Raw genomic sequence first — 57360 nt, 5'->3', positions numbered from 1 at the left:
ACGGCAAGGTTGCTGGTAGCCCGCATCCACTTGATGAAAATGTATACCGGTTTTTAGGCATTCCATATGCGGCAGCGCCCGTTGATGATCTTTACCTTCAGGCTCCCGCGCCTCACCCAGGCTGGGATGGCGTACGGGACTGCACCGCGCTTCCCCCTACACCGCAAAAGCGGCCCTACTCCGCCGACGCAATTTTGATTGACCCATCTGTCGCGGGTGACGAGATTTTGAACCTCAACATTTTCACTCCTAAAAACGCGCGCAATCTCCCGGTTCTGGTGTGGATTCACGGGGGCGGGTTCAAATCTGGCGTTGCCGCTTCGCCGATAACGGATGGACGAAAGTTTGCTGCGCGAGGAGTAGTTGTAGTCTCGATCTCTTATCGACTCGGATTCGAAGGATTTGGTTGGCTGAAAGACGCTGTCCCTAACCGCGGTTTCTTGGATCAACAAGCTGCATTGAAATGGGTCCGCGAGAACATATCCGCGTTTGGTGGAGATCCCAGCCGGGTAACCATTGCGGGACAAAGCGCGGGCGGTGGATCTGTTCTTGCCCATCTGACGGCCCCGTCATCACAGGCATTTTTCGACCGTGCAATCAGCGAGTCCGGTGTGCTTCCCCCGATGAGCGAAGCGATGGCGCAAGATCGTACCAAGCTTGTTACCGACTACCTGGGCGTCGAGCCAACTATCGCAGGGATTACAAGCGCCAAGGACCGACTTGTTGAAGCTGAGATAGAAGCTGAGCGTCGAATCTACGAACAGTGGCCAGGGGCGGCTCAGTTTGTTGCCGCCCGTCTGGCCGGCAAGCCTATGTCGGACCTGCCTTTTACACCCTGGCAAGAAGAAACTGTACTGCCGTACACGATCGACGAAGGTGTGGATCGTGGAGTGGGCGCAGACAAGCCGCTACTTCTCACAGTGACAAGCGAGGAATTTACTGACATTTTGGCCCCCATGGCCAGCGAGCTTAACCCTCTAAACGCAACTGATGTGCTTGTCGAAGGCGGACTGGAAGACGCTCGTAACTACCTACGGGAACACCCACGGGCAAACACCACGTCGCTCATCATGGGCCAGTTGGTTAGCGACGCAATTTTTGTTTGGCCAGCGCAAAGCATTTTGCAACGCCGTAAGGAGACCGGCGCGGCCCATACCGCCCTATACCTTTTTGACTGGTGCCCCGCCTTAGACGATCCAAGTGTGGATCAGGTGCAGCAGTGGTCTAGGCACTGCATTGATATGGCCTTCGCGTTCGACCTGTTAGAGGAGCCGATGGCTACGCCGCTGGTAGGAACTACTCCCCGGCAGAACCTGGCCGATGATTTCCACGGTCAGTGGCTTGCTTTCATTAAGGGAAAGGACGTACCCGGAACGTCAGACTAAAGGAGCTTCAAAAGCTCTGCTAGAGCGGCCTCTGCGGCCTGGGCTCTTACGCTCGCTCGATCTCCCTCGAAGTGATACAAGACTGCGTTAGACCGGGCGGGTGACCACACCGCGACGTACACGGTTCCGGCCGGGTGCCCTTCCGCAGGCCCGGGGCCGGCAACACCGGTTGTTGCTACGCCGTAGGTGGAGCCGAAGAGGCGCGCTACTCCAGCTGCCATTTGGAGTGCAACATCCGGATCTACCGGGCCGCTAGTCTGCAACCGGCCCTCATCAACACCAAGAACGCTTGCCTTAGTATGCGTCTGGTAGGTGGTTACGCCCCCACTCAAACAATTGGACGCGCCTGGTATATCTGCAATCGCCGCGCTAACCAGTCCCGCTGTTAGTGACTCGGCAGTAGCTACCGAATGGCCTTTCGAGGTGAGCTTTTCAACTATCTGAGAGGCAAACGCCATACTGTCTAGGTGATCACCTGATAGGTCCGCGAGAACGCCATCCGTACCACTAATCGCACTTACATCTAGTAGATCTGGCTCTGCAAGGGTACTTGCGTCGCCCTTGTGGAGTTCTGCGTTATTCATCGCCATCTGCATTCAGCTCCTGCAAAACCTGATTCACTACGGAGTAGCACACATTCAATGGGTAGCCTTTACGCGCCAACATGGAAGTGAGGCGACGCACCTGTTTTTGTTTTTCTAAACCTAACATCGCCCGGGCGCGACGAGCAGCTATCTCACGTGCTGATTCTTCTAGTGAAACGTGCTCAACTTCTTCCAGCGCAGCATCGATAATCGCAGGCGGGATCTGTTTCTTGCGTAGCTGCTCAATAAGAGCTCTGCCAACGAGGCCACGCTCATTGAACCGGGTGCGTACCAGCATCCTCGCGTAACGTTCGTCATCCACCAAACCGGCCTCTTCCAGCCGGTCTATAGCAACTTCTATGGCTTCAAGTGGAAAACCGCGTTCTTTAAGTTTGCTGACCAGTTCTCCTCGAGAGCGATCCTGCCTATCCAATTGCTTTAGCGCGGCCTCTTTTGCCGCCGAAATAGCATGCTCGCCTTCCAGGTTCGCGGCCCATTCACGTCGCTTCTCGCGACGCTTCCGGGCCGCTTCCCGGTCCACACGCTTCTTCTTGCGACCCTCATCCGGATCGTAAAAAGAGACCATTAGAATCCGGCGTCTTCAGCTGGATCGATTTTTGCGCTGGCCTTCTTACCACCTTTATCAGCCTGCGCGTCATCAGACTGAGCATCTGAAGATGCGGGGACTTCCTCTTGCCTGATACCGAGCTCCACAAGGATGCGATGCTCAATTTCGTCAGCAAGTTCCGGATTATCTTTCAAGAACGTACGAACGTTCTCCTTACCCTGTCCAAGCTGATCCGAACCGTATGTGAACCAAGAGCCCGACTTCTTAACAATGCCGGTCTCCACACCCATATCAATGATGGAACCTTCACGCGAAATACCGAGGCCGTAGAGGATGTCGAACTCCGCCTGCTTGAATGGCGGCGCCATCTTGTTCTTCACGATCTTTGCGCGCGTACGGTTACCAACCGGGTTGCCCTTCTCTTTGAGTGTCTCGATACGACGCACATCGATCCGCACCGACGCATAGAACTTAAGCGCCTTGCCACCTGTAGTGGTTTCTGGCGACCCGAAGAATACGCCAATCTTCTCGCGCAGCTGGTTGATAAAGATAGCTGTGGTTCCCGTGGCAGATAGCGCACCCGTAATCTTGCGTAGCGCCTGCGACATGAGGCGAGCCTGCAAGCCCACGTGCGAGTCACCCATCTCGCCCTCGATCTCTGCCTTCGGGACCAAAGCGGCAACAGAGTCAATAACGATGATGTCAATACCGCCCGAACGGATCAGCATGTCAGCGATTTCCAACGCCTGTTCGCCAGTATCCGGTTGCGACACTAGGAGCGCATCGGTATCTACTCCAAGCTTCTTGGCATATTCGGGATCCAGAGCATGCTCCGCGTCAATAAACGCGGCGTTTCCACCGGCCTTCTGCGCAGAAGCAACCGCGTGTAGCGCCACCGTGGTCTTACCAGACGATTCCGGACCGTAAATCTCGATTACACGGCCCCGCGGAAGACCGCCAACACCAAGCGCCACGTCGAGCGCCAACGAACCCGTAGGGATAACTTTGACTGCCGGACGATTATCGTCCCCCAGTCGCATAACTGAACCCTTACCAAACTGCCTATCAATCTGGCTCAGGGCAAGTTCCAATGCCTTATTTCGATCGGGCGCAACGGCCATTTAAGCTCCTTCAAGATCCTGCGCTCTCCGCGCGTTTTACCGGGCTGGTCGAAAAAACGTGTTCCCTCTCCGGGTACGTAAATCATGCTATGGCCGACCACGGACATCCTTTTTGAAAGGCGCCTGGATGTGGATCCACCCAAGCGAGCATGACCTGTGCACAAGCTTAACTGCCGAACACGTGTTCGACACTTCGACGCGCGAGAAGGCATTGGGATCTATCCCACTATTTGCCCGCTTGCTGCGCCGCTGCGTTGCCGGATTCCTCCTGTCCGGACTGTCTCAGTTTGCTTGAAAAGCCGGCGGGAGTCCCCAGCTGCATGGCAGCGCGACAGACAGCGCATTTGGCACAGTGTCTACACGAACACTGTCCGCAAAGTAGCCTTCCCCATCCAGCGTTAGCACCAGTTCGCTATCCACAGCCTCGATCGAAACAGACGAAGCCTGCTCGTACGTGGCGATGTCCGCGGGGATCGTTTCTCCACGCCGGAACTTACCCAGCAACTTCGCGATCTCAAGAACCTTTAATGGACGCGCAGTCAGGATATTCGCAAGGCCGTCATTTATCTTTGCACCCGGGTGCGGCAAGAACCCGCCGCCGTAATACCGCGCATTGCCGACAGCGCACAGAACGTAATCACGCTCTACCGTATCTAGCTTTCCATCCCGTTCCATTGTGGCCCGCATGCGCCAAGAACGGTCAGAAGAAAGCGCGTTCACAACCCCGACCATGTAACTCATGCCCAAAGTGTTCGGGATCTTTCGCTGGATCTTATCCGCTGTTATTGCAACTTTAGAATCCAGCCCTATCGAAATCACATTCACGCTGAAGTAAGAAAATTTAGGCACCTGCGCCCCGCGGCTATCCCTCACGCTTCCCGAAACGTGCAGGGCGTCCATTGGAGCCGAAAACGCACCTTCTTGTTTGAACGCATCCAGGATCATAGTTGGCGTCACCGTCCGCCTGCCATAAAGCGTGCGGGCGAGGTCATTTCCGGATCCGAAAGGCAAGACCAACATGGACGCCGTGGAGCCGATCAGGCCATTAGCGGCCTCAGATACGGAGCCATCGCCACCCGCAACCACAACGAGAACGTCACTTCCGCTCTCTTTTGCTGCCGCGCGCGCAAGATCCGTTGCATCTCCCGGTCCAGTAGTTGGGTTTATACGAACATGTGAGTACGGGAAAATCTCAGCAAGCTTACTAGCAACAACGCCAACATTGCGCCGAATTAGCCGATTGCCGGCCTGCGGATTGTAAATAAACTCAATGCGGTTCCACGACCTGTTTTGTGGAGCGTGCAACTATGGACCCTTTCGAGTACAGCTCGGGCTAGTTACCTTAGGACCTTCTCACGCCTGTGTACCCAGCGGGCTTCGTCGCCCATGTCAGTTTCTCTGATCAACTCATCCCAAATAACTTCAGGATCCAAACCGCTCATCAGCGCCTGCTCGGCAGTACCACCCAGTTTTGGCAGGAAAAGGTCACCAACGATAGACCTGCCGTAGCAGGATCCAAAGACGGCTTCGATGCTCTTCCAAAACTCCGAGACAGTCATGTAATCAACTCAACAACGTGATCCGGTCACTCAAGCTACCATCCACCAACGCAGCCGGAGTAGCCGTTGGAACGTCTACGAACTCCAGGGCAGCAATACGGCTGGCAACCTCGCGCAACACCAGTGCAAGTGGTACGCCAAGAGCCCCGCAAATCGCAATCAGGAGTTCCGAAGAGGCTTCCTTCTGGCCCCTCTCAACCTCTGACAGGTATCCGAGTGAGACTTTCGCATCCGCGGAAACCTCCCGAAGGGTGCGTCCTTGGGTGCGGCGAATTTGGCGCAAAACGTCACCAATCTGCTCCCTCAGGAGCGGCTTGGTATCACTTTTGTTCTGCATACCTGTACCGTACCTTGCTTCATCCCCCTCCCGCAGTAAGGGATCCCTCATTGTGGATGCGGTACTGCCCACACTACCTCCAAGCATCGAATGCAAAAAGCGACTATTTGCCGTCATATCAAGGTAAACCAGATGGCGCGAAAATATATTCCGAACCTAAAAGTGGCGTATACCTCTTTGCAGTTTGAAACGCGAGTTACTTCTTCATCTTTGCCGTAGCAACCACATACTGTAGGCCTGACCAGACGGTTAGGAACAGAGCAATAGCGATCAAAACCCAGCGCACCACCGCAAGACCCGTCACATCAAATAGGGCGTTGCTAACCCCCCATACGGAATCCCAAGGGAACACAAGAAACACAATCAGGAACATTTGCGACACGGTCTTGGCCTTACCGCCCGAATTCGCGGCAACCACTATGCCGCGCTTCAACAACCTGGAACGCATCCATGTAATCCCAAGCTCACGCGCCGCCACTACAACCGTGAACCACCAAGGAACAAGACCAGCGATTGACAAAACCACGAAAGCGCCGAGTGTAAGCGCTTTATCGGCAATCGGATCCCAAATCTTGCCCCAATCAGTCACGATGCCGCGCTCGCGCGCAATCTTGCCGTCATACAGGTCGGTAAATGCAGCAACGACGAACACCACCAGGGCCGCCCACATGGCGCCAACCGAGCCGTTCAGAACCAGAATGATAAAAATCGGCACCAAAACGAGACGAACCATTGTCAAAACATTTGGCAGATTCCAAATGTTCTCGCCCTCGTGTACACGCGAGACGTTGTCATCCATCTGCGCCCTATCCATCGTGACTCCTACGCTCTACCTGTCAATTCCCAGGCATCCTCTGATTCTTCTTCAATAGTATCGGTAGGAACGTCCTCGCCGCGTAGCATGGCCAACACTCGAGGCAACTCTTCTGGGGGTACCAGCACCTCACGCGCCTTTGACCCCTCTGAAGGCCCCACAATTTCGCGCGACTCCAGTAAATCCATCAGACGGCCAGCGCGTGCAAAGCCAATCCGCAACTTGCGTTGCAACATCGAAGTAGAACCAAGCTGAGTCGAGATCACCAGTTCTGCCGCCTGCAACAAATCCTCGAGGTCGTCGCCAATGTCGTCCGCAATCTGGCGCTTCTTCGCCGGAACAATCACGTCCTCGCGGTAGACAGGCTTCATCTGCTCCTTGACGTGTTCAACAACGTCGCGAATCTCCGATTCAGTCACCCACGCACCCTGCACGCGCTTTGGCTTGCCCGCCCCTTGCGGAAGATAGAGGGCGTCACCCTTGCCGATCAGTTTCTCGGCGCCACCCTGGTCTAAAATAACGCGCGAATCCTGCATTGAGGACGTGGCGAACGCGAGGCGTGACGGAATGTTCGACTTGATAAGGCCAGTAACGACATCCACGGACGGCCTTTGCGTAGCCAGAACAAGGTGGATACCCGCGGCGCGTGCCAGCTGTGTTATTCGTTGAATGGAGGCCTCAACGTCGCGCGGGGCGACCATCATGAGGTCGGCGAGCTCATCCACTACAACAAGCAGGTACGGGTAGGGCGCGAGTTTGCGCTCTGAACCTGGGGGAAGCTCCACCTGACCGGCCAATATTGCTTTGTTGAAGTCATCGACGTGCTTAAATCCGAACTTTTCCAGATCGTCGTAGCGGTGATCCATCTCTTTCACCACCCATTCGAGGGCTTCGGCAGCCTTCTTCGGGTTGGTGATCACGGGAGTTATGAGGTGCGGAATACCCTCGTAAATGGTGAGCTCCACGCGCTTAGGATCAACCAAAATCATGCGCACCTGCGCAGGAGTTGCACGCATCATGATCGACGTGATCATGGAGTTAACAAACGAAGACTTACCCGAACCAGTAGCACCTGCCACCAGTAGGTGCGGAGTCTTGGCAATGTTGGTGACCACGTATCCGCCCTCGACGTCTTTACCAACGCCAACAACCAGCGGATGATCATCACTACGGGCCGCGCCAGACCGGAGAACGTCACCAAGCGCCACGGTCTCGCGATCCGTGTTTGGAATCTCCACGCCAATCGCTGACTTACCGGGGATAGGCGACAGAATGCGTACTTCCGAGGAAGCAACCGCGTAGCGAATGTTCTTCTCCAGCTGCGTGATGCGCTCCACCTTCACGCCCGCGCCCAGTGTCACCTCATACCTAGTAACCGTTGGACCGCGCGAAAAACCGGTGACCTTCGCGTCCACGCCAAACTCGTCCAGCGTGCTTTGCAGAGCGCCCACAACCCAATCGTTCGCAGCTGAACGCTTCTTGTGCGGTGGGCCTTTAATCAATAGATCATCAGGGGGAAGGTTATAAACCGCACCGTCTTCCAGCTCCATCGCAGTTGTGGTGGGAAGATCACTGGAGCCAGCTGGCATGAGGGTCGTTTCATCTGCGCTCTCGTAGGCCTGCGGTTCGATGAGCTGCGTCTCGTAAGACGGGGACTCCTCGTAGAAGTCAGATTCTTGCGGCTCCTCAAATGCTTCAAGGTCCGGCGAAGAAACGTTGGGGCTAACAAACGGCTCATCCGCGTCGTAAGAGTCGATTCGGCCGCTCTTTTTATCGCCTTCACCCCTGCGGGAAATCCGATCGAGGAGGGCCTGGACCCGCTGTGGAACTTCCTTCACCGGCGTTTGCGTATAAACCAAGATCGAATAGGCAAACAGCAACAGCAACATGATTGCCCCGCCCCAGGCAGACAGCAGTGTTGCCAGCGGATAGCCCATAAACCAGCCGAGCACGCCGCCGGCCTCTTCAATCAAACTAAAATCTTGTATCTGCGGATTTCCGCTAGTTACATGCACGAGGCCGGTTAGAGCAATCGAGATTCCTAAACTTCCTGCAAACCGGTGCGGCAAGCGGTTATGCGTGCGGGCACGGAAAAGCTCAACGGCCCACCACACGAGCGCAATCGGCACTACCACCGAGAAAATACCCACGGCACCCGCCGCAACGTGGTGGAGGAAGGCACCCGCGCTACCGGAAATGTGGAACCACTCGCGAAGGGCGAAAACCGCGGCCAAAGCAAGTAGCACAAACGCAAGACCGTCGCGGCGCAACTGCGCATCAATCGACAAGAAGCCGCGCCACGCGTTCGCCACACCTCGCCCCATAGAAACGAACATTTCCATCAGAGGCGAACGGCTCGAAGCCGCTGACTTCGTAGCCTTATTTGTTTTACGAGCGGAACTGCCCCCGCGATTTGATGCTGGACTCTTAGGCATAGTAATTCCACGCTATCGCAACGACGGTTTTTGCTATGACGACTCGCCGCCGTTATGCCCACCAAACGTCATGACGTCGGCAATCTCACGCATTGTTGGCACGGGGAAGGCGTAGGCGTGCGAGACCATCACGGCACCAGCGGCGTTTGCCATTGATAGTGCGCGGTGCATTTCCTGGCCGCGTACCAAAGCGCCGCACATCACTGCGATGTGCACGTTACCAACACCGGAGGTATCCACCGCCTGCGTTGCGTATGCCGGTACCTGTTTCAGCTCACCAGTCACGCCCTCGCGATATTGACAACCGAGCGATCCCATTCGCGTGACTTGAACACAATCCGGCTTCAAGTAGTCTTCCAGTATGCGCGTAGCATCAACTTGCTTCAAGATACGCGGCAGGATGCCGGATTCGCGCAAGTTCATGGTTAAAACGTCAGCTCGCTGAAGCAACGGCTGCCACAAATGCGGCTCAATCGTATCGATCATTGGCGAGGGAGCCAGCACCACCTTCACCTTCGGATCAATACTGTTCACCCAGTTTGCAAAACGCTGCCCGGCTTCGCCGCTGCTTATCACCGATCCGTGCACGAGCAGGACGTCCCCATCCTCCAGCTCGATCTGCTCAATCTGGTCCAGCAGCAAGTCAGATTCAACGCCTGCGGAGACTATAACGGTATTGTCGCCCTCATCCTCAACCAGCTGGATTGACACGCCAATGTCACCCATCACCTCGCTGGTCAGAATCTGAACCCCATTTTCTTCAAGATCTTTACGGATCATGTAGGAGTTCGGGCCTGTGCCAAGCATTGACAACATGCCTGTAGCAACTCCCATGTTCGCCACCGCAACCATGCCCAGGTAGCCTCCACCTGGACTGGAGAGCACGGAACGCGCGGGGATCATGGAGCCGCGTTCAGGGAGCTTCTCAATTGCAATCGGCAGGTTCAAAACCACCGGCTCAGTTGATAAAAAGCGCGCCAACTCCCCTCCTACTGTTCTACTACGACAGGGACAATCATTGGGCGCCTACGCAACTTGCGACCCACCCAGCGGCCAATCACGCGGCGCATGGCCTGCTGGCACGAGTACGTGTCCGCCTCAGGATCTTCGAGCGCCCTAGCCAACGCGTCCTTAACATCCTGTTCGATCTCCTCAAACACGGAATCTTCTTCGGCCATGCCCACCGACTTAATAGTTGGGCCGGACAAAATCATTTCGTGTTCCAGATCCACAACCGCGTAGATTGAAATGAAACCTTCAGAACCGAGGACGCGGCGATCTTGTAGCTCCGACTCGTCCAGGTCGCCCACGCTACGCCCATCCACGTAAATGTAGGAGCAAGGGATAGCTCCAACCACGCTGGCTTCCTCATCTTTCAGGTCAACCACCACACCATCCTCAGCCAGCATCACGTTGCTGGCCGGCACGCCGGTTTTCACCGCCAAGGCACCATTGGCAACCAGGTGGCGGACCTCTCCGTGGATCGGCATAACATTCTTCGGTTGAATGATGTTGTAGCAGTACAGGAGCTCACCTGCCGCAGCGTGGCCCGACACGTGCACCTTAGCGTTTGCCTGGTGCACCACCTTTGCGCCCAGCCTGGTAAGCCCATTGATCACGCGGTAAACAGAATTCTCATTACCCGGAATAAGCGAGGAGGCAAACACCACCGTATCGCCGGGACCTACCTCAACAAAACGGTGCGTGCCACGCGCAATCCGCCCCAGGGCCGCCATCGGCTCACCCTGCGATCCCGTAGCCATGTACACCCGCTGTTGCGGTTCAAGCTGTGCAATCTGCTTGCTGGTAACGATCACATCATCGGGAATATCCAAGAACCCAAGTTCCGAGGCGATCCGCATGTTGCGTTCCATGCTCCGCCCGATCAGCGCGACCTTGCGGCCCGTCATCACAGCGGCGTCGAACACCTGCTGTACGCGATGCACGTGGGACGCGAACGAGGCCACCACGATCTGTCCCGTGGCGTGCAGGAAAACATCTTCTAAAACCGGACCAATCTCACGCTCCGGAGTTACAAAACCAGGAACCTCCGCGTTGGTTGAATCAACGAGGAACAGGTCCACGCCTTCCTCGCCAAATCGGGCGAATGCGCGCAAATCCGTCAAACGACCATCGAGAGGAAGCTGATCCATCTTGAAATCGCCGGTAATCAAGGCGGTTCCTGCGACTGTGCGGACGAACACCGCGAGGGCGTCTGGAATCGAGTGCGTCACAGACACAAACTCGAGGTCAAATCCGCCGAGTTGCACGCGATCACCCTCAACAACCACGTTCAAATCAAAGCCCTCAATGCGATGCTCATCCAACTTAGGCTGCACAAAAGCAAGGGTAAGTTCAGAGCCGTAAATTGGAATATCGTTGCGTAGCTTCAGCAGGTACGGGACCGCTCCAATGTGGTCCTCATGCCCGTGAGTTAGCACCATCCCCACAACGTCATCCAGGCGATCCTCAATGTAGCTGAAGTCCGGCAAGATCAGATCCACGCCAGGCTGGAGCTCTTCGGGAAACAGCACACCGCAATCAACGATCAAGAGCTGCCCGTTCAGCTCAAAAACCGTCATATTACGGCCGATGTCCTTCAGCCCTCCCAAAGGAACAACGCGCAAAGTATCAGGTTCGAGATTCGGCGGCTTCGGCAGAGCATCGTATAAAGACATCATGCTTCGATTGTGCCACGAGTTAGCCGAGGCGGCTATCTACTCACAAAAGCTCCAGGTCCTCCATAACGCGACGCATGCGGTCCAGCTCTTCATCCAAGGCCGGGACGAGCGGCAAACGCAGGCGATCACTTTCAATGATTCCCATCATGTGCACCGCGGCCTTCGCCATCACGGCTCCCTGACCTCCACCCATAATCGAATCAATGAGCGGCGTCAGCAAGCGTTGAATGTTCCTTGCCGTATCAATATCGCCCTCGTTAATTGCATCAATCTGTTGCCTAAAGAAAGCACCTGCAACGTGGCCAACCACCGAAATAATGCCCGAAGCGCCCTGTGCCATCAGCATGCAGTTCAAGCCGTCATCACCCGAATAGTAGGCGATCCCAGTGCGGTTCATCCGCTTAATCGCTTGCTCCGGCTTACCGGTGGCATCCTTCACCGCGACGATACGTTCATTGCCTGCAAAGTAGTCCAGCGTTTCATCTGAAAACGCGAGGCCTGTGCGTCCCGGAATGTCATAGAGGACCACGGGCAGCGTAGTTTCGCTAAGGATTGCATCAACGTGTGCGCGCAACCCCCTCTGCGACGGACGGTTGTAGTACGGGGAAACCACCAACAGCCCATCCGCACCGTGTTCCTGCGCATTCACCGCCATACGCACCGCGTGAGCCGTATCATTTGAGCCCGCACCTGCAAGCACAAATGCGCGCTCACCCACGGCTTCAACAACCGCGTCAGTCAGCTCGTTCTTCTCCGGCTGATACGTTGTGGGGGCCTCGCCGGTAGTACCGGAAATGAGAACACAGTCGGTACCTGAATCAACCAGATGCTTTGCCAAGCGCTGCGTGGATTCTATATCCAAAGAGCCGTCTTCGTGGAACGGCGTAACCATCGCTACGGACTGCTGACCAATCGGGTGCTTAACTTCGCTCATGATGCCATGCTAGCCATCGCGGTTTCGAAAGCCAGCAGGTGTCCGCTACTTGAACCAAAGATTACAATTTTTGGCTAAAACTTTGCCCACCATAGGTGTTCAACCACGCGGTGTGGACCAACCTCCAGCTTGCGCAAAATGCCGGCCGGCCCAAAACCGGCCTCCTGGAACAAACGAATCTTCTGGCCATCTCCGGCCACAATCCACACGCGGATATTCTTCGCACCATCGTCTTGTGCCAAATCTGAAAGCGCCGCCAGGAGCCTCGACCTATGGCCTTCTCCCCTATGATCAGGATCCACCTCCAGCGCTATGATCTCTGTGCCCGGCTCATCCAAGCCCTCCACACCCGGCACAGGCTCGGCAGGTACAGCCGCTGCAAAACCGGCCACGAGATGGGCATCCAGCGCCGTGAGGATCCTAAATCCGGGCGCGGGAGGAGACGCTATCGACTCCTGCCATGAGGCCGCCATTGCTCCCTCATCCAACGTAGCCCCAATCTGGGGATCGAGCTTCCCATCAACGCCCTGCGCTAACGACTCCAGCATCCCTTCAGTCTGGATGCGTGCAATAGCAGGGGCGTCGTCCACAGTGCTTGGACGCACCGACCGGTCCGCATTGAGCGCGCTCTTGTGGTGAAACCTATCCAAAATTCGTACCCAATCTACAGGTCAAGCAAATGTTCCAGGCCAACCGTTACGCCCGGGGTATCGGCAATCTTACGCACCGCCAACAACACGCCCGGCATGAATGACTCACGGTCAAAAGAGTCGGTTCTAATCGTTAGCACTTCACCGGGATTGCCTAGCAGGACCTCTTCAGTTGCCGTCATTCCTCTCAAACGCAAAGCGTGCACCGGCACGCCGCTGTAGCGCGATCCGCGCGCACCCTGCGGGTCAGTTTCCGTCGCATCTGGCATTGGCTCACAGCCCGCCTGCTTCCTCGCCTGCGAAATCTTCTGCGCCGTTGCAACCGCAGTACCGGAGGGAGCGTCTACCTTATTCGGGTGATGCATCTCCACAATCTCAACGGACTCAAACAGGGGCGCTGCCTTGGCGGCAAACTCCATCGCCAGCACCGCCGACAATGCGAAGTTCGGGGCAATAAACACGTTCGCGCAGCTCGTCTGCTGAGCCGCACGCACCTGGTCTAGCTCGTCATCGGTCCAGCCAGACGTGCCCACCACCGCGTGAACACCCGCAGCCAACAAGTCAAGAACGTTTTGCAACTTCACGCTCGGAACCGTAAAGACAACGGCGACACTGGCACCAGCCAACGACTGCTCATTTATCGCATCACCCGCATCAAGCCGGGCAACAACTTCCAAATCGGAGGCAGCCTGAACCGCCGCACACACAGTAGAGCCCATCCGGCCCTTTGCACCAATCACCGCAACTTTAACCATGACAACACCCTATCTTTGCGCCCAAACTTCCTCGACCACAGGTCACTAAATGGGCATCACAACGGATCTGCACGCGGGCTGATCAAGCAAGAACTGAGCAAGATCAGCCACATCAGCGCCCGTAATCGCATTAATACGCGACAGAGTCAGCTCCAGCGGAATAAACCTGCCGTGAACCACCTCCGCGCGCCCCAAACGCGCCATGCGAGCACCAGAGTCTTCCAATCCAAGTGCCATAGCCCCGCGCAACTGGCCCTTCACTCGGGCAAGCTCCGCATCAGTTGGGCCAGCAGTAGCAAGATCCACCAGCTGCTCACGCATCAGCTGTTCAACTAAATCCACATTCTTTGGCGCGCATCCCGCATACATCCCAAAATGGCCATAATCGACGTACGCCGTGTCAAACGCATAAGTCGTGTAAGCAAGCCCACGACGCTCGCGGATCTCTTGGAACAGGCGGCTGGACATCGACCCGCCCAAAATGCTCAGTAGCACGGCCATCGCCGGGCGGCGATCATCATTAGCGGTAATTGAGCGGCCTCCCAGAAGAACATGAGCTTGCTCCCCCGGCTTTTCCTTTTGGACCTCACGAACATCAAAAACCGGTGCCGGCTGATTGCCGATGCGCGTAGATACCGGCACCGCGGCCGGATCCAAATCCCAGCCCGCCCCAGCTAGCGCCGCGCCAACCAGTTCGCACAGCTCCGCGTGATCCACAGCTCCCGCCGCAACGATCACAAGCGAGGATGGCCTGTACTTCTCGTGATAGTAACCCACCACGGCATCACGCTGGGCAGCCGAAACTGTCTCAATCGAACCACCTATGGGACGGCCCAGAGGGTGATCGCCATAAATCGCCTGCGCAAAATTCTCATGCACGATCTCCACCGGATCATCATTACCCATAGCGAGTTCGTCTAGAATCACGCCCCGCTCGCGCTCAAACTCGGCCTCGTCCAGCAATGATGAGGACATCATGTCCATCAGCACTGCCACAGACATCGGCAAATCCTCAGCCAATGTCCGCGCCCAGTAGTACGTGTATTCCTTCGTTGTCGCCGCGTTGGACTCGCCCCCCACCTCGTCAAACGCGTTCGCAATATCCTGCGCCGAGCGCGTGGGGGTACCCTTGAATAGCAGGTGCTCCAAGAAATGCGTAGAACCAGCCTGCGCAGGCTGCTCATCACGAGAGCCCACCGGACACCACGCAGACAGCGAAACGGAACGCTGCGCCGGCACGTGCTGCGACAAAACCCGAACACCGCCAGGCAAAATAGTTCGCTGAATCAAAGTTTCATCATCAAGCAACGTGATCGCTGCGCGCTCATCAGCAGAAGAAACCAGCGGAAGATCAGAAACCTCAAGCACCCGCGAAATCCTATCCAACTATTACAACTACTACTTCAACGTCTACAGGCCCGGATTGTCCTCGCCTGGATCGACGGCCTCGTCATCCCCGCCAATCACCTTGCGCGGCGAGGCGCTCGCAGCTGTTCCCGGAGTTTGCATGCGCGGCGCGGCGCCGCCCTCATTTGGACCTACCGGGTCATCGACCTCGTGATTCGGGGAAGCTGCAGGCGTTTTCGCAACCGAGCTCGCAGTCCCGTTACTCTTAGTGGACTCTTTCAGCGACGCGCCCAGCACCTTCGCGGTTGGAACTGCCCCCGTTAGCCCCAAGATCAAGCCAACCAAAGATGCGACCGCCAGTACCACCATCGCAAAGACTGCGTTGCCAAGAGAAACCACCACATCTGCGCCTGCCAGTGCCAACGAGGCGACCCAAGTTAGGCCTGCTGCAAGACCCGCGCCGACCAGCACCACCAAATAGAACGAGCGTGGCGCCAAATTCCACGTGGCCCTTCCAAGAGCCAGCCCAGCGGCCATTGCTATACCTGGAATTGCAATCAACGTTAGGCTCATGATCATGTACGCCAGCGACGTCGAACCAGGATTCAACGCATCATCCACTGTGTTCCACATGATCACCGCAATCAAGAAATCAAGTACCAGCAGTGCAAGCATCACGAACAAATCTGTATAGCGTCGCATTTCGCCCTCCCAAACAAGACAACAAACCCAATCATATAGGGAATAAAAAGAGGCATAAACAAAGCGCGGGGAATGCAACAGCACTCCCCGCGCTTCGCTAGACGCTATTAGTCGTCCTGGCCCTTACGCGTACGCGTGCGGGGGCGACGACGGTTGTTGTTCGAGCGGCGGCGCTCCGAGCGCTTCTCTTCGCGCTGTTCGCCATCTTCCTCGGACTCATTAGCAGTCTCAGCCGCTTCGCCTTCAATAACCGCGTGTAGCGAAAGCTTGCCGCGATCATCAACCTCAGCGATTTCAACCTCAATCTGCTGGCCAACCGAAAGCACGTCATCAACCGAGTCAATGCGCTTGCCACCTACGAGGCGACGAACCTGGCTGATGTGGAGCAGGCCGTCCTTGCCCGGGGTGAGCGAAACGAACGCACCAAACGAAGTAGTCTTAACGACCGTACCGACGTAACGCTCGCCAACTTCTGGAAGCTGCGGGTTTGCAATGGCATTGACCATGTCACGAGCCGCATTTGCAGCCTCGCCGGTCTCGGCGCCAATGTAAACCGTGCCGTCGTCCTCAATGGTGAGGTCCGCACCGGTGTCTTCCTGAATCTGGTTAATCATCTTGCCCTTCGGGCCAATGACCTCGCCGATCTTCTCAACCGGAACCTGAACCGAAATAATGCGTGGTGCAAACGGCGACATCTCATCCGGCTCAGAAATAGCCTGGTTGATGAGATCAAGGATCACGAAGCGGGCCTCACGAGCCTGCGCCAATGCTTCCTTGAGCACCTGCGAATCGATGCCATCAAGCTTGGTATCAAGCTGCAGAGCCGTGATGTAGTCGCGAGTACCCGTCACCTTGAAGTCCATGTCGCCAAAGCCATCCTCAATACCGAGGATGTCGGTTAGCGTAACGGCCTTCTGCTCACCATCTACCTCACCGGTAATAAGTCCCATTGCGATACCCGCAACCGGGGCACGCAACGGCACACCGGCCTGCAGGAGCGACAGCGTGGACGCGCAAACCGAACCCATCGAGGTCGAACCGTTCGAGCCGAGCGCCTCCGACACCTGACGGATCGCGTACGGGAAATCTTCACGCTTTGGAATAACCGGAACGAGGGCGCGCTCCGCAAGCGCACCGTGACCGATCTCGCGGCGCTTCGGCGAGCCCACACGGCCCGTCTCACCCGTGGAGTACGGCGGGAAGTTGTAGTGGTGAATGTAGCGCTTGGACTGTAGCGGTGACAGGTTGTCCAGCTGCTGCTCCATGCGGAGCATGTTCAACGTGGTAACGCCCATAATCTGGGTTTCACCGCGCTGGAACAGAGCCGAACCGTGAACGCGCGGAAGCACCTCCACCTCGGCTGCGAGCGAACGAATCTCCGTTGGAGTACGTCCATCAATACGCTGACCGTGACGGAGCACGCGGTCACGCATAAGCTCCTTCTCAATCGCGCGGAAGGCGGCCTTTAGATCCTTCTCTTCCTCTTCCTCGAACTTCTCTGCAAGGTCCTCAAGCATCTTCTGCTGGATCTCGTCGATGCGATCCTCGCGCTTGAGCTTTTCTGCAATCGTGAGAGCCTCCGACAGATCAGACTCAACAGCGGCCTTCACAGCATCGTAGTGCTCATCCTGATAGTCGAGGAACAGCGGGAACTCAACGGTTTCCTTACCGACCTTCTGCGCGATCTCAAGCTGGGCCTCACACAGCTGGCGGATGACTGGCTTCGCGGCCTCAAGGCCGTCAGCAACAACATCTTCCGTCGGAGTAGTGCCACCATTTTCGATGAGGTCGATCATCGAGTCGCCGCCACCGGCCTCAACCATCATGATCGCAACATCGCCATCAACAACGCGGCCTGCAACCACGATGTTGAACGTGGAACGTTCCATCTCGGAATAGCGCGGGAACGCAACCCACTGACCATCAATCAAAGCCAGACGCGTACCACCGATCGGGCCGGAAAACGGTAGACCCGAAATCTGGGTGGACAGCGAAGCCGCGTTGATCGCAAGGACGTCGTACGGATCCTGCGGGTTCACAGCCAGCACTGTACCTACAACCTGAACCTCGTTACGCAGGCCCTTCACAAACGCGGGGCGAAGCGGACGGTCAATCAGACGACAAGCCAAAATGGCCTCCTCGCCCGGGCGACCCTCGCGGCGGAAGAAACCACCCGGTATACGACCAACCGCGTACTGGCGCTCCTCCACGTCAACCGTCAACGGAAAGAAATCAAACTGGTCACGCGGGTGCTTACCAACCGTCGTGGCCGAAAGAATCGTGGTCTCATCATCCAAGTACGCAAGCGCGGAGCCTGCGGCCTGGCGAGCCAAACGACCCGTTTCAAAACGAATCACGCGCTTGCCGAACTTACCGTTATCAATCACGGTTTCGACTGCGGTGATGTCATCTCCCTCCATCATGGGAAATCTCCTTTTCACTAGAGACTGCCCCGGACCGGCCTTCGATTGAGACCCACGGAAAACAAGCTCCGGAAGCCACTACCGAGGACCGCGCTCCAAGCGGCAGTCCAACCATCTTCAAACTGTAGGGCGCTAGGCGCGCCAAAACATCCTAATACGGAAAATATGGCCCGGCTCCCAGCGGGAGTCGGGCCACCCAACGCTATCGACGCAGACCCAAACGGGCAATCAGCGCGCGGTAACGCTCAATATCAACATCGGCTAGGTAGCCGAGCAGACGACGACGCTTACCAACCAGCAGCATAAGACCGCGGCGGGAGTGGTGATCGTGCTTGTGCGTCTTGAAGTGCTCAGTGAGGTCACGAATACGCTGTGTCAAGAGCGCAATCTGGACCTCGGGCGAACCCGTGTCGCCCTCGTGAGTTGCGTACTCTTTGATGATCTGTTCCTTGACATCCTTAGAAAGGGCCATGGGTTCTCCTTAATAATCTCGTTGCACGGCGCTCCGGGGCCTATTCTCCCGGGCATAACGCGTCCGTGGCCGATTCACGGCAACCTTTACGATACCATGCGCCTGGGCAGCATCTTGCGTAAGCCCCATATTCTGCGCCTTTTACGCCGTGATATTAGACACCTAACCGGCCGTAACGGCGCTTGGATCCACCCGACCCGCAACCGCTACACCCAAAACGGATGCGGCTTCGCGAATGTCCTCATCCATTTGCGCAAGAAGTTCTTCCACTGAATCGAACTTCTTCATGCCGCGCAGGCGCTTAACAAACGAAACCGCGATCTTCTCGCCATACAGGTTCAAATCCGAACGGCCTAGCACGTGCGCCTCAACGGTGCGTTGAACCCCATCAAACTGGGGATTCGTGCCCACCGAGATCGCCGCGGGTAAGAACACGCCTGCGGGCGCATCCGCCACCTGGCGAGTAAGCCAGCCGGCATACACGCCATCTGCCGGAATCACGCCGTCGCAGTCTTCCTCCAGATTTGCAGTTGGAAAACCAAGCTCGCGGCCTCGCTTATGCCCATGCTTCACAACGCCTCGAATTCTATGCGGACGCCCGAGAACCCGAGCGGCCTCGGCCACCTCGCCCTCCTGCAACAGCTCACGCACCCAGGACGAAGACCAGCGTGTGCCATTCTCATCAACGATGTCGGGAAGCGCTATCACGTCGAAGCCAAACTCTTCGCTCAGACTTCGCAGGGTTGAGATGCTGCCGGAATTACCGGCACCGAACTTCATATCCTCGCCAACCACAATGCCCTGCACCCCCAGAGCCTTGCTTATGTTCGAGATGAACTCACGCGGGGTTTGTGAATAGAGCGCCTCGTTGTAGTCGAGCACCAGCGTTGCATCAATACCGTACCCGGCAAGCGCATCCAGGCGGTCTACCAGCGTAGTGATGAGCTTCAGATTACGCCCCGGACAGTGTACCTGCACCGGATGTGGGAAGAAGGTGATAGCCACTGCGAGCGCGTCCTTCTTGCCTGCCATATCCGCACACATGCGAATCAGCTGTTGATGCCCGCGATGAACTCCATCAAAATTTCCGATCGTTACAACCGTGCGCAATCCTTCGGGTACTTGTGCAAGACCATGCCACACACTCATCACCATGAGCTAAAGCCAACTCCCCAAAATGGTAGGAAAACTAGACTACTTTGCCTGTTCTGATTGCTTGCGACGTCCGCATCCGCAACCACCGCCACGAGAGCCGTGTCCACCACCGTGGCCATGCCCATGACCGCGACCTTTACCACCGCATCCGCAGCCACCACCACCGTGGCCCTTACCACCGCATCCGCAGGTCTTCTTCTCTTGGCCCGCGGCAGAGATGTCGCGTAGCCCCAACTCGTTCATCGGATTATCCATGGGTTTACCTCCATCGGTTTTCACAGTGGGTCCGTGGAAAATACAAGCACAGGTTGATACTTCTTTCCACTTCTCTTCAAAAGTGCCCGCACTTCTCCCTTCCACGTGCAAGCAGTTATCTGCCCGTCCGGAGTACGCACTTCGACCTTTGTCGCGTTACCGTGGCGCATCGCCTCGGCCTCGGATTCGGTAAGTTCGATACTCCCAAACTGCTGGCTTGCTACTCTTGTCAAAGAAAGCACGTCAATCGGCTCCGGGTCCTCTTCGTACTGGTTGGAGACGAAGCTGGCGAGCCGATCTAACGTGACGGCATCATCGAGCGTCCACTTCCCTACCCGGGTTCGCCTAAGCGCAGTTAGGTGCGCTCCGGTGCCAAGCATTTCTCCAAGGTCCCGGGCAATCGCCCGCACATAAGTGCCGCTGGAACATTCAACCACCAGATCGAACTCCAAAGCGGGCGTGCCATCGCCGAGCTTAATTGGTACTAAATCCGAAGTGCGTTGCAGGCGCGAAATCAAAACCGGACGAGCCTGTAGCTGCACAGTTTTTCCCTCGCGATGCAGAGCGTGGGCACGCTTGCCGCCAACCTTGATCGCCGATACCTTAGCCGGCACCTGCATGACCTCACCGCGCATGGAGGCAAGTGCCTCGTCAACCCTCTCGGCGCTCACATCGCGAGCCCCCTGCGCAGAAATAATCTGTCCGTCAGCGTCATCAGAATCAGTTGCTGCGCCAAGCAACACGCGCGCGTGATACTGCTTGTCTGCCCCGGTAATGAACGCCAGCAAACGGGTTGCCTTCCCAATTCCAAGTACGAGGACACCCGTGGCCATCGGATCAAGAGTGCCCGCGTGCCCGACCTTGCGGGTTGCTGCCAAGCGGCGCACCGCCCCAACCACGTCGTGACTTGTTACGCCGCGGGGCTTGTCCACGATCAGTAACCCATCAGCCGCGCTTACCTGGGCGCGAGGCATATCCAGCCGCGGTTTCACTCTTCCTCAGCGCTCTTGTACGGATCCTCTTCGCCAGCGTATTTGGCGTTCTTAGCGGTTTGGGCAAGCTCTTCGTCAGCCTTACGCGCCTTTAGCAGGGCCTCTTCAATATCGGCTGCCGCCTGCGGCAAACTATCAGCCTGAAAATCAATAGTTGGAGTGAGGCGGATACCGAGGGCCTTGCCAACCTCCGAACGGATCAGCCCCTTAGCGGACTCCAGTGCCTTTGCGCTCTTCGCCGCCTCGTCCGCCGAACCGAGCACCGTGTAAAAAATCGTGGCGTGCTGCAAATCGCCCGTCACTCGAACATCAGTTACCGTCACAAAACCCAAACGCGGATCCTTAATCCGACGTTCAAGCAAACGAGCTACCGTCTGCTGAATCCGATCCTCCACCTTACGCTGGCGATTAATATCAGCCACTGCGGCCTCCTCAAAAATAGAACCGGCCTCAAATTTAGCAAAATAAACCGGCTCCCACCTTTTAGGCGGGAGCCGGCACTACTTGGAAATGGCGCTAGTCGCGTGGTTTCTCGCGCATCTCCCAGGTTTCGATGGTGTCGCCAACCTGAATGTCCTTGTGGCCAAGCGTGATACCACACTCGTAACCCTCGCGAACCTCGGTGACGTCATCCTTCTCGCGGCGAAGCGATTCGATCTTGAGGTCTTCTGCAACCACAACGCCATCACGGACAAGCCGTGCGCTCGTGTTGCGCTTGATGATTCCCTTACGAACGATCGAGCCGGCAATATTGCCGAACTTACCGGACTTGAACACCTGCAAGATCTCGGCACTGCCCAGCTGAACCTCTTCGTAAATCGGCTTCAGCATGCCCTTGAGTGCGGCCTCGATCTCTTCAAGCGCCTGGTAGATGACCGTGTAATACTTGATCTCCACGCCCTCTTCATCGGCCAGGCTTGCAACCTGCTCATTCGGACGAACGTTGAAGCCAATAATGACAGCGTCATCAACCGTCGCGAGGTTAACGTCGTTCTGCGTAATCGCACCAACACCGCGGTGGATGATGCGCAACTGGACCTCTTCACCCACATCAATCTTGAGTAGCGAATCTTCAAGCGCTTCAACAGCACCCGAAACGTCACCCTTGATAATGAGGTTAAGCGTGTCAACCTTGCCTTCCTTGAGGACCTTATCGAAGTCCTCAAGCGTAACGCGCTTACGCCTGCGAGCCAACTGAGCCTGACGCTCAGCAGACTCACGCTTATCCGCAATCTGACGCGCCGTACGGTCATCCGGTGCAACTAGGAACGAGTCACCAGCTCGCGGCACGGACGTTAGGCCAAGAACCTGAACCGGACGTGCCGGGCCTGCCTCCTGAACCTCATTACCCCACTCGTCAAACATCGCACGCACGCGCCCATAGGACGAGCCTGCAACAACGGCATCACCAATGCGTAGCGTTCCACGCTCAACCAGCATCGTTGCAACCGCCCCTCGACCACGGTCAAGGTTCGCTTCAATCGATACACCGCGAGCATCCGTATCCGGATTCGCTTCCAGATTGAGGGCCGCATCAGCGGTAAGTAGAACCGCCTCAAGCAGGTCGCCAATCCCCTTGCGCTGTTTTGCGGATACATCCACGAACATGACGTCGCCGCCATACTCTTCAGCAACGAGGTTGTATTCGGTGAGCTGCTGGCGGATCTTATCCGGGTTCGCAGTATCCTTATCAACCTTGTTTACCGCCACAACGATAGGTACATCAGCGGCCTGCGCGTGGTTGATCGCCTCAACGGTCTGCGGCATAACGCCGTCGTCGGCTGCGACAACCAGGATCGCAATATCCGTTACCTGAGCGCCACGGGCACGCATTGCCGTGAAAGCCTCGTGACCGGGCGTATCAATGAACGTGATCAAACGATCGGTGTCGTCATGCTTCACGTGCACCTGGTACGCACCAATGTGCTGGGTGATGCCACCGTGCTCGCGGTCCACAACATCCGTGTGACGGATGGCGTCAAGGAGCTTGGTTTTACCGTGGTCAACGTGACCCATGACGGTTACAACCGGCGGACGCGGAGCGAGGTGCTCCACGTCGTCAAGCTCTTCAGCTTCAAGATCAATGTCGAACGACTCAAGTAGCTCGCGGTCCTCATCCTCTGGGGACACAACCTCAACCTTGTAGCCGATCTCTTCACCCAAAAGTGTGAAGGTGTCTTCATCCAGCGACTGCGTTGCGGTTGCCATCTCGCCCAGGTGAAGCAAAACGGTTACCAGCGATGCGGGATTCGCATCGATCTTCTCCGCTAGATCGGCAAGCGAGGCACCCTGACGGATGCGAATAGTCTGGCCGTTGCCGCGTTGAATCTGCACGCCGCCAATGACGGGCGCGTTCTGCTGTTCGAACTCTTGCCTCTTCGCGCGCTTCGACTTGCGTCCCCGCTTACCGGTTCCTCGACCAAATGCGCCCTGCGTTGCCCCACGGCCACCACGACCACCGCGCGGAGGCGCGGACATTGGCGGCTGCTGGCCGAAGCTAGGAGCCTGCGACTGGCGCGAGCTGGAACGGTTAGAACGCCTGCTTTGACGGTTTCCACGCTCGGGAGGGTTGTTTCCGCCCGGCTGTCCCAGTGTGGAATGACCCGGCATCATCATGGGCGATGGACGAGGCCCGCGCCTCTTACCACCGCGTGCCGGAGCCGCCTCGGATGCGTTGCGTCCGCCCCGCTGACCGCGTTGCGGCTTATCATTGCGGTCTGCGCCGCGGCCACCACCCGGACGAGGCATTCCCTGCTGCGAAGCGAATGGGTTATTGCCTGGGCGCGGCCCCGGACGGGGCATTCCCTGCTGGGTTACAAACGGGTTATTGCCCGGACGCGGTCCCGGACGGGGCGTTCCCTGCTGCGAAGCGAACGGGCTATTACCGGGGCGCGGCGTTGCCTCATCCTTAGGCTTTGCCTCTTCTGTCTTCTTCTCAGCTTCAGACTCTGCAGGCTCAGGCGTTGCCTTCTTCGCATTCGGTTTAGTGATCTTTGCCGGACCGGGGATGACATCTGCCGGACTTGGCGCCGGCGTTTCAACCTTCTCGGTCTTTGAAGTCTCAGCCTTGGGCTTTGCCTCAGCCTTCTTAGCCTTTTCTTCCTTGGCTTCAGTCTTGGGCGCAGATTTAGTCGATTTTGCCGACTTTGCCGGCTTATCGGCCTTAGCTGGCTCCTTGCTTTGCTCAGATTCGAGCTTAGCGCCAAGAGTCTTGCGAACTCTTCTAACAACCGGAGGTTCAATAGTCGACGAGGCCGACTTTACGAACTCACCATTTTCCTTCAAGTGCGCAAGAAGTTCTTTACTCGTGATTCCGAGCTCTTTCGCGAGCTCGTGTACACGCAATTTTGCCACAACTCTCCTGTTCAGGTCCGCCCCGAACAGGACGGACGTCTATTTCTGCTGGCAGCTCATCGCTGGGTACTCATCGGGTGCCCATCAGCTTCCAACCCGCTTCCATTTACTCGTCCACAACGCGCTCCCTGCGCGCTGGTTGGTTTTCTTCTCGAGCGGAAATATCTATCGAGAAGGAAACACGGCTTCTGCTCCCAGGCAAACGAAGCGCGCGGTTAAACGCCTTCTTCTTCACTGCCCGATCTAGACAGGATTGCCGAGGATGAATCCAGGCTCCTCGCCCGGGCATGCTCCGGCGCGAGTCACTAACAACACTTCCAAGGGCCTCACTGTAAACGCAGCGAAGCAACTCGTTAGGAGTTGCTACTTCCCGGCACCCTACGCACGTTCGCCGCGGTGCATCCGCAAAACGGCTACGCATAAGCATGCTTCCTGTTAAGCCTATCGTTATTTTCAGTCCGTTGGTTCGATATTTTCTGAGCCCTGCCTCACGTCAGGGCGCGAAATGTCGCCAGTCACGACCCCCAGGCCGGCCTCGGTATCAGAATGAATGTCGATATGGAAGCCGGACAGACGCGCGGCAAGACGCGCATTTTGGCCCTCCCTACCAATAGCGAGGGAGAACTGGAAGTCAGGCACAATCACTTCCGCATTCTTACCCTCGAGGTCGGTAATTGTGACCGAAGATACTCGCGCGGGAGACAGAGAGTTAGCAACGAAGCGAGCCGGATCAGAAGAGTAATCGACAATATCGATCTTCTCGCCCTGCAACTCCGTCATCACCGCACGCACGCGCCTACCCATGGGGCCAATGCAAGCACCCTTAGCGTTCACACCCTCACGTGTGGCCGCAACCGCGATCTTGGTGCGGTGGCCGGCCTCGCGCGCAACGGATTTGATCTGCACAAGACCCTGCTGAATCTCTGGAACCTCGCGCTCAAACAAGCCTTCAACCAGGCCGGGGTGGGTGCGCGAAACCGTGATCGCAGCGCCCTTCTCTCCGCGAGAAACATCCACTACGTAAGCGCGTAGCACGTCACCATGGTTGTAAACCTCGCCCGGGACCTGCTCAGATTGGGGAAGGCGAGCCTCAAACTCGCCCACGCGTAGCATTACGAAAGCCGGATTGCGCTGCGCCTCCACGGTGCCAACCACAACCGAACCGGTACGGCTACGGAAGTCGCCGAGCACCTTTGAATCTTCGGCCTCGCGAAGCCTCTGTGCAATCACCGAACGCGCGGTAGCGGTAGCGATACGCCCAAACTCCTTGGGAGTGTCATCAAACTCGCCGATCGGATTGTCTTCCTCATCAAGCTCGGTTGCCATCACGGCAACCTTGCCGGTGCGCTGATCAATCTCGATGCGGGCCTGATCCATGGCGCCGGGCATCTTGTGGTAGACCTTCAGCAGGGCTTCCTCAATTGCTGCAACTAGCGTATCGCCATCAATTTCTAGCGAGGCACCCACTTCCCGGAGTGTACGCATATCGATTTCCACGGGGAGCCTCCTACTTACCTAACGAACCGAAGTCAACGCGCGAATGCGCCTTCGTGATCTTATCAAGAGCTACGGTCTCTTCGCGCTCAGGCTTACCTTTTTTACCCGCGATGCTAAGCGTCACACTTTGATCGTCGGAGCTGACCACTCTACCTTTTAAGCGTTCACCATCTTGCGTTTTGATCTCCACCAAGTGACCGATGCAGCGTGAGAAGTGCCGCGCAGTTTCGAGTTTGCGCTCGGCGCCCGGCGTTGAAACCTCAAGCGTGTAGGCACTTTCAATCGGATCGGCCTCGTCCATAGCCGCCGAGATTTCACGCGAGACCTGGAGCATGTCGTCGGCGTCCACCGACCCCACGCCCTCCTTCAAATCAACCGTCACCCGCACCAAGGGTTCCTTACCCCTAGTTACAGTTACCGATTCCAAGAACAGATCTGCACGGCTCACAATCGGAGCTACGAGCGCCTCAATCCGAGCCTCGATGGCTTTTGACATCATTCTCCTTAAAGAGCGGGACTGGTTCGAGCCTGAGCCCTCAATCAGACTATTATGCACACATGCCTTCAATAACGCACGAATCCGCGGCTGACGCGAAGAACGACACGAAAACTCAAGCTCTCGCTTCGAAACGAATTGTAGTCCCAATCTTCGCCGCCGGAATCGCCGCCGCGTCTCTAACCGGCTGCACGGGCGTTTACATCGAGCAAGACGGACCGCAACTACCGAACGTCCTGGAGTCCCAAGAGGTGTTCCAACGGCTTGTTCGCAACGAAACCGCGGTACTCGATAGCCTCGCACAACCAGGCGAGGACTGTAAGCCCTGTATGGCTTTCGCCGCTGATCTGGGTGAAAAATCGAAACAGCGTGCCGAACTGCTTGGTGGATTGTGGGATCCGTGGGGAGAGAATGTGCCAGATGGCGCTCCCCTGCCCGATCCCGTGCCCCGGGCAAGCCACACGTGGGCCGAACTCACCGACTTCACCATCGGTACCGCCACCGCCGATCTCGCAGCCGCCACCGAACTCGACTCCAAAGACGATCAGCTGGCCGCCGCCTCCGTGGCCGCCGGAAGGCTGGCCGATGGCCTCAAATTGGCGAACCTGCTTGAAATCCAACCCACCCTCCCGGCTTTTACCACCCCTAAGGCTGAACCTCGCAAAGACGTAGCAGGCCGCTCCGACCTCAAGAATCTTGGTGAAGTTGCCGCACAATGGGACTGCGCTGCGCAGTGGATCGCTTATTACGGGGCCGGCGATGACGCGGATGGGCCTTCCGCTACCGAGGTAACGGCCCGCGCGCAAGTAGACGACCTCGTTGCTTTTTCGCAGCGTGCAATCAACGCTGGAGCGCCGGATCAGCGCACCCTGTCATGTTTAACGCCTGCTGACGAAGGGGATGAGACGGGGCTTAGCGGCGCGGAGAACGAACTATTTGCCACTAACCTGGCGTTCTTGGTTGACCGCCCCTACCTCGTCCTGCCTGGCGAGGATGACGCACAGTATCCGCTTGCGTTCGAAGCACTCACCGCCCAGTTGGCGTCGTGGGTAAGCATTGGGAATGTTCCTGCAACGCCGGGCATCACGAAAACCGATGTTCCAAAAGAAGCGCCCACGGAGCCCACGCAGTTTGCCCCGTTCTACAACAGCAGTGGAGCAACAAAGTAAGCGCGGGGCGCGGCCATAAAAAGTGCCCCGACCGGGGCTCGAACCCGGGACCGACGGATTATGAGTCCGCTGCTCTAACCGACTGAGCTATCAGGGCCTGGGTAAATCATGCCAGCTAGGCGACTGTGAATCAAACCAATCTAAGCATCTACCGCGCACCGTTTCACGAGCGCTGATGAGAGGAGAGCGTGGTTATCGTACAGTGAAGGCTATGACTTCAGCTACGAAATTTAAGCTTCCAAAAGCCATTGCGAGCTCACTTCAAGCGAACTTCTTAACAAAAGCAGACGCCAAACGTCCGGCCATTGAGCTTGAGGGTGGAGCTTGGCTACTGCTCGCACAGCTTGGTCCTGTGGTAATTAGTGACGAGGACGTGGCATTTGTTGCACACTGGCACGAGATCCAGCACGCCGTTTGGGAGGCGGGTAGCCAGATGCTCATTATCCGCTGGGTAGATCCTACCCGTGAGCCATGGCACGGCGTTACGCTGGAAGACGATGTTCGCCGATTTATGTCGCAGCTCGAGGAGTTCATCGAGTACACCTATATTTCTACCACCTCGCGTAAAACTGCAGATGGAACGTGGATCCGCGCATCCATTCGGCGCTCTAGCAACGGCAATCTTTTTTCAACGCTAACAGCCGGCGGTGATCTAGATAACGAAGGCGAAAAGCTCGCATTCGAACTGGAACGAAACCTGCGTGAATCTGTTGGATTAGAGCGGTAAATAGACCGCTTCAATCCCGATTTGGCACGGGGCAAAAAAGTATGTAGAGTGTATTTCGCGCTAAGCAATCCCGCGTAGCTCAACGGCAGAGCATTCGACTGTTAATCGAACGGTTGCTGGTTCGAATCCAGCCGCGGGAGCAAACAAGAGCCCGTCTGAAAGGACGGGCTTTTCCTATCGCCTGATTCTGACCAGTCGTTGCGAGACTTCTGTCTTGCGAATCGACTGAGTTACATAGCGGGTTTCGGCGGGTGCGACGATCGAGCCGATCGATTAAAGATCCTCTGTGAGTGAGCGGCGTTTTTCTTCCAGACGCAGTAGCTCACTGAACGCCGCCTGATATTCGTCAGAGTCAAACGAATAGCGACCGAGCGAAGCCTTCAGCGAACCGATCTGACGATTAAGCCCATTGCGTACCAACGCGCGAACCACGCCAAAGCAGTAGTCGCGGAGGCGTTCCGGATCATCCTGCGGTAGTGGCGCCACCGCAAGCTGCGTGATTACCTTCGCAACCACCTCACTACCCGACTCGATCAAGCTCTGATTCCAATGCGCTGTAGCTCTGCGCGCGGCCTCATCGCCAACCCCAACCTCGGCCTCGGTGATTTGCAGGTAGTCCATATAGGAGGCCAGTCCGCCGCCTGCTCGGATCGCGTCATGGACCGCGCGGTAGGCCGGCGTTGAGAAAGCATCTCCATCAAGTTCGTCGAAACCTGAGCCCGAAACGTAGCCCGGGTGCTGCACGATTGCCTCCAGCGCCTGCCTCTCCAGACGTACAATCGGATCAGCCTCATTACCAACGCGCATTGGAGCGTCTTGCGCCGGCGCGCCATGGCTGCGCTCAAGCCGCGGGTCGAGGCGACGGGCTCCCCTGCTAGCCACCGACACGGCGTGCAAGACCTCGCGCACATCCATGCCCAGCCAACCGGACAGCTGACGCGCGTACTCACGTTGCAAGGCGCGATCGCGAATGCCCGCCACAATCGGAGCGCTTGCACGAAGCCCGTGAACACGCCCCTCCGCAGTAGTGAGGTCAACCGAGGCAAGCGTTGAGCGAATGACAAACTCGAACAGTGGCGCGCGCGACTCGACCAGCTCGATCAACGCCGCATCGCCCTTGTTCATGCGTAGATCACAAGGATCCATTCCGGTGCGTTCCACGGCAACGAACGTTTGCGTAGCGAAACTTTGGTCCTCGCCAAATGCTCGCAGAGCGGCCTTCCGGCCTGCCTCGTCCCCATCGAAGGTGAAGATCACCTCTCCCCCCAGGCTTAGGCCCGATGAGAGTTGTACCCCCGCAGCCGGATTAGCCACGTCGCCCAGTAGGCGGCGAATGATCTTCACGTGCTCTTCACCAAAAGCCGTGCCACAGGTAGCCACAGCAGTATCAATGCCAGCTAAGTGCGCGGCCATTACATCCGTGTACCCCTCCACGATCACTACCTCGCGCTTTTTTGCAATGTTGCGCTTAGCGAGATCTAGCCCGTACAGCACCTGAGACTTGTGATAGATGGGAGTTTCTGGCGTATTTAGATACTTCGGCCCCTGATCGTCCTCATGCAATCTACGCGCACCAAATCCGATGGTCGCACCTGTTAGGTCCCGGATTGGCCAAATTAGGCGCCCTCGAAAACGATCATAAATCCCGCGATTGCCGTTACTTGCAAGGCCCGCCTTCACTATCTCTTGATCCTGGAATCCGCGAGAGCGAAGCAGATTTGTTAGGTTATTCCAGCCTTTAGGTGCGTAGCCAATGCTGAAGGTAGCGGCCGCGTTTTGGTCAAAGCCGCGCTGGGCCAAGAATTCGCGGGCAATCTGAGCCTCCGGAGAGGACAGGGAGCGGATGTAAAACTCCTCTGCGATCTTGTGCTGATCAATCAGCCGCTGGCGCCTGCCGAACTCGCCCGGCCCTTTCGCCCCTTCCTCATAGTGGAGCGTGATGCCAGTCTTTTGCGCAAGGTGTTCCACGGCCTCGGTAAAGCTTAAATGGTCAACCTTTTGCAAAAACGCGATGGCGTCACCGCCCTCGCCACACCCGAAACAGTGCCACAGGCCCAGGTGGGGGCGGACGTGGAATGACGGCGTCTTCTCATCATGGAACGGGCACAGCCCCTTCATTGATCCGGTTCCCGCGGGGCGAAGCGTCACGTAATCATTAACGATGTCCTCAATTGCGGTGGCCTCGCGAACCTTCGCGATGTCCTCTTTCCGAATCAGCCCAGCCATGCCTTATATCCTAATCATTCGCGCGGAGGGGCGCTTACAGGTGAAGCGTATCGAACATGCCACAAAGTGAAGCGTGCATGCGCGCCGCCGAAAGATCCGTGAGTGAGGCCACCTGATCAATCACAATGCGCAAACGAGCGTTATCATCCGGCGTCTGGCGCCAAAGTGAGGCAAACGGCTCTTGCAGGTGGCGCCCCGATGTTTCATACAGAATGTGCACGAGGTCCACCAGCACACCGCCCTGGTGGTGATACGACCCCTCCATCTCGCGCGGAGCCATCACGTAGTGCGCGGCAATCCCCTTCAACAACATGATCTCGGTTGCCGTCTCGTCAGGGACAACCAGATCCGCGTCATACCTTCCCAGCCCCTCCCCGCGCTGACGGCCAGCCGCGCCGCGCGTGGCCTCAACCGCCTCGGAACAAAACTTTCCGATCAGCTGTGACGTCATGTCCTTCAAACGCGCGCTGTCCGCATACGTTCCATCGAACGAAGTGAGCCAGTACGGCATCGCCAACAAGCGTTCGCGCGCCGCCTGCAGGTGCGTTTCTTGTAAATCCTTGTCGTACCACTCGCGCGTACGCTCCACCACGTTCGCGAACGCGGCGTCATCGCGCAACTCTTCGAGGGGTAGTTTGCCGGTCATAACTGCATCCTCGATGTCGTGCACCGAGTATGCGATGTCATCTGATAGATCCATAATCTGCGCTTCCAAGCAGCGACCCTTCGCGCCCGAACGCATCCAGTCAAATGATTCGCGATCATCTTCGTACACCGAATACTTCCGAGTTGAATACTTCGGATCGGGACCTTCTGAGCGGGCCCACGGGTACTTACAGATCGCGTCCAATGAAGCACGCGTTAGATTCACGCCGCGTGGCTCGCCGGCTGTGCCAACAACCTTCGGCTCCAAGCGAACCACCAGGCGGAACGTTTGCGCGTTACCTTCAAAACCGCCCACGTCACCAGCAACTGAATCGAGCGCACTCTCCCCGTTGTGTCCAAATGGTGGATGGCCTAAATCATGCGCCAGGCATGCAGCGTCCACAATATCTGGATCCGCCCCCAACTCCTTGCCGATCTCTCGACCAACCTGTGCTACTTCCATCGAATGTGTAAGCCGGGTGCGCACAGAATCGTCCGAAGCCGGGCCAAGAACCTGGGTTTTCTCGCCCAACCGACGAAACGCAGCTGAATGCAGGATTCGCGCACGATCGCGCTCAAAATCGGTTCGATTGGGCGACTTCGGACGCTCTTTCACAAAGCGTTCGCGATCAAAGTCAGAATACGCATGTCTGGTAACATTCACGGACCAATCATATCGACAACAACAAGCAACCTTTTCTAACCAACGTACTTCTTTGGCACAATAGAGCCATGAGCACTGAGCAGGCACCTTCACATATTCAGAAAGAAACCGCGAGAGCGGTTCAAAACTCGCGGTATGTGCGCACGCACCTCATTCACAGGCGCTCACCTCTACCCGGCTCCTGGTGGCACGCTCCCGTCATAGCCGAAATTCCCGGCATCATCGACAAAGCCGGCGCAAAACCTCTTGCCTCCATCATGCCCACCATTAAGGAAACCGGTTTCGACGGCGTAGTGTTTCGCCCCGCTCTACTCGACTTTTACACGTCCAAGGTCTACCTGGATCAGATCATCGAAGCTGGCAAGCAAGCCGGACTGCGCGTCATTGTGCGCCTCTCTGGTGGCGACTACGCTCCTGACCTGACTCCGTCTCTCAAACCCTTCTACGGAGCCGAAGAGTCTACCGCCACCACCATCACGAGAGCCCGCGAAGCACTCAAGAGCGGTGCGGATGGCATCGATCTGGGTCGTATCGCAGAAAACCCGAATCTACCTGGCGCGAAAGAGCGTGATAAAGAGTTCTCCGATCTCGTTCGCCTCCTCATGTTCGAACTGGCAGATTTCTCTGAAGAAAAGATCCTTGTTGCGGAAGCGCGCACCGAACTGCACGAGCAATACCAGTACCACTTGCAGGAAGACTGGATCCACAACTTCATAGATAACCGTCTTCAACGCGCGCCATTCTCGGATGCAGCCATCATTGAGGCAATCGAAGAATCCCTCTTTGAAAGAGACAAGATTGGTGTTCCCCCTGTCTGGAAAGCCATCAACTCCCGCCTCATCATGGAACCCGACCGGCCCAACAACTACCCCGGTTCCTGGGAAGATGGCACCAACACCACAAGGCGCTCTTCGATGCGCATCATCATGGCGTCGTTGCCCGGTGCTATCTACCTGCCTTTCGGCTTTTCTGGCGGGCACGTTACATACAAGGGTGTAGCTGTGCGGCCCCTACCTCCGATTAACTCCATCGAAGAACGCCGCCTTGCCCATACACAGCTGGCGTTACGGCTACGAAATAAATACGACCTGGGCAACGCCAACCTCGCGTGGGTCAGCGGACTGCCATGGCAAACTCCAGGCGTCGGCATATTCACCAGCGGTAGCGTCATGTGTGTATTCAACACGTCAAACGAAGACGTGTTCGTGCCCCTAGAAAACGAGCTATTGCTCCGCTCGGATTCCACTCGCGAGTGGGCTCTGCCCGGCGCCGAAACCGTTCTAAGGACCGGACCGCCGCAAATTTTCTCCACTGCTGAACGCGAGGAGCAAAACACCCTCACACCCGGCACCACCGCGTGGTTTATACCACCCGTTGTAAAAGCCTCCAACAGGTAGGACAAAGAACGCGAGCGCCTAAATCATAGGGCGGGGCCGCACTAATGTGCGCTCAAGCACCCCGTTGCCTTATCGAACCCCACCAGCGCATCCAAGCCGATCTGCCCCGGTGCGGAATCATCACCCAGGGAGCTAAACGTTGCTGCAGACCCAAACTTTGCAGCAAACGCCCGAGTGAACACGCCCGGCTCCCCCATCGAAACCGCAATCACGGGCACCTGCGCAAACGTATCCACAAAATGACGCGCACATGCCGCCAGTCGCAATGAATCCATCACCGAACCCGGCATGTATGCGACCTTCACTAAGCCGGCGCCGCGACTGCGAACATCTGCATCTTCATCAGCGTCATCTAGGAACTGCTCGAACCACTCCAACAGCTCACCCTGCATCTGGCGCATCCTAGCAACAAGCTCGTCTGCACCTGGCGTAGCCCCAAAATCATGACTTGATAGCACCACTGGAACCCCCGCTTCGAAAGCGCTGAACGCCACGCGACGACGCTGCTCCAAGCCATACTCCACGTCTAGCAAATCCGCTGCCTCGGCCTCTAAGACCGCGAGCGCCACGCGCTCATAATCGGCATCCGCACCGCGGCCCCCTTGCTCCTCAGTACGGAATGTAGCGAGGATCGGCAGGTCTACCTCGCGACGAAGGACCTGCGCGCACCCTGCGATTACCGGGTTAGAAATATCGCTTAGGTGGTCTACTCGCCACTCCACCAGGTCGGCACCACGGCCCCCCGCAACAGCGCGAGCTTCCTGCGCAAGCTCAGACGCATTCTTGCCCATCAGCGGCGCGATAATCGCCGCCCGATCTCCACCCAATTCAACGTTTGCGGCACGCACCTTCATTTGCGCCATTTCAGCCCCCATCTGCAACCGCCTCATCAGCTACAACCTGTGCACGTTCTGCGTCTTGAATCAGCTGCGAATCCAGCCAACCGTGCGGCAGATGAGGACGCCGTTCGTGTCCCTTCCGGCCACGCGGCCCCTCCGCTGACTTCGGGCAGGGCTGATCCAAGTCCAAGCTGTTCAAAAGCTCATCGAGCTCATCCAAGCTACTCACGCGCCCCAGCTTCAACCGGGACTCGCCACCTACTTTATAGCCGCGCAAATACCAGCCAATGTGTTTGCGCATGTTCCTGCACGCGTCAAACTCAGAACCAAGATGCTCAGTCATCAACAGCGCATGCTCACGGATAATCTGTGCAACGGTACGCAAATCCGGGGCCATCTTAGGAATACCCGCGCCCGTTAAGTCCGAAGTAATGTCTGTGAACAGCCAGGGCCGGCCCTGGCAACCGCGGCCGATCACGACTGCGTCGCACCCCGTCTGTTCCATCATTGCGCGCGCGTCCGCGCCCTTGAATACATCTCCATTGCCCATGACTGGAATCGAGATCGCTTCTTTCAGAGCGGTTATCGGCTGCCAATCTGCCTTACCCGCGTAATACTGGGCCTGCGTGCGACCGTGCAAAGCAACTGCGGCCACGCCGCTGCGTTGGGCAATAATGCCTGCATCCATGTATGTCGAGTGCTGATCATCAATACCGATACGCATCTTCATCGTTACGGGAACGTCTCGGCCCACCAGTTTTGAGCCTTTGTCAGCGCCGGCCACAACTGCCTTCAAAATGTCTTCCAGCAAGTCCCGCTTCCACGGTAGGGCTGCTCCCCCGCCCTTGCGAGTAACCTTTGGCACCGGACAGCCAAAGTTCAGATCAATATGATCCACGAGGTCGCGCTCTACAATCATCTGCGCGGCCCTACCCATCGTGTATGGATCAACCCCGTACAGTTGAGCCGAGCGCACCCTATCGGACGGGTCGGGCTCAACCATTCGCCAAGTTTTTGGTGAACCTTCCACGAGGGCGCGCGCGGTAATCATCTCGCAAACAAACAGGCCAGCAGGCGCATCAACGCCCTTCTTTGCCTCATCAAGCTTGTTTGTCAGAGCCTCGCTCAGCCCGCGCTCAGCGTACTCCCGACACAGCCGGCGAAACGGAACATCCGTGACGCCGGCCATGGGGGCTAAAACAACCGGGGTCCACAGATTGATAGGACCAATCTGCAGACCACCGGGATACTTGTTTGCTACCAAGCCTGTGTCCGTTAGCTGATCGGAAGACGCTGCGCGAGGTACGCCTCTACCTCGTCTAGCGGAATACGAACCTGTTCCATGGTGTCGCGATCACGAATCGTCACCGCGTTATCGTCAAGCGTGTCGAAGTCGTAGGTGATGCAGAAAGGTGTCCCGATCTCATCTTGGCGGCGGTAACGACGGCCCACTGCGCCCGCGTCATCGTACTCAACGTTCCAGCGGCGACGCAGTTGCATAGCGAGCTTACGAGCCGGCTCCGTGAGTTGCTCCTTGCGCGAAAGCGGCAAAACTGCTGCCTTCACCGGAGCCAAACGCGGATCCAGCTTCAAAACCGTGCGCTTGTCAACGCCGCCCTTAGTGTTAGGAGCCTCATCCTCGCAATAGGCCTCCACTAGGAACGCCATCAACGAGCGAGTGAGGCCAGCAGACGGCTCAACGACGTAGGGTGTCCAACGCTCGTTCTTCTGCTGATCGAAGTAGTCAAGCTTCGCGCCCGACTCCTTCGAATGAGTACCAAGGTCATAATCAGTGCGGTTTGCGATACCCTCAAGCTCGCCCCACTCCGAGCCCTTGAAGCCGAACGTGTACTCGATGTCTACAGTGCGCTTTGAATAGTGCGACAGCTTCTCTCTCGGGTGCTCGTAAAGGCGCAGGTGATCACGGTTGATACCAAGATCTACGTACCAATTAATGCGCTCATCAATCCAGTACTGGTGCCAATCCTCATCCGTGCCCGGCTCTACAAAGAACTCGAGCTCCATCTGCTCAAACTCGCGAGTGCGGAAAATGAAGTTACCCGGCGTGATCTCGTTACGGAACGACTTACCAATCTGCGCAATACCAAATGGGGGCTTCATGCGCGAAGTAGTCATGACGTTCGCGAAGTTTACGAAAATGCCCTGCGCGGTTTCTGGACGCAAGTAGTGCAGACCAGTCTCATCATCCACGGCACCCAGGTAAGTCTTCATGAGGCCCGAGAATGCCCTCGGCTCCGTCCAGTTACCCCGGTTACCACAGCTTTCACACGCCACCATGTCGAGCGTAACGTCAGCCTCTTCAACGCCGTTCTTCTCGGCATAATTCTCGATCAGCTGATCCTCACGCTGCCGCTTGTGGCACGAAAGGCACTCTACAAGTGGATCGGTAAAAGCCGTCACGTGGCCAGAAGCATTCCACACTGCCGTTGGCAAAATTACCGAGGAATCCAAGCCAACAACGTCGTCACGCTGGCGAACCATGCGTGACCACCACTCCCTCTTGATGTTTTCTTTGAGCTCGACGCCGAGCGGGCCGTAGTCCCACGCTGAACGCGTACCTCCGTAGATCTCACCGGAAGGGAACACGAAGCCTCTACGCTTAGCAAGGTTGATTACGGAATCTAGACGCGACGGGTTTGCCATTTTTCTCCTTGAGTCATGCGCACCTGGCTGGTGCGTTTCACTATTCGCAATCACGAATCATCTCAAGTTTAGTTGGGTTTGCTGAAATATCGAAAGCACCAACTCCGGGCGGACTTGCATTGCGTCACATTGGGCGCTCGCGCTTGATCCACAACAAAGCGATAGCGATAATGGTTGTCATGAACATTCGTAAGAGTTTGATTGCAGTAGGCGCCGCGTCCGCACTGGCCCTTGCTGGTTGTTCCTCCAGCGCGACCAAGGACAGTGGCATGAAAGAAAGAGGCGACCCGCTAGTTGTTAAAGCATCGTTTTATCCGCTTCAGTACCTGGTTGAGCAGATTGGCGGCGACCTAGTATCCGTCGATTCGCTTACTCCCCCAGGAACCGACGCTCACTCCCTCGAACTATCTCCAAAAACCGTCTCCGAGCTATCCGGCGCCGACGCCGTTGTGTACCTGCGCGGCTTCCAGACCGCAGTTGACGAGGCTGTAGACCAGGCGAAGCCAAGCCACGTCCTCGATGTCACCGAAAGCGCCGAGCTGATGGAAACGGGTGCGCACCACCATCACCACCACGATGATGAAGCCGACCACGACCATGAGGGCGAGGATCATGACCACGAGGCGGAGGGGCACGACCACGAAGCTGAAAGCCATGAAGGCGAAGACCACGACCACGCCTCAGAGCCGCACGAAGCTGATCACGATCACGAAGCCGGTCACGAAGACGAAGAGCACGACCATGACCATGAGGGCGAAGGCCACGATCACGAACACAATATGGCTGGCGATCCGCACTTCTGGCTGGACCCGGCACGTATGGAGCAAGTTGCCAAGCAGATCAACAAGTTCCTAGCTGAAACCGACCCCTCGCACGCGCAAGAATACGAGAAGAACACGAACGAAGTAGTTTCCAAGCTGAAGGATCTGGATAAGTCCGTGACGAATAGCTTCGGAAACTGTGCCCTCGACACCTTCGTGGTTTCACACGAAGCATTCGGATACCTTGCAGCCAAAACGGGACTACACCAGGTGGGTGTTTCTGGTCTTGAGCCCGAAGTAACCCCCTCGCCCCAACGTCTGAAAGAAATCAGCGACGTTGTGAAAGAAAACGGCGTGAAGGTTATCTACGCCGAAGCCAATGTATCCCCGAAAGCCATTGAAGTTCTGGCGCACGACCTGGGCATTGAAACTCTAGTGCTCGACCCGGGTGCCACACAGAACGATCCGGACGTAGACTACTTGCAGATAATGACCAAGAATCTTGAAAACCTCAAGAAAGGCCTCGACTGCAAGTGAGTTTGCAAAACACCACGCAAGAGTCGCACCACCCAGGTGCGGCTCTTGCCGTATATACCCACCATCTGCACGTCGCGTATGACACGAACGCGATCCTGCACGGCCTCGATATCGAAATCCCCGTAGGCCAGTGTGTAGCAATCACGGGAGCAAACGGATCCGGCAAATCCACATTCGTGAAAGCGCTTATGGGTTCGGCTCCCGTAACCGAAGGCGATCTGCAAATTTTTGGCAAGAACGCGCGGGGCAAAGGCCTGTTTAGTCGAGCCGCCGTACCGTGGAACCGGATCGGATACGTTCCGCAACGCCCCTCTGTTGCCTCTGCGGTCTCATCCAGCGCCCTTGAAGTTGTGCGATCCGGACTGCTTGGGCCTAAACAATGGTGGTATGCAGCCGGCTCCAAGAAGATTGCCGAGGATGCACTTCGGCGCGTCGGCCTTTTGCACCGGGCACAAACCCCCGTACAGGAGCTCTCCGGCGGCCAGCACCAGCGCGTGCGTATCGCAAGAGCACTCGCCCGTGACCCTGAACTACTAATCCTTGACGAGCCTCTAGCCGGCATCGACCGGCACTCTCAAGAAAAACTTGCCGGGCTCATCGGGCAGGCCAAAGAACGCGGCAAAACCATCGTGCTAATCCTGCACGAGCTCGGCCCCATCGAACCGCACATCGAGCGGATCATTAACCTTGCCTCCGGACACGTCACCTTTGATGGTCCCGTTGGCGAGGCGCCTCATATACACGCTGAAGAACACCACCACTTCCCGCACCCAGAAGACATCGAGATCGACATTTACAGTGGAGGCAACGATGAATAGTGCAATCGCTCCCGGCCTCATCAGCGAACTGGGCACCATGCTGTCCTCACCACTCATGCAACGCTCGTTCATCGCAGCTATTCTCGTAGGCCTTGCCGCCCCCGTAGTTGGCACCTACCTCGTGCACCGGCGCCTGGCCATGCTTGGTGACGGCATCGGTCACATCGCCCTTACCGGTGTGGCTCTCGGCTGGCTTGCCGGAACGGCAATGGGCGCCATGGAGCCTGAAAGCTACGCCCTACCAGGCGCTTTCATCATCTCCATACTCGGAGCCGTCACCCTCGAAGTGATCCGCATCGCCGGACGCACCTCATCCGACGTGGCGCTGGCCATGCTCTTCTACGGCGGTATCGCCGGAGGCGTGCTCCTCATGGGCATAGCCGGAGGAACATCCTCACAGCTAAACTCCTACCTCTTTGGATCCATTGCAACCGTCACCAACTCTGACATTTGGGCGATCACCATCCTTACCATCATCGTGCTCCTGGTAGGCATAGGACTAGCTCCCGCACTGTACTCCGTATGCAACGATGAAGAGTTCGCGCGTTCCACAGGTCTACCCGTAAATCTCCTCAACCTCATCATCGCGATCATGGCCGCAACCACCGTGGCCGTTGCCATGCGAGTTGTGGGGGCACTACTCGTCTCCGCCCTCATGATCGTTCCTGTTGCAATATCGCAAATCCTGGTACGCTCATTTAGGTCAACAATGGCTCTAGCAATGGTGATAGGCATGCTCACAACGGTCAGTGGACTTACGATCACGTACTTCTACAACCTGTCTCCCGGCGCAGCCATCGTTGTACTTGCAATCCTCATCTACGCCATCGTCTTCCTTGCCCGCCCCCTCATCGACCGCGTTCACGGCAAACGCAAAGCCGTAGCCAAGCCGCCCACCGTCATGCACCCCGAACGCCAACAACAAAGGTAGACCCATGGAAAAGCCCAGACGCAACACGCGCCAGCGCCAAGCCGTAATCGAAGCGATGAGCGAGGCAACCGAGTTTCGATCCGCCCAAAAAATTCACGCCGACATGGTTGCTGCCGGCGAATCGATTGGCCTTGCCACCGTCTATCGAAATCTGCGCACCCTCGCCGAAGAAGGCTCGATCGACACCCTCATGGCCCCTGACGGAGAATCCCTGTACCGCGCATGCGGCCACGAATCACACCACCACCACATCGTGTGCAGGCGTTGCCTATCCAGTATCGAAATCCACGAATCCGACCTAGAGTCGATACTGCAAGTACTCGTCAAAAAGCACGGGTTTTCTGACGTGGAACACTCAATCGAGATTTTTGGGCTCTGCCCCCAATGCCAAGCCAAGGAAGGTAAGTAGAAAAATGCCTGGAGTTCCCCAGTGGATCGCGGATGGGCCATTCATTGGAATCGCCCTATTCCTCACCATCGTGGTTTTTCTACGCTCGCAGGGCACCTACTGGCTTGGCCGCCTCGGAACCTGGGGTTTTCTCGCTAAATCAGAGCATTCGAGCAAACCGTGGGTGCGTAAAGTTCGTGCGTGGCTTGAAGGCGCCTCTGTTCAAAAAGGCATCGACGCTGTAGACAAGTGGGGACTGCTCATCATTCCTCTGTCCTTCCTCACCATTGGTTTCCAAACCGTGGTTCACGCCGGTGCCGGAGTACTTCGCCTGCGCTGGTTAACCTACACTCTTGCGGCAATCCCCGGTTACATCGCATGGGGTTGCCTCTACGCATCCATCGGCATCGGACTATTCAAAACCGGCCAAGCCGCAACTGCTGGGAAAACGTGGGCGCTCGTACTATGCACTACGATGGTGGTCATCATGGGCCTCACCATCTTGAAGCGACGCCACCGGGCCGCAGAAATCGTTGCCGATTAGCTCTCCACCCGATCCACAGCGGAACCAAACCTGCGCTCACGGCCGGTGAAGGCCAGCACATCGTTCCACAGTTCCTCGCGGCAATACTCCGGCCACGGCACGGGGTTGAACGCAAACTCGGCGTAGGCACACTGCCATAGCAGGAAGTTCGATATGCGCTGTTCACCACCCGTGCGGATCAGTAAATCCACATCTGGCGACGAAGGTGCATACAGACGCCGCCCAACCGTGTCTTCCGTAATGCCAGCCGGCTTCAGTCTGCCCGCCTCGACCTCACTCGCAACTTGTCGCATAGCATCGGCAATCTCGGCCCTTCCCCCGTAGTTCACAGCCATGTTGAAATGCAGCTTCGAATTGGCCTTGGTGAGTTCCTGCGCCACTTCCAACTCGGTGATCACCGATTTCCAGAGACGAGGCCGCCTCCCCCACCAGTGGATTGCCACACCCCACTCGTTCAACTCGTCGCGGCGCCGGCGAAGCACATCGCGCGAATAACCCATGAGAAAGCTAACTTCCTTGGGTGAGCGTTTCCAGTTCTCTGTAGAAAACGCGTACACGGTCAGGTGCTGCACACCGATTTCGAGGGCGCCCGCAATCGTGTCCATTAGCGCAACCTCGCCGGCCCGGTGCCCCTCACTGCGCGCCAAGCCACGCGCATTCGCCCACCTTCCGTTGCCGTCCATAATGATCGCAACGTGACGAGGCACCCCGTCAATCGTTGGAGCCAGATTCTTGCCAGCCCCTGGCGGTGCAACCTTCATACGTCCCCCAAATGTGAGTTGATCAAACTATATGACTTGATACGCCGCTCAACATGCCATTGCACCCACGCGGCAACCAGCCCCGCAGCCTCACGCCGCGCAAAATCGGGCGCCGCATCTGCGCTTTGCCAATCACCCGAAAGCAAATCTCCAAGCAACTGCATCGCTTCCCGCGAAGGCGCTAACGATCCGGGCGGCCTACAGGCCTCGCACACCGTGCCTCCGGCCACCACATTGAACGAGGATGACGGGCCGGGCCTGCCACACACCGCGCAATCCCAAAATGAGGGAGCCCAACCACTCATCGAAATCGCGCGGAGCATAAACGAGTTCATCACCAAATCCGGCGAATGGCGCCGATTTGCGAGGGCGTGCAAAGCCCCCAAAAGGAGCAGGTACATAGAGGTATGCGCTTCGTCCTCCGACAACCTCTCCGCGGTTTCCACCATCACGTTGGCACGAGTATAAAGCTCAAAATCACTCGCGATTTGCAGACCGTATGGCCGAAGCGTTTGTGCCTGCGTTAATACGTCAAGGCTACGCCCCTTATAGAACTGCGCGTCCACGATAGTAAAAGGCTCGAGGCGGGCACCAAACTTCGACGACGTGCGGCGAACGCCTTTGGCGACAACTCTTTTCAGACCGTTCGAGCGGGTGAGCGCCGTGACGATACGGTCGGCCTCGCCAAGGTCTTGCGTACGCAAAACGATGGCTTCATCACGGTAAGTCTTCACACCTTCTATTATCCCATAACCGCGCCAACCACGGCCTAAACGCTTGGCTCTAGAACCCTAGCCGTCCCAGCATCTTCGGGTCCTTTTGCCAATCCTTCAAAGTACGAACATGCAGGTGCAGGTATACCCGGCGCCCCAGGTATTCCTCAATCCCGCGGCGCGCCCGCATCCCAACGTGCTTGAGACGAGATCCGCCCTTGCCGATGATGATTGCCTTTTGCGAATCTCGTTCCACAAACAGGTTCACGTGAATATCAAGCATCGCCGGGTAGTTTTGTCCCGGCTTTTTCTGCCTCTCGACAATCTCCTCAACCTGAACAGCCAACGAGTGCGGCAGCTCTTCGTGCACCCCCTCCAAAGCGGCCTCGCGAATAAGCTCTGCAATCATGGTGTCACGAGACTCGTCCGTAACCATGTCACGCGGATACAACGGCGGAGACAGCGGCATACGGCGGGCAAGCAACTGCTTCAACCTATCAATCTGATGCCCCTTGATTGCAGATACCGGAATGATCTCTTCCCAATCACCCAGCTTGTCGATATCCAACAGGTGCTTCATGACTCGCTCGTCAGAAACCGCATCCACCTTCGTTGCCACCGCAATGATTGGCGCCTTAATCCCGCGTAGCTGGCGCGCAATGAAATCATCACCCGGTCCCACCTTTTGGTCCGCCGGCAAACAGAACAAGATCGCATCCACGCTAGAAAGCGTTTCACGAACCTCGCTGTTCAAGCGTTGGCCAAGAAGTGTGCGCGGGCGGTGATACCCCGGAGTGTCCACCAGGACAAGCTGGTAATCCTCCCCCTGCACAACGCCGCGCACAGCGTGGCGCGTGGTTTCCGGCCTCATCGACGTAATCGCAATCTTCTGTCCAACAAGAGCGTTCGTGAGCGTGGACTTACCCACGTTAGGACGGCCCACAATGGCGATGAAACCAGCCCTAAACCTTTCGTCGTAGTCAGCCCCAATAAGTCCCGCATCGCGCTCATCAGTATCAGAGGGGTCGCGTTGCTCGTTAGGATCATCTTCAATCAACTCAGCGTCTTCAAAGTCTTCATCTTCGAAGCCTTCAAACGCGTTCGGGCCATCCATTAGCTCATCATCAGAGGGGAAACGCACGTTTAACTCTCTTCTTCTGGTTCATTTTCTAATCTAGTGGCAAGAATAGTGCCCACCTGTCGCCGGCGACCAATCGCTTCCTCCGCCTCAAGCTCAAGGCCAAGCGCTTCAGCCTTCGCTCCGGGCAGAGGAACCTTTCCAAGCGCCTTTTGAAGCAAGCCGCCCACCGAATCGACGTCTTCATCCTCGATGTCCAGCCCCATGAGTTCACCCAATTCGATCACTGGGAACCTGGCGGGCACGCGCCAAATGCCCGGTTCAACCTCTTCAGGCTCCACGACCCGTCGGTCGTGCTCATCCATCACTTCGCCAACGATTTCTTCAATCAGATCCTCGATTGTGAGCAAGCCGGCAATGCCGCCCCACTCGTCAACAACCATCACCATGTGAACGCGAAGTTGCTGCATATGGCGAAGCTCGTCATCTGCATACAGCATTTCGGGAACAAAATGCGCCTCACGAGCAACGTCTCGCACTGGCTTTTCACGATTCTCCGGCCTATCAACAACGCGGGTGACCAAATCCTTGAAATACAGTATGCCCACGATGTCGTCGGAGGACTCCCCAATTACTGGAATGCGCGAGTAGCCCGAACGAATGAATAGACGAATGGCTTTTTCAAGTGTGGTGTCCGCTTGGATAGTAACCATATCGGTACGCGGCACCATGACCTCACGCACGAAGGTGTGGCCCAGCTCGAAAACCGAGCGGAGCATCTCGCGATCCTCGTCCTCAAATCCTTCGGTCTCACCAACCTGGTCAACCACCTCGCGCATCTCTTCGGTCATCTCCGCCCGAGCCTGCGCCTCAGTTTGTTCGGGAGCGGGGAAGAACTTGCGAAGTGAACGCAGGGCCGGCGCGCCCAAACGTCCAATCGAGGTGGTGAGCTCTAGCAGTCCAACCGTGCGCAAAGCCGTTCTTTCCGGATTGCGCCACGCTACCTGTTGCGGGAACACAGAGATGACCGCAAACGCGATCAGCCAGTTTATAGCTAGCGAAGCGAGTAGCACAGCCCACCAGCGCCAACCAGTCTGCGCGAACGCGATGGTAATAGCCACGGCGGCGCCGGTTTGCATCGCAATACGTCCTGCACGTGCAGCTAGAACGCTACGACGCCGTTCCTCCACAAGCGCGAGCAAGCGTTTAGCGTTCTTATGTCCATCTTCAAGCAGATCATCCACTGCTGCCCGAGAAAGCCTCGCCACAGAAGATTCTGCGGCCACCAGTACCGCGGCAGTAATAACAAAAAAGACTGTTAAAAAAGCTAGCAGTCCGATTGGAATACTACCCATTAGCACGTCCCACTGGGTTCGTTGCCAAGAAAGTCAGCAAGAGCTTGCGCTGCAAGCTAAACATCACCTGTTTTTCCTCTTCCTCCGCGTGGTCAAAACCGAGCAGATGAAGAAGACCGTGCACAGTCAGAAGTAGCATTTCCTCAACAGAGGAATGACCCGCCTCTAACGCTTGCTTATGCGCAACCTGCGGACAGATAACAATGTCACCCAAAATTCCCGGCGGTGTTTCCTGGCCTTCCTTACCGGGGCGAAGCTCATCCATTGGGAAGCTCATGACGTCCGTTGGCCCCGGCAACTCCATCCACTTAACGTGAAGTTCTTCCATCGGCTCTGGATCAATGAACATGATCGAAAGCTCAGCATCAGTAGAGACGTGTAGCTGGGCCAGCACGTACTCTGCTATGTCGCGAAACTCTTCGATTTCAATATCAACGCCGGTTTCGTTAATGACCTCTACGCTCACGCCTGCCCCGCCTAACTTGCTCATTTGCTTCGTCGAAACGCTGGTATGCGTCGATTATCTCACCGACCAAACGGTGACGAACCACGTCAGCCGACGTTAGCTGACAAAACTCGATTCCTTCAATACCCTGCAAAATGCTACGCGCGCTTGCGAGCCCCGATGCCGCTCGGTTAGGTAAATCCACCTGCGTAGCGTCACCCGTCACCACAACTTTTGATCTGAAACCAAGACGTGTCAAGAACATTTTCATTTGCGAGGGCGTGGTGTTTTGTGCTTCATCCAAAATGATGAACGCGTCGTTAAGCGTGCGCCCGCGCATGTATGCAAGAGGGGCAACCTCGATGGTCCCAGCAGCCAGCAGACGCGGAAGTGCCTCCTGATCGACCATCTCGTTCAGCGCGTCATACAAAGGCCGCAGGTACGGATCAATCTTCTCAGTCAGCGTACCGGGCAAAAATCCGAGTGACTCTCCCGCTTCTACAGCCGGCCTCGTCAAAATAATGCGCCTTACCTCACCCGTAAGAAGCGCATTAACGGCCATCGCCATAGCCAGGTAGGTCTTGCCTGTACCCGCTGGACCGATTCCAAACACCACCGTGTTTTGCACAATCATGTCCACGTAACGCTGTTGCCCCGGCGTTTTCGCGCGGATATCACGGCCGCGTACATTCAAAATTGTTTCCGCACTTGCACTTGCCGTGCCTGTTTTCGCCAACAAACCGACCGCATGTTCAACCGTTTGCGCATTCAAATACTGCCCGGAACGTGCTAGGGAAACCAGTTCGCGCACCAAATCTGATGCGAGCGTTACCGACTCGGCCTCCCCCTCAACCGTTATCTTATTGCCCAACACCGACACGCGGATCCCGCTGAAACTACGTTCCAGACTTCTTAAAACCTCATCCTGGGCTCCAAGGACCGTTACCGGATCAAGATGTTCCGGGATAGTTATCGTGTTCGCCGAGGCCGTCTGCTCATCCGTTTGTTGCATGTTTGAAATACGAGGCTCCTTGCTAGCTCTTTCGTTTCAAATCCTACCGGTTGCAATGTTAAGCGACGTGAGGCCGGCGGCGACGGCTGTGGATACGCGCATAACGACACTGCCCACCAACACTATGTTCGCCCCGGCTTGTTTAAACTGTTCGAGTTCCGCATTCGTGATTCCACCCTCCGGGCCAACAACCAGGGCATACTCTTTAGCACCCAGATCGGTAAGGCCAGTTATGGGCTCGGTAGCGCTCTCATGCATGACGATCAGTTGCGCTCCTTCCACCTGGGCGATAGCGGCAGCCGCATTTGCGGCAAACTCCAAGGCAGGAACGCGAGCACGCCGAGACTGCTTGGTTGCAGCCTGAAGCACGTTTACCCACTTCTGCAGCCCCTTTTCCTGCTTCTTGCCCTGCCAGCGCACGATCGATCGCTCTGCTTGCCACGCGATCACTCGGTCAACACCAAGCTCGGTAGCCATCTCTATTGCCAGCTCGTCTCGCCCATTCTTTGCCAGCGCCTGGATGAGGGTGATGCGTGGGCTGCCCTCTGGTTCAAACGTCACCTCATCAATCTGAACGATCGCCAAGCTAGATGAGGCTTCTACCAAACGCGCACGCGCCCGCGTACCTCTTCCGTCTACTAGATCTAGACGCTCCCCCTTTTCAATGCGCTTCACCATCACGTGCTTGGCATCCGGCCCGGTAAACTCAAACCGCTCTGCCTTGCGGGCGTCGTTTAGGTCACTGACGAAGAAAACCGGTGCGGTCATTTACTGAACTTTTCTTTCAGATTGCTAAAAAAGCCCTGCTGAGAAGATCCGGTTTTGGCCTCCACGGTTTCCTCTCCGCGCATTTTTGCGAGCTGCTCCAACAGCTCTCGCTGCGCGCTGGTCAAACCGGTTGGAACTTCCACATTCACGCGTACGCGAAGATCGCCGCGTCCTCGTCTATGGATACGGCCCACACCAAGCCCCTCAACCTTGACTTCCTGGCCCGGCTGCGTGCCCGGCTGAATCTCAATATCGTGAGCGCCATCAAGGGTTTCAAGCGAAATCGTTGTTCCAAGAGCGGCGGACGTCATCGGCACATACAGATCGGCCACGAGGTCATCGCCTTGGCGGCGAAATACCGGATGTGGCTTCTCGCGGATCTCAATATAGAGATCACCGTAGCCTCCTCCACCCGGACCGGCCTCACCCTGACCCGACATGCGGATACGCGTACCGTGTTCGATACCAGCCGGCACATCCACAGCGATAGTGCGCTTGGAATGCACGCGGCCCTCACCGTTACATTCTTCGCAGGGCTCAGGAATAATCGTGCCGTATCCGCCACAAGCCGAACACGGCGCCTGCGTCATGATCTCGCCAAGGAGTGAGCGCTGCACCTGGCGAACTGTGCCCGCCCCGTGACACGCAGAACACGTACGCGGCGAAGTGCCGGGCTTCGCACAAGAACCATCACACGTAGGACAGCGAACGGCCGTGTTAATCGTTACTTCTTCGCGCGATCCGAATGCAATCGTTTCAAGATTTACCTCGAGCGCGGTCAGAATATCTTGACCGCGCCTACCACGCGGAACCGGGCCTGATCCTGCACCAGCGGCAGAGAAGAACGTTTCGAACAAGTCACCAAAGCCACCAAAACCGCCCATGCCTCCAAAGCCGGCATTGGCAGAACCGCCCATGTCGTAAGCTTGACGCTTTTGCGGATTCGACAAGGTCTCGTAAGCCACGGAAATCTTCTTGAACGTTTCCTCATGCTCAACTCCCGCAATATCCGGATGGTATTTACGGGAAAGCTTGCGGTACGCCTTCTTAATCTCGTCTGCACCGGCGTCGCGCGAAACCCCGAGGATCTCGTAGTAGTCTTCGTTCACCAAAATTCCTTTAATCTTTTCGACTAATTATTACTGTGCAAAAAGTGGGTGAGGTACACACCTACCGCGCGCACCGCTGTCATCGCCTTCTGATAGTCCATACGCATTGGTCCCACCACTGCCAAGTGGGCGTTGGTTCCTTGCGATCCGTAGGCTCCTGCAATCACAGCGGTTTCCGCCAGGCCCACGTGCGCATTCTCTTCACCAATCGACACTGTTACGTTGCCTTGCGGGACCTCAGAGAATAGGCGCAAGAGCGTAACTTGCTCTTCCAACGCATCCAGGACGGGCACAATAGAACGAGTGAAATCCACGTCGGAGCGGGCCAAGTTTGCCATGCCGGCAACAAGGATCCGTTCTTCACCAGTTCGGTTAGTTAGGTCCGCAACCGTCTGGCAAACAGCGGCGCGGAACTGCTTCTCAGTTGGGCCGCCAAGAACAGACAGCGGTGAAAGCAGACTCGGCAAATCGCGTAGGTCCTGGCCGTGGCACACCTCGTTGATCTGGTCGCGTACCGCATCAATCTCAGCGCTCGTAGCCCCAAAATCAGAAATTACGCGCTGCTCGATAGTGCCATCGTTCATTATGACTACAACAAGCGTGCGGTCAGGCCCAAGGTCAACCAACTCTACGCGTACCAGCGTCGCAGAGTCATAGTGCGGATACTGCACGATAGCCACCTGCCGAGTCAGTTGTGCCAGTAGGCGAACCGTTCGCTCAACTACATCCTCAACATCCACTGCTCCGGCAAGAAACGATTCAACAGCACGCTTTTCTGGACCTGACATCGGCTTAATCTGCGTGAGTGAATCAACGAATACGCGATATCCTGCAACCGTTGGAATACGACCAGCGGACGTGTGCGGTTGATAAATGAGACCCGCCTGTTCAAGTGCGGCCATGTCGTTGCGGATAGTCGCTGGCGAAACGCCTAAATCGTGACGCTTGGCAAGCGCATTAGAACCAACGGGCTCGCGAGTTGCAACGTAATCAGACACGATTGCGCGAAGCACGTCAAAGCGCCTTTCCGCTGTTGCCATGCCTGCTCCTCTCGCCGTCGCCCGCCGCTTGTAGCACTCGAACTATCTGAGTGCTAACTCTATTACTTTCAGCGTTCATCTTCCACAGCTGGCGGGTGAATCGCGGCACTAGACAAAGGCGGATTTCACCCTGCCCTCGTCATTCTGGATCCTCTTACAGATACAGCGAAAGCCCACCGAAGTGGGCTTTCGCTACGTTTCCGAATCAGTAGTGGCTGACCACTACATTGCCAATCTCACCCCAGTCGTAAAGCCACTTGGCTTCACTAACGGGCATGTTCACACAGCCGTGCGAACCACCCGGACCGCTCCATCCAAAGCTACTGCGCCACGGGGCTCCGTGGAAGGCGTAGCTACCAACGAAGTAGGTAACCCACGGTACGTCTGGGGTTTCGTACCTACTTCCGTCTAGATTTTGGCCGCGCATAGTTTGCGACTCGTACTTCAAGTAAATACGGAACTTACCGGTTACGGTTTCAAGCCCCGGAGCGCCGGGAACCATGGGCACCGGACCGCGCACCACAGTAGCACCCTCAAACGCTGTCACCGTGGCGTTCGAAAGGTTGATATCCACCCATTTCTCTCCTGGAGCAGCTTGGTATGCCAAACTTTCCGCACCCGGAGCAATGAGACGCGTAGAGAACTGCTGCGGCGTCTCATCGTAGGTAAGCAGACCCTCGTAGGGCTGACCCGCCTTCAGCGATTCGATCAGAGCATCGGCAATCGCTTCCAGATTGTTCACGGTGTAGCCGGGCGAGCCTTCTTCGGCGGTAGACACCACGTCGCCGCGCGTATTCACGTTGTGGATGCCTTCAACCGGCTCATCGTTGGTGGACGTGGCGGTGTTAACCAGCCACTCTCGCGCCGCTGGCTCGTTCAAGACCGGATCCTGAATCTGCTCCCCATCGGCCTCGATGTCCACCCACGCGGCACGTTCTTTGGCTTCTGGAAGAATCTCGCGGTTACCGGTGGAAATGACAACCGGGATGGCGATCATCGCGTTAGCTTTGTCAGCCACCTGCTGTGCGCGCTCCGTCGCAATCTTGGGGGCCTCAATACTAGATTCAAAGGATGCCGGCTGCGGGTTCAGTGACTTTGCAGTGGCGAGGACGTGATCGGCAATACCTTGGGTATCTATGCCATGGCCTTCGACCGCCGGTACCGCAGCGAACTTCTCGGTACCCTCATCGAACTTTACGGAAGCATTCTGCACCGGATCCCCCAGCTCTGCGATTAAAGAATCGGTGAACTGCGCAATCTTGTCATGGTTCACCTCAACGCTGAGAGGGACATTTGGAGCAGAAAAGAGGCCCTGAATACGCGACCACACGGTGGCCGATGGAGTAAGCGCAGCCGAGGCCGTAGCATCCTCGTCGAGAGATACGCCCAGTTGCGCAAGGCTAAGCTCATGATCCCGACCATCAACCGTGATGTTCGTCTTGAACTCATCGAAACGCTTCTGCACGTCTTCGGCGACCTCTTTAGCGGTCATACCCGACACCGACTTGCCAGCCACCTGGGTGCCGGGAACCGCACGATCGGCGTAATAGGAAGCGTAAGCCGCCGACGATCCTCCTAGAACCACAAGAACGGCCGCAACCGCGGCAAGAACCCACTTCAACGTGCGAGACATAAACGAAACCTCACGAAGCCTCACTCAATTTTCCACAAACATTCTTTATTGTCCGATGTAAATGTATTTCCCTCAATCGAAAAACACTTGTTTTATGTTGGTGTTGATCACCTTTTAGCTCTTCCTTAGCGCCGCGCGCATGCCTTCCGCGAATTCTGAGTGATTTTCGCTTAGTCTGCCGGTGTGATTGACCGCTATGGATCCAATGTTTTAGCTTCCGACCCTCACCGTGAGGGACCGTTTGCGACCCGCCCTCGACAAGTTCCTATGCCGGCCGAGCGCGGCCTGGTAGTAGAAGACCCCGTTTCAGGGTTTGTAGGTGCTGTTATACGAGTGGAGAAGTCTGGCGGAATGCAGATTGTGGAACTGGAGGACAGGCGAGGAGCGCGCCGCTCCTACCCCCTCGGCGGCGGTTTTTGGGTTGACGGCAAGCCAGTTGAGTTAGTTGCGCCCGCGCCCAAAGCGGCTCCAGAAACAAAACTTACCGCCTCGGGCTCGAAAGCAGTGAAGCTAAAGAGAGCTCGAGTGGCTGTGCCATCACGTATTTTCGTGGAGGGCACGCACGATGCCGAACTGGTGGAGAAGGTGTGGGGCGATGATCTACGCGTTGAGGGCGTGGCCGTGGAGTACCTCGAGGGCGTGGACAACCTAGAGGATGTGCTGGAGGTTTTTGGCCCCTCGCCTACTTCTCGGGCAGGCGTGCTAGTGGATCACCTCGTGGATGGATCCAAGGAGTCACGCATTGCGAGTGCCGTTATGCAGCGTTGGCCGGGCGATGTCCTGGTGGTTGGACACCCGTTTGTGGACATATGGCAGGCGGTGAAACCAGCGCGTGTAGGGCTGAAAGCCTGGCCGAACATTCCGCGCGGCACCGATATTAAAGTGGGAACATTGCGCGCCCTGGGATTGCCGCACGAAACCCGCGAAGACATTGGCCTGGGTTGGCAGGCGATTTTGGCGCGCGTGCGAGATTATCGCGACCTCGAACCCGCACTGCTTGGCCGTGTAGAAGAGTTGATTGACTTCGTCACTGTTGGCGGCGCCGAACAGATCTGAGGTAGCCGGAAAACCTAAACCGTGAGCTCACGCGTCACGTAGTCTGCCAGCAAGCGACCTTTCAGCGTTAGCTTCACGATCCCTGCACCCGCGGCCGCCTCTTCAATCAAACCTTCATCTATGAGCACAGGCACGCGCCCATGAATCTGCGGGGAAAGGCTCGAGATTGGGATCCCATCAGCGGTGCGGATGCGCAGCATGACGGCCTCGAGGACGCGATCAGACTCCTCCAAAATCTCCCCTGCCTGCGCAGGAGATGCGAGTGGTGCCAAAGGGCGGGGTGCGGCTGCGCTGTCTAAACCTGCAGCGATGCCCGCTTCCGCGCCAGCGGAACGCGCCCCAAGATTTGCAGAGCCGCCCGCGAGCGCATCAGCCCATGCGCGTGGATGCTTGCGATTCCACCAGCGAACGTCACCCACGTGCGAGTGCGCTCCGGGCCCAATCCCCCACCAGTCCCAGTCGAACCAGTAGGCCAGATTATGACGCGAAGCGTGTTGCAGGTTGGTGCTTCCCGCCGCCTCGTCGTCCTCTAGCTTTGCCCAGTTTGAAATCTCGTACCACGCGTATCCGGCCTGCGCCAAGAGAGCGTCTGCAAGCTCGTATTTTTCGGCTTCGTCATCCGGGTCGGGCATGGCGAGTTCGCCGCGCCTCACTTGAGCCCACATTTTCGTGCCTTCTTCAATGACGAGGGCGTAGCAAGAGATATGATCGGGCTGCAGTTCAATAGCGGCTTCAAGCGATGTCTTCCAATCGGTAAGCGACTCGCCCGGAGTGCCATAAATGAGGTCGACGGAGGCGTCTAGGCCGGCCTCACGCGCCCATTTGACCACGTGCGGAACCTGCTGCGGAGTGTGGCTACGGTCCAGGGTTCGAAGCACGTGCAAGACCGCTGATTGCATTCCGAAAGACACGCGGGTAACGCCGGCTCGGGCAAGCTGTTCGAGGCCGGCCTGGTCGATTGTGTCCGGGTTAGCCTCTACGGTCACTTCCGCGCTTGGGTCAAGGGCAAAGTTGTCTTTCACATCCTGCAGGATCTGACCGATTTGGCCTGCCCGCAACAGTGTTGGGGTGCCTCCACCAAGAAAAATGGATTTTACCGGTTCGTGGTTGAAAGGGCGGAGCCGATCTGCGGCAAGCCTTACTTCTTTATTTACCGAGTGGTGATAACTGTCCTTGTCAGCACCTTGACCAAATCCAACGGTGTAGGTGTTGAAATCACAGTAGCCGCAACGAACCGTGCAAAAAGGTACGTGAATGTAGAGGGCCAAGTTTTTACTCGGCGTCCCAACCAGATGCGGGTCAAGGTAACCATCGCTTGGCCATGCAACACCGTCGGGTAGCTGCGGGCTCAATTGGATTCCTCGCGCGGCAAGCGACGTACCACGAGGTCGTGGGCGCCGTGCCCCTCCATCTGCCCACGTTCCTCGAAACGCGTTAAGACACGATCTTCAAACCGAGGAGCAAAACCGCCTCTTTCCGGCTGTGGATCTTCTGGATCCGGACGCTCACCCAAGTAGAGATTCTCGAAGTATTCGCACGCCTCGATCACGTCACGCATCTGCCACGCGTAGTCATCCCAATCGGTGGCCAGGCGCCACACTCCGCCGTCTGCCAGCAGATTCGCGATGGTCAAAGCAAAAGCGTCATTGACCAGGCGACGCTTACGATGTCGTGCCTTCCGCCACGGATCAGGGAAGAACGTCCATACCTCAGTAGCGCTCGCCTGTGGCATCATGATGGGAAGAGCCTGCGCGGCGTCAACCTCGATAAAACGGATGTTATCTACACCCTGCGAAACGGCTCGTGAAATACCTTTCGCAATGCCTTGCGCCCACACTTCCACACCCAACAGATTGACCTGCGGATGTTCCTTCGCATAGGCGACGATCTGTTCACCATTGCCCGTGCCGATCTCAACGATCAGAGGCGCTTGCCTCCCAAACTCGCCGGCAACGTCAAGGCGGTAGGACTCGTCAATAGTTGTGTATCCCCCATCGCGCGGCACCTCGATCACATACTTATCCGCATGCTTTTCGAGGGTGCGCTGGGTGGATGCGTGCAACGTGCGACCACGGCGGGCAAACGACTTAGTGCGCGCCATGTAAGGCGTGTTTTGCGCCATCGGCTCTCCTACGGCGCCTCGGAAGTAAGAGCAGAGATGAACGCCTCTTGCGGAACGTCCACGCGCCCGATCGACTTCATGCGCTTCTTGCCTTCCTTCTGCTTTTCAAGCAGCTTTCGCTTACGCGAAATATCGCCGCCGTAACACTTGGCAAGCATGTCCTTGCGCAACGCCTTGATCGTTTCGCGGGCAATAACTCGCGAACCGATCGCCGCCTGAACCGGCACCTCAAACTGTTGCCTTGGAATCAGTTCCTTGAGCTTCTTGGTGAGCTGCACGCCGTAAGCGTAAGCAGCGTCGCGGTGCACAATCGCAGAAAAAGCGTCAACCTGCTCGCCGTTCAGCAAAATATCTACTCGCACCAAGTCCGAAGCCTGCTGGCCTGCCGCCTCATAATCGAGGGAAGCGTAACCACGCGTACGCGACTTGAGCGAATCGAAGAAGTCAAACACGATCTCGGCAAGAGGGAGCTTGTAGTGAAGCTCAACGCGATCCTGCGACAGGTAGTCCATGCCACCCATCTGGCCGCGGCGCTCCTGACACAGCTCCATAACGGGCCCCACGTAGTCCGAGGGGGTGAGAATCGTTGCCTGCACCACGGGCTCGCGCGTCTCCTGCACCTTGCCGTCAGGGTATTCGGATGGGTTGGTCACTTCAATCACGGTGCCGTCTTCAGCGGTGACCTCGTAGATTACGTTCGGCGCTGTAGCGATCAGGTCCAAGTTGAACTCGCGCTCAAGGCGCTCGCGCACGATCTCCAAGTGCAGCAAGCCAAGGAAGCCGCAACGGAAGCCGAACCCGAGAGCGGCGGAAGATTCTGGCTCGAACGTCAAAGCAGCGTCATTTAGCTGGAGCTTTTCAAGGGCCTCGCGCAGGTTTGTGAAGTCCGAGCCGTCAATCGGGTAAATACCCGAATACACCATCGGCTTGGCATCCTCGTAGCCCTCCAAAGCTTCGGTGGCGCCGCGGATAGCAGTTGTGACCGTGTCACCAACCTTCGACTGGCGCACGTCCTTCACGCCCGTGATGATGTAGCCTACCTCGCCCGCGGCAAGCCCCTCAGTTGGGATAGGTTCTGGCGAGATTACGCCGATTTCGAGGATTTCGTGGTTGGTGCCCGTGGACATCATCGAGACTCTCTCGCGCGGCGACAAGCGCCCATCCACCATTCGCACGTACGTGACCACGCCGCGGTAGGTGTCGTAAACAGAGTCGAAAATCATGGCGCGAGCAGGCGCCTCTTCAACGCCTGAGGGGGCAGGAACCTGCTCGACAATCGCATCCATCAGCTCGGCAACGCCCTCGCCCGTCTTTCCGGACACGCGGAAAATTTCGCTCTCATCCACGCCCAAAAGTCCAGCGATTTCAGCTGCGTACTTTTCCGGCTGCGCGGACGGCAAATCGATCTTATTTAGCACGGGAATAATGGTGAGGTCATTACCCATTGCCATATACAGATTTGCCAGAGTTTGCGCCTCAATGCCCTGCGCAGCGTCGATTAGCAACACAGCTCCCTCACACGCCGCAAGAGACCTGGAGACCTCATAGGAAAAGTCGACGTGTCCGGGCGTGTCAATCATGTTGAGCGCATACGGCTCTCCATCAACCTGCCACGGAATGCGCACGGCTTGCGACTTAATGGTGATGCCGCGCTCGCGTTCAATATCCATACGGTCGAGATACTGGTCTCGCATCACGCGCTGTTCCACAATGCCACTGTTTTGAAGCATGCGGTCGGCAAGCGTGGACTTACCGTGGTCAATGTGCGCAATGATGCAGAAATTGCGGATTCGAGACGGATCGGTGTGAGCCGGCTGAATCAATTTGTTTTGGGCTTCTAAGATCTTGGCCACCCGGACCTAACCTTTCTGAACTGCAGTTGCTCCCAATTGTCGCACTATTGGGGGCGCCAGCCGAATTATCGGGCGAACATCACTAAACTAGCGGCATTCCCCGCCGCGATCTAGCGGTTACCCGGGCCGCGCATCGGACTGTTCTCGCGAAAGCGTTTCGCTGCGTTCAAAATCTCGATCTGGCGCTCGTTGTACGCGGCGGTAGGTGCCACCGGAATAGGGGCATTTAGGTCCATGAGGCCACCTGGCCCCGGCTGCGCCAAGAGCACCCAGTTGGCGTAGTTCAAGATTTTTGCCGAGGAGGTGAAATGCTCCTCCTGCCAAATAGGAAGTTCAGCCTCTTCCAAGTTGGCGTGACGGTTCGGAACTTCTACACCCACGCGGCGCGCCCGCACGGCTATCACCGACGGCATCAGTTTGGTTCCAATCCATGCGAGCACGAGGATAGCTGCCACCACGCCCGCAACCAGTCTGATTGTGGAAGCCACCGGCCCGGTCAACCCTCCCGTTGAGAAGAACGCGAGGAATCCAACCATGAACGCCACTATTAAGAACCACTGGCCGTGGGTTTCAAAGGTCCAGTTAAGGTCCACCATTCGTTGCAAAGTTGGATCAACCGGGGCGTCTTCTGCTTCGTCTTGTTCGAACGCCTCTTCGACGATCTGCAAAGCTGCGGCCAGAGGTAGTGCGCGATCACTCCACTCCCGAAATGCCGCTCCTCCCTCACTCTGCTGCCACTGTTCGAAATCACGGCGCTCAAACGGCGTCATTTGCGCCACCGCTCCCTCAAAATCTGTGCGAAACTGCGAACCCATGTGCAAGATGGTGGCCGTATGTGGATCGTTGCGCAGGCCGATTGGGCGCGCCAGCGTAATGGCCGGCGTGTAAATCACTTTCATTGCCGAACGCACTGCCGACATTGAGATTAGATTCAGGTTCTCCAAGTGTCCTCCCAGACAAGAGGGCTTAAAATACAGGCAACACAATCAATCTAAACCATTTGCGAAGCGGGAGTACAAACCACAATGGCCGATCAAAATCGCCCCGAGGGTTGGATCCACAATTGGGAGCCAAATAGTGACGATCGTGGCTCCCGCCCCCACATTTACGAGGCTCAGCAAGCCCCGGACGGTAGTTTTCATGTCAGTGAGGATGAGGGCGAGGACAACGTGGCTCGCACCGAGAGAATGACACGAAACATCGTGACTGTTCCAGGCAGGATCCTGGTTGATCTCGCGCTCCTTTCTGCGGGGAGCACTACCTTGCTGGGCTTCATTGGAATATTTGCATACGGATCATGGGGATTTTGGATCCCCGCCATCCTCGGTCTTGCTGGGCTGGGGGTGACTCTGTTTTTCGCGGCGCGCCGCAGGCAACTGCAAGAAGCATTTGCGAGGTCTGGCCCCAAACAGGTTCTTCAAGAAAGTTCTGTTGTAAGCCGCCCTGGCTCAAAAGCCGATGCGTATGCGGACCTACAAGATATGGCGGCTAAGGAAGGCGCAAAAATTAAGCGTGCGCGAGAAGAGTTTTCTTCCCGTAGCGCCCGGTTCTTTCCGCGCATTGAAGCGCTACAACGCGCCATGCGGCAA

General features: G+C 56.9%; 56 protein-coding genes and 2 tRNA genes (1 of these 58 cut by a window edge). 13 read left to right on the top strand and 45 right to left on the bottom strand.

Features of this window, described 5'->3' with window-relative positions; genetic code table 11:
- A protein-coding gene (locus tag HMPREF2891_RS05105) for a carboxylesterase/lipase family protein (RefSeq protein ID WP_070664111.1) crosses the window boundary here: on the top strand, window positions 1-1385 show its 3' portion. 22 nt of this gene lie to the left of the window's left edge; 1385 of the gene's 1407 nt are visible here — the last part of the coding sequence; its start codon lies off the left edge, out of view; it ends in the stop codon at window positions 1383-1385.
- Here HMPREF2891_RS05105 and HMPREF2891_RS05100 read toward each other — a convergent pair.
- Genes HMPREF2891_RS05100 through recA form a run of 3 tightly spaced genes read right to left on the bottom strand, consistent with a single transcriptional unit; the run spans window position 1382 to window position 3658 of the window.
- Window positions 1382-1975 carry a CinA family protein gene (locus HMPREF2891_RS05100; RefSeq protein WP_370870602.1) on the bottom strand — a complete coding sequence of 198 codons (594 nt, stop codon included), beginning with the start codon at window positions 1973-1975 and terminating at the stop codon, window positions 1382-1384. The genes HMPREF2891_RS05105 and HMPREF2891_RS05100 overlap by 4 nt on opposite strands.
- The gene (locus HMPREF2891_RS05095) at window positions 1962-2555 is read right to left on the bottom strand and encodes a regulatory protein RecX (RefSeq protein WP_070664110.1); all 594 of its coding nucleotides are present in this window, start codon (window positions 2553-2555) and stop codon (window positions 1962-1964) included. Before HMPREF2891_RS05095 ends, HMPREF2891_RS05100 begins: the two co-directional genes overlap by 14 nt.
- Complete coding sequence (gene recA, locus HMPREF2891_RS05090) at window positions 2555-3658, bottom strand: recombinase RecA (RefSeq protein ID WP_070617550.1); 1104 nt, start codon at window positions 3656-3658, stop codon at window positions 2555-2557. The genes HMPREF2891_RS05095 and recA overlap by 1 nt, the downstream gene beginning before the upstream one ends.
- Before the next feature lie 127 nt (window positions 3659-3785).
- Between recA and HMPREF2891_RS09650 the strand changes: the two genes are divergently transcribed.
- On the top strand, window positions 3786-3953 hold the full coding sequence (locus HMPREF2891_RS09650; RefSeq protein WP_186822293.1) for a hypothetical protein: 168 nt from the start codon (window positions 3786-3788) through the stop codon (window positions 3951-3953).
- Here the strand turns inward: HMPREF2891_RS09650 and HMPREF2891_RS05085 are convergent.
- The 22 genes from HMPREF2891_RS05085 to rimP form a co-directional block, all read right to left on the bottom strand.
- Window positions 3941-4963, bottom strand: coding sequence for a diacylglycerol/lipid kinase family protein (locus HMPREF2891_RS05085; protein WP_070664108.1), 1023 nt, complete (start codon window positions 4961-4963; stop codon window positions 3941-3943). The genes HMPREF2891_RS09650 and HMPREF2891_RS05085 overlap by 13 nt on opposite strands.
- Window positions 4964-4995: 32 nt before the next feature.
- A complete protein-coding gene (locus HMPREF2891_RS05080; protein WP_034508004.1) occupies window positions 4996-5217 on the bottom strand; it encodes a DUF3046 domain-containing protein in 222 nt (73 codons plus the stop codon).
- Between the two features lie 4 nt (window positions 5218-5221).
- Window positions 5222-5554, bottom strand: coding sequence for a helix-turn-helix domain-containing protein (locus HMPREF2891_RS05075; protein WP_034508007.1), 333 nt, complete (start codon window positions 5552-5554; stop codon window positions 5222-5224).
- Window positions 5555-5750: 196 nt separating this feature from the next.
- Complete coding sequence (pgsA, locus tag HMPREF2891_RS05070; RefSeq protein WP_083309292.1) at window positions 5751-6368, bottom strand: CDP-diacylglycerol--glycerol-3-phosphate 3-phosphatidyltransferase; 618 nt, start codon at window positions 6366-6368, stop codon at window positions 5751-5753.
- Window positions 6369-6376: 8 nt separating this feature from the next.
- Window positions 6377-8803 carry an FtsK/SpoIIIE family DNA translocase gene (locus HMPREF2891_RS05065; protein WP_070664106.1) on the bottom strand — a complete coding sequence of 809 codons (2427 nt, stop codon included), beginning with the start codon at window positions 8801-8803 and terminating at the stop codon, window positions 6377-6379.
- 33 nt (window positions 8804-8836) lie between these two features.
- Window positions 8837-9784, bottom strand: a complete 948-nt coding sequence (locus tag HMPREF2891_RS05060) for a PfkB family carbohydrate kinase (RefSeq protein ID WP_070664104.1) — start codon at window positions 9782-9784, stop codon at window positions 8837-8839.
- Between the two features lie 8 nt (window positions 9785-9792).
- Complete coding sequence (locus HMPREF2891_RS05055) at window positions 9793-11484, bottom strand: ribonuclease J (RefSeq protein WP_070664102.1); 1692 nt, start codon at window positions 11482-11484, stop codon at window positions 9793-9795.
- Window positions 11485-11524: 40 nt separating this feature from the next.
- Window positions 11525-12418 carry a 4-hydroxy-tetrahydrodipicolinate synthase gene (gene dapA / locus HMPREF2891_RS05050; protein WP_070664100.1) on the bottom strand — a complete coding sequence of 298 codons (894 nt, stop codon included), beginning with the start codon at window positions 12416-12418 and terminating at the stop codon, window positions 11525-11527.
- 74 nt (window positions 12419-12492) lie between these two features.
- Window positions 12493-13008, bottom strand: coding sequence for a GNAT family N-acetyltransferase (locus HMPREF2891_RS05045; protein ID WP_222566265.1), 516 nt, complete (start codon window positions 13006-13008; stop codon window positions 12493-12495).
- 74 nt (window positions 13009-13082) lie between these two features.
- Entirely contained in the window at window positions 13083-13823 is a 741-nt protein-coding gene (gene dapB, locus HMPREF2891_RS05040) for a 4-hydroxy-tetrahydrodipicolinate reductase (protein ID WP_034508021.1), read from the bottom strand.
- Window positions 13824-13868: 45 nt separating this feature from the next.
- Window positions 13869-15209 (bottom strand): M16 family metallopeptidase, encoded by a 1341-nt coding sequence (locus tag HMPREF2891_RS05035; protein ID WP_261666841.1) that lies wholly within the window; start codon window positions 15207-15209, stop codon window positions 13869-13871.
- A 24-nt stretch (window positions 15210-15233) separates the two neighbouring features.
- Complete coding sequence (locus tag HMPREF2891_RS05030) at window positions 15234-15872, bottom strand: hypothetical protein (RefSeq protein WP_070664094.1); 639 nt, start codon at window positions 15870-15872, stop codon at window positions 15234-15236.
- A 107-nt stretch (window positions 15873-15979) separates the two neighbouring features.
- Window positions 15980-18295, bottom strand: a complete 2316-nt coding sequence (locus HMPREF2891_RS05025) for a polyribonucleotide nucleotidyltransferase (RefSeq protein ID WP_070664092.1) — start codon at window positions 18293-18295, stop codon at window positions 15980-15982.
- 202 nt (window positions 18296-18497) lie between these two features.
- A complete protein-coding gene (gene rpsO / locus HMPREF2891_RS05020) occupies window positions 18498-18767 on the bottom strand; it encodes a 30S ribosomal protein S15 (RefSeq protein WP_034508030.1) in 270 nt (89 codons plus the stop codon).
- 162 nt (window positions 18768-18929) lie between these two features.
- Entirely contained in the window at window positions 18930-19916 is a 987-nt protein-coding gene (locus tag HMPREF2891_RS05015) for a bifunctional riboflavin kinase/FAD synthetase (RefSeq protein ID WP_070664275.1), read from the bottom strand.
- Window positions 19917-19961: 45 nt separating this feature from the next.
- On the bottom strand, window positions 19962-20177 hold the full coding sequence (locus HMPREF2891_RS09540; RefSeq protein ID WP_148131711.1) for a hypothetical protein: 216 nt from the start codon (window positions 20175-20177) through the stop codon (window positions 19962-19964).
- Window positions 20178-20197: 20 nt separating this feature from the next.
- Window positions 20198-21169 (bottom strand): tRNA pseudouridine(55) synthase TruB, encoded by a 972-nt coding sequence (truB, locus tag HMPREF2891_RS05005; RefSeq protein WP_083311257.1) that lies wholly within the window; start codon window positions 21167-21169, stop codon window positions 20198-20200.
- Entirely contained in the window at window positions 21166-21591 is a 426-nt protein-coding gene (gene rbfA, locus HMPREF2891_RS05000) for a 30S ribosome-binding factor RbfA (protein ID WP_070664088.1), read from the bottom strand. The genes truB and rbfA overlap by 4 nt, the downstream gene beginning before the upstream one ends.
- Window positions 21592-21685: 94 nt before the next feature.
- A complete protein-coding gene (infB, locus tag HMPREF2891_RS04995; RefSeq protein WP_186822292.1) occupies window positions 21686-24523 on the bottom strand; it encodes a translation initiation factor IF-2 in 2838 nt (945 codons plus the stop codon).
- A gap of 106 nt (window positions 24524-24629) precedes the next feature.
- Window positions 24630-24944 carry a YlxR family protein gene (locus tag HMPREF2891_RS09955; protein WP_410002356.1) on the bottom strand — a complete coding sequence of 105 codons (315 nt, stop codon included), beginning with the start codon at window positions 24942-24944 and terminating at the stop codon, window positions 24630-24632.
- Between the two features lie 32 nt (window positions 24945-24976).
- Window positions 24977-26020, bottom strand: coding sequence for a transcription termination factor NusA (gene nusA / locus HMPREF2891_RS04990; RefSeq protein WP_070617591.1), 1044 nt, complete (start codon window positions 26018-26020; stop codon window positions 24977-24979).
- A 10-nt stretch (window positions 26021-26030) separates the two neighbouring features.
- Window positions 26031-26519 (bottom strand): ribosome maturation factor RimP, encoded by a 489-nt coding sequence (gene rimP / locus HMPREF2891_RS04985; protein WP_070617594.1) that lies wholly within the window; start codon window positions 26517-26519, stop codon window positions 26031-26033.
- A gap of 59 nt (window positions 26520-26578) precedes the next feature.
- Here rimP and HMPREF2891_RS04980 point away from each other — a divergent pair, with 59 nt between their 5' ends.
- Window positions 26579-27685, top strand: a complete 1107-nt coding sequence (locus HMPREF2891_RS04980) for a hypothetical protein (RefSeq protein WP_070617597.1) — start codon at window positions 26579-26581, stop codon at window positions 27683-27685.
- 23 nt (window positions 27686-27708) lie between these two features.
- Here the strand turns inward: HMPREF2891_RS04980 and HMPREF2891_RS04975 are convergent.
- Window positions 27709-27782: transfer RNA gene (locus HMPREF2891_RS04975), tRNA-Ile, on the bottom strand.
- Between the two features lie 78 nt (window positions 27783-27860).
- Between HMPREF2891_RS04975 and HMPREF2891_RS04970 the strand changes: the two genes are divergently transcribed.
- The gene (locus HMPREF2891_RS04970; protein ID WP_222566264.1) at window positions 27861-28412 is read left to right on the top strand and encodes a hypothetical protein; all 552 of its coding nucleotides are present in this window, start codon (window positions 27861-27863) and stop codon (window positions 28410-28412) included.
- Window positions 28413-28480: 68 nt separating this feature from the next.
- A tRNA-Asn gene (locus HMPREF2891_RS04965) sits at window positions 28481-28552 on the top strand.
- Window positions 28553-28685: 133 nt separating this feature from the next.
- On the opposite strand, the gene dnaG is transcribed toward HMPREF2891_RS04965, so the two are convergent.
- Both dnaG and HMPREF2891_RS04955 read right to left on the bottom strand, forming a co-directional pair.
- Window positions 28686-30638, bottom strand: coding sequence for a DNA primase (gene dnaG / locus HMPREF2891_RS04960; protein WP_070664084.1), 1953 nt, complete (start codon window positions 30636-30638; stop codon window positions 28686-28688).
- A gap of 34 nt (window positions 30639-30672) precedes the next feature.
- A complete protein-coding gene (locus tag HMPREF2891_RS04955; RefSeq protein WP_070617606.1) occupies window positions 30673-31947 on the bottom strand; it encodes a deoxyguanosinetriphosphate triphosphohydrolase in 1275 nt (424 codons plus the stop codon).
- A gap of 68 nt (window positions 31948-32015) precedes the next feature.
- Here HMPREF2891_RS04955 and HMPREF2891_RS04950 point away from each other — a divergent pair, with 68 nt between their 5' ends.
- Window positions 32016-33344: a hypothetical protein gene (locus tag HMPREF2891_RS04950; RefSeq protein WP_070664082.1), complete on the top strand. Its 1329-nt coding sequence runs from the start codon at window positions 32016-32018 to the stop codon at window positions 33342-33344.
- 41 nt (window positions 33345-33385) lie between these two features.
- Here the strand turns inward: HMPREF2891_RS04950 and HMPREF2891_RS04945 are convergent, their stop codons facing one another.
- The 3 genes from HMPREF2891_RS04945 to HMPREF2891_RS04935 are packed head-to-tail and all read right to left on the bottom strand — an operon-like array spanning window position 33386 to window position 36847.
- Window positions 33386-34207 carry a type I 3-dehydroquinate dehydratase gene (locus HMPREF2891_RS04945; protein WP_186822291.1) on the bottom strand — a complete coding sequence of 274 codons (822 nt, stop codon included), beginning with the start codon at window positions 34205-34207 and terminating at the stop codon, window positions 33386-33388.
- A gap of 1 nt (window position 34208) precedes the next feature.
- Window positions 34209-35447 (bottom strand): tRNA dihydrouridine synthase DusB, encoded by a 1239-nt coding sequence (gene dusB, locus HMPREF2891_RS04940; RefSeq protein WP_261666840.1) that lies wholly within the window; start codon window positions 35445-35447, stop codon window positions 34209-34211.
- Between the two features lie 11 nt (window positions 35448-35458).
- A complete protein-coding gene (locus HMPREF2891_RS04935) occupies window positions 35459-36847 on the bottom strand; it encodes a glycine--tRNA ligase (RefSeq protein WP_070617616.1) in 1389 nt (462 codons plus the stop codon).
- Between the two features lie 170 nt (window positions 36848-37017).
- On the opposite strand from HMPREF2891_RS04935, the gene HMPREF2891_RS04930 reads away from it, so the two are divergent.
- The 5 genes from HMPREF2891_RS04930 to HMPREF2891_RS04910 are packed head-to-tail and all read left to right on the top strand — an operon-like array spanning window position 37018 to window position 40826.
- The gene (locus HMPREF2891_RS04930; RefSeq protein WP_070664078.1) at window positions 37018-38145 is read left to right on the top strand and encodes a metal ABC transporter substrate-binding protein; all 1128 of its coding nucleotides are present in this window, start codon (window positions 37018-37020) and stop codon (window positions 38143-38145) included.
- On the top strand, window positions 38142-38963 hold the full coding sequence (locus tag HMPREF2891_RS04925) for a metal ABC transporter ATP-binding protein (protein WP_070664076.1): 822 nt from the start codon (window positions 38142-38144) through the stop codon (window positions 38961-38963). Before HMPREF2891_RS04930 ends, HMPREF2891_RS04925 begins: the two co-directional genes overlap by 4 nt.
- Complete coding sequence (locus HMPREF2891_RS04920) at window positions 38956-39894, top strand: metal ABC transporter permease (RefSeq protein WP_070617625.1); 939 nt, start codon at window positions 38956-38958, stop codon at window positions 39892-39894. Before HMPREF2891_RS04925 ends, HMPREF2891_RS04920 begins: the two co-directional genes overlap by 8 nt.
- Before the next feature lie 4 nt (window positions 39895-39898).
- Window positions 39899-40303, top strand: a complete 405-nt coding sequence (locus HMPREF2891_RS04915) for a Fur family transcriptional regulator (RefSeq protein WP_070617628.1) — start codon at window positions 39899-39901, stop codon at window positions 40301-40303.
- 4 nt (window positions 40304-40307) lie between these two features.
- Complete coding sequence (locus tag HMPREF2891_RS04910; protein ID WP_034508062.1) at window positions 40308-40826, top strand: SNARE-associated domain-containing protein; 519 nt, start codon at window positions 40308-40310, stop codon at window positions 40824-40826.
- Here the strand turns inward: HMPREF2891_RS04910 and uppS are convergent.
- The 10 genes from uppS to HMPREF2891_RS04860 form a co-directional block, all read right to left on the bottom strand.
- On the bottom strand, window positions 40823-41587 hold the full coding sequence (uppS, locus tag HMPREF2891_RS04905; protein WP_070664074.1) for a polyprenyl diphosphate synthase: 765 nt from the start codon (window positions 41585-41587) through the stop codon (window positions 40823-40825). The genes HMPREF2891_RS04910 and uppS overlap by 4 nt on opposite strands.
- Entirely contained in the window at window positions 41584-42321 is a 738-nt protein-coding gene (recO, locus tag HMPREF2891_RS04900; protein WP_070617634.1) for a DNA repair protein RecO, read from the bottom strand. The genes uppS and recO overlap by 4 nt, the downstream gene beginning before the upstream one ends.
- A gap of 49 nt (window positions 42322-42370) precedes the next feature.
- Window positions 42371-43441 (bottom strand): GTPase Era, encoded by a 1071-nt coding sequence (era, locus tag HMPREF2891_RS04895; protein WP_070664072.1) that lies wholly within the window; start codon window positions 43439-43441, stop codon window positions 42371-42373.
- 2 nt (window positions 43442-43443) lie between these two features.
- Window positions 43444-44733, bottom strand: a complete 1290-nt coding sequence (locus tag HMPREF2891_RS04890) for a hemolysin family protein (protein WP_070664070.1) — start codon at window positions 44731-44733, stop codon at window positions 43444-43446.
- On the bottom strand, window positions 44726-45199 hold the full coding sequence (ybeY, locus tag HMPREF2891_RS04885; RefSeq protein ID WP_186822290.1) for an rRNA maturation RNase YbeY: 474 nt from the start codon (window positions 45197-45199) through the stop codon (window positions 44726-44728). The genes HMPREF2891_RS04890 and ybeY overlap by 8 nt, the downstream gene beginning before the upstream one ends.
- Window positions 45180-46190 carry a PhoH family protein gene (locus HMPREF2891_RS04880; RefSeq protein WP_070664066.1) on the bottom strand — a complete coding sequence of 337 codons (1011 nt, stop codon included), beginning with the start codon at window positions 46188-46190 and terminating at the stop codon, window positions 45180-45182. Before HMPREF2891_RS04880 ends, ybeY begins: the two co-directional genes overlap by 20 nt.
- Before the next feature lie 36 nt (window positions 46191-46226).
- Complete coding sequence (locus tag HMPREF2891_RS04875; protein WP_070664064.1) at window positions 46227-46958, bottom strand: 16S rRNA (uracil(1498)-N(3))-methyltransferase; 732 nt, start codon at window positions 46956-46958, stop codon at window positions 46227-46229.
- Window positions 46955-48067 (bottom strand): molecular chaperone DnaJ, encoded by a 1113-nt coding sequence (dnaJ, locus tag HMPREF2891_RS04870; protein ID WP_070617647.1) that lies wholly within the window; start codon window positions 48065-48067, stop codon window positions 46955-46957. The genes HMPREF2891_RS04875 and dnaJ overlap by 4 nt, the downstream gene beginning before the upstream one ends.
- Before the next feature lie 23 nt (window positions 48068-48090).
- The gene (gene hrcA / locus HMPREF2891_RS04865) at window positions 48091-49107 is read right to left on the bottom strand and encodes a heat-inducible transcriptional repressor HrcA (RefSeq protein ID WP_070617650.1); all 1017 of its coding nucleotides are present in this window, start codon (window positions 49105-49107) and stop codon (window positions 48091-48093) included.
- A gap of 205 nt (window positions 49108-49312) precedes the next feature.
- On the bottom strand, window positions 49313-50764 hold the full coding sequence (locus HMPREF2891_RS04860; protein ID WP_083309299.1) for a L,D-transpeptidase family protein: 1452 nt from the start codon (window positions 50762-50764) through the stop codon (window positions 49313-49315).
- A 159-nt stretch (window positions 50765-50923) separates the two neighbouring features.
- Between HMPREF2891_RS04860 and HMPREF2891_RS04855 the strand changes: the two genes are divergently transcribed.
- Window positions 50924-51796 (top strand): DUF3097 domain-containing protein, encoded by an 873-nt coding sequence (locus tag HMPREF2891_RS04855; RefSeq protein WP_083309300.1) that lies wholly within the window; start codon window positions 50924-50926, stop codon window positions 51794-51796.
- A gap of 14 nt (window positions 51797-51810) precedes the next feature.
- Here HMPREF2891_RS04855 and hemW read toward each other — a convergent pair whose 3' ends face one another.
- The 4 genes from hemW to HMPREF2891_RS04835 all read right to left on the bottom strand — a co-directional run bounded on the left by hemW (window position 51811) and on the right by HMPREF2891_RS04835 (window position 56715).
- Window positions 51811-53148: a radical SAM family heme chaperone HemW gene (gene hemW / locus HMPREF2891_RS04850; protein WP_070617653.1), complete on the bottom strand. Its 1338-nt coding sequence runs from the start codon at window positions 53146-53148 to the stop codon at window positions 51811-51813.
- The gene (trmB, locus tag HMPREF2891_RS04845) at window positions 53145-53918 is read right to left on the bottom strand and encodes a tRNA (guanosine(46)-N7)-methyltransferase TrmB (RefSeq protein ID WP_070617656.1); all 774 of its coding nucleotides are present in this window, start codon (window positions 53916-53918) and stop codon (window positions 53145-53147) included. Before trmB ends, hemW begins: the two co-directional genes overlap by 4 nt.
- 8 nt (window positions 53919-53926) lie before the next feature.
- Window positions 53927-55771 carry a translation elongation factor 4 gene (gene lepA, locus HMPREF2891_RS04840; RefSeq protein ID WP_034508095.1) on the bottom strand — a complete coding sequence of 615 codons (1845 nt, stop codon included), beginning with the start codon at window positions 55769-55771 and terminating at the stop codon, window positions 53927-53929.
- 110 nt (window positions 55772-55881) lie between these two features.
- Window positions 55882-56715 (bottom strand): hypothetical protein, encoded by an 834-nt coding sequence (locus HMPREF2891_RS04835; protein ID WP_146002481.1) that lies wholly within the window; start codon window positions 56713-56715, stop codon window positions 55882-55884.
- 81 nt (window positions 56716-56796) lie between these two features.
- On the opposite strand from HMPREF2891_RS04835, the gene HMPREF2891_RS09645 reads away from it, so the two are divergent.
- Window positions 56797-57360 (top strand): hypothetical protein (locus HMPREF2891_RS09645; protein ID WP_186822289.1); only part of this gene is annotated, 564 nt, incomplete at its 3' end.

The sequence above is a fragment of the Actinomyces sp. HMSC065F11 genome (assembly GCF_001813085.1).
Lineage (GTDB): Bacteria > Actinomycetota > Actinomycetes > Actinomycetales > Actinomycetaceae > Gleimia > Gleimia europaea.
This window is presented reverse-complemented; position numbering and strand designations above follow the sequence as displayed.

Excerpts from the sequence above, each read along its gene's own strand:
- HMPREF2891_RS04980 (WP_070617597.1), top strand. The coding sequence starts at position 26,579 with ATGCCTTCAATAACGCACGAATCCGCGGCTGACGCGAAGAACGACACG.
- dnaG (WP_070664084.1), bottom strand. The coding sequence starts at position 30,638 with ATGGCTGGGCTGATTCGGAAAGAGGACATCGCGAAGGTTCGCGAGGCC.
- HMPREF2891_RS04935 (WP_070617616.1), bottom strand. The coding sequence starts at position 36,847 with ATGGCAAACCCGTCGCGTCTAGATTCCGTAATCAACCTTGCTAAGCGT.
- HMPREF2891_RS04970 (WP_222566264.1), top strand. The coding sequence starts at position 27,861 with ATGAGAGGAGAGCGTGGTTATCGTACAGTGAAGGCTATGACTTCAGCT.
- HMPREF2891_RS05095 (WP_070664110.1), bottom strand. The coding sequence starts at position 2,555 with ATGGTCTCTTTTTACGATCCGGATGAGGGTCGCAAGAAGAAGCGTGTG.
- HMPREF2891_RS05055 (WP_070664102.1), bottom strand. The coding sequence starts at position 11,484 with ATGATGTCTTTATACGATGCTCTGCCGAAGCCGCCGAATCTCGAACCT.
- hrcA (WP_070617650.1), bottom strand. The coding sequence starts at position 49,107 with ATGGCAACAGCGGAAAGGCGCTTTGACGTGCTTCGCGCAATCGTGTCT.
- trmB (WP_070617656.1), bottom strand. The coding sequence starts at position 53,918 with ATGGCGCAAAACACGCCTTACATGGCGCGCACTAAGTCGTTTGCCCGC.
- HMPREF2891_RS04890 (WP_070664070.1), bottom strand. The coding sequence starts at position 44,733 with ATGGGTAGTATTCCAATCGGACTGCTAGCTTTTTTAACAGTCTTTTTT.
- HMPREF2891_RS09540 (WP_148131711.1), bottom strand. The coding sequence starts at position 20,177 with ATGGATAATCCGATGAACGAGTTGGGGCTACGCGACATCTCTGCCGCG.
- rimP (WP_070617594.1), bottom strand. The coding sequence starts at position 26,519 with ATGATGTCAAAAGCCATCGAGGCTCGGATTGAGGCGCTCGTAGCTCCG.
- HMPREF2891_RS04880 (WP_070664066.1), bottom strand. The coding sequence starts at position 46,190 with ATGCAACAAACGGATGAGCAGACGGCCTCGGCGAACACGATAACTATC.
- HMPREF2891_RS05080 (WP_034508004.1), bottom strand. The coding sequence starts at position 5,217 with ATGACTGTCTCGGAGTTTTGGAAGAGCATCGAAGCCGTCTTTGGATCC.
- HMPREF2891_RS04930 (WP_070664078.1), top strand. The coding sequence starts at position 37,018 with ATGGTTGTCATGAACATTCGTAAGAGTTTGATTGCAGTAGGCGCCGCG.
- HMPREF2891_RS04910 (WP_034508062.1), top strand. The coding sequence starts at position 40,308 with ATGCCTGGAGTTCCCCAGTGGATCGCGGATGGGCCATTCATTGGAATC.
- dapA (WP_070664100.1), bottom strand. The coding sequence starts at position 12,418 with ATGAGCGAAGTTAAGCACCCGATTGGTCAGCAGTCCGTAGCGATGGTT.
- HMPREF2891_RS04915 (WP_070617628.1), top strand. The coding sequence starts at position 39,899 with ATGGAAAAGCCCAGACGCAACACGCGCCAGCGCCAAGCCGTAATCGAA.
- HMPREF2891_RS04950 (WP_070664082.1), top strand. The coding sequence starts at position 32,016 with ATGAGCACTGAGCAGGCACCTTCACATATTCAGAAAGAAACCGCGAGA.
- HMPREF2891_RS04920 (WP_070617625.1), top strand. The coding sequence starts at position 38,956 with ATGAATAGTGCAATCGCTCCCGGCCTCATCAGCGAACTGGGCACCATG.
- HMPREF2891_RS09955 (WP_410002356.1), bottom strand. The coding sequence starts at position 24,944 with ATGCGTAGCCGTTTTGCGGATGCACCGCGGCGAACGTGCGTAGGGTGC.
- uppS (WP_070664074.1), bottom strand. The coding sequence starts at position 41,587 with ATGAAGGTTGCACCGCCAGGGGCTGGCAAGAATCTGGCTCCAACGATT.
- HMPREF2891_RS05030 (WP_070664094.1), bottom strand. The coding sequence starts at position 15,872 with ATGCGACGCTATACAGATTTGTTCGTGATGCTTGCACTGCTGGTACTT.
- pgsA (WP_083309292.1), bottom strand. The coding sequence starts at position 6,368 with ATGGATAGGGCGCAGATGGATGACAACGTCTCGCGTGTACACGAGGGC.
- HMPREF2891_RS05065 (WP_070664106.1), bottom strand. The coding sequence starts at position 8,803 with ATGCCTAAGAGTCCAGCATCAAATCGCGGGGGCAGTTCCGCTCGTAAA.
- HMPREF2891_RS04945 (WP_186822291.1), bottom strand. The coding sequence starts at position 34,207 with ATGGCGCAAATGAAGGTGCGTGCCGCAAACGTTGAATTGGGTGGAGAT.
- HMPREF2891_RS05015 (WP_070664275.1), bottom strand. The coding sequence starts at position 19,916 with ATGAGTGTGTGGCATGGTCTTGCACAAGTACCCGAAGGATTGCGCACG.
- HMPREF2891_RS04875 (WP_070664064.1), bottom strand. The coding sequence starts at position 46,958 with ATGACCGCACCGGTTTTCTTCGTCAGTGACCTAAACGACGCCCGCAAG.
- dapB (WP_034508021.1), bottom strand. The coding sequence starts at position 13,823 with ATGGTTAAAGTTGCGGTGATTGGTGCAAAGGGCCGGATGGGCTCTACT.
- HMPREF2891_RS05025 (WP_070664092.1), bottom strand. The coding sequence starts at position 18,295 with ATGATGGAGGGAGATGACATCACCGCAGTCGAAACCGTGATTGATAAC.
- HMPREF2891_RS05075 (WP_034508007.1), bottom strand. The coding sequence starts at position 5,554 with ATGCAGAACAAAAGTGATACCAAGCCGCTCCTGAGGGAGCAGATTGGT.
- rpsO (WP_034508030.1), bottom strand. The coding sequence starts at position 18,767 with ATGGCCCTTTCTAAGGATGTCAAGGAACAGATCATCAAAGAGTACGCA.
- HMPREF2891_RS09650 (WP_186822293.1), top strand. The coding sequence starts at position 3,786 with ATGTGGATCCACCCAAGCGAGCATGACCTGTGCACAAGCTTAACTGCC.
- recA (WP_070617550.1), bottom strand. The coding sequence starts at position 3,658 with ATGGCCGTTGCGCCCGATCGAAATAAGGCATTGGAACTTGCCCTGAGC.
- HMPREF2891_RS05100 (WP_370870602.1), bottom strand. The coding sequence starts at position 1,975 with ATGGCGATGAATAACGCAGAACTCCACAAGGGCGACGCAAGTACCCTT.